This is a genomic window from Streptosporangium fragile (assembly GCF_039534445.1).
GTDB classification, from domain to species: Bacteria; Actinomycetota; Actinomycetes; order Streptosporangiales; family Streptosporangiaceae; genus Streptosporangium; species Streptosporangium fragile.
On sequence record NZ_BAAAVI010000029.1, the window covers coordinates 57,672 to 99,663 of the forward strand.

Here is a 41,992-nt window from a genome sequence, read left to right on the forward strand (position 1 = left end):
GGCAGGCGCTCGCGCCACCAGCGGACGTCCTCCGGCGCCGGGGGGCGCCGGCGGCGTTCGGCCAGATAGTCGGCGTAGCGGTAGCCGAGGGCGGGGAGCGGCTCGTCGGGGCGCTCGTAGAGGTGGACGAGCTCGGCCAGCAGGATGCGGTAGCTGCGGGCGTCGGCGGCGAGCATGTCGACGTCGACGTGCACGCGGGTCCGGCCTTCGGGGAGCAGGGTCACCCGCACGTCGAACATCTGCCCGCCCTCGACGTCGAGCAGTTGGTGGGAGAGGCGCTCGCGCAGCTCGGCGAGGCGCGCGGCGGCCTCCTCGGCGGGCGCGTCCCGCAGGTCGAGAACCGGGAGCGCGGTGCCGCGCGTCCACGGCTCGATCACCTGACGGCCGTCGTCCAGGATCCGGGCGCGCAGCATCGGGTGGCGCTCGGCGAGCGCGGCCACCGCCGCGCCCAGCCGGGCGGGGTCGACGTCCCGGCCGTCGAACTCGGTGTACAGGTGCGCGGCGACCGCGCCGAGCGTCTGGGCCCCGCCGCGCCCGACCCAGTAGGCGTGCTGCATCGGCGCGAGGGGGAAGGGTTCCTCGCCCCCGGCCGTCCCGGCGGGGACGGCCCCGGCGTCCGCCCGCTCCCCGTTCACCGTGCCCCCGGCCTCCCCGGCCTCCCCGGCGGACGGGGGCTTCCCGTCGGGATGCTCCTGGACGGCGGGCTCCTCGGCGGGGGCCGTGGCGGAGCGGGCGGCGAGCAGTTCGGCCCACTGGGCGAAGGTGGGCCGGCGGGCCAGATCGCCGAAGCCGATCTCCAGGCCCGCCCTTCGGCAGCGGTCCGCGATCCTCATGAACCGGATGGAGTCCAGGCCCAGGGCGATCAGATCGTCGTGGTCTCCCGGGGGCGGCGTACCGGGACCGAGGAGGTCGGTGGCCGCCCGCCGGAGGTCGTCGATCGTCAGCGTGGGACGCGGTGTCGGGGACTTCGCCATCAAGACCTCCGGCAAACAGGGGGATGTAGATCGATATTGGGTAGGCTAACCTAAGAAAACCTTGGTTAGGCTAACCTAAACAAGGTCATCACGGTAGGCCGTCCCGGTGCCGGCCGCCGTCCCCCCCTTTCCCGACGACTGGAGCCCAGATGACGCCAGCCGCCCCCGAACCCCTGCCCTCCGGCCTGACCCCGTGGCCCGCCGACGTCGCGATCCACTACCGCGAGAAGGGGTACTGGGACGGGCGGACCCTCGGCTCGCTGCTCGCCGGATGGGCGGACGAGTACGGTGACCGGATCGCCCTCGTCGCGGGCGGCGAGCGGCTCTCCTACCGCGAGCTCGACCGCAGGGCCGACCGCCTGGCCGCGGGCCTGGCCGGGCAGGGTGTCGCCCCGGGCGACCGCGTCCTGGTGCAGCTGCCCAACATCGGCCCGTTCGTGGTGCTGCTGTTCGCCCTGGCCCGCCTCGGCGCCGTCCCCGTGCTGACCCTCCCGGCGCACCGCATCACCGAGATCGGGCACCTGGCCAGGCTCTCGCAGGCCGTCGCCTACGTCATCCCCGACGAGCACGCCGGGTTCGACTACCGCGACCTGGCCGCGGCCCTCCTGAAGGAGGCCCCCGACCTGCGCCACGTCCTGGTCGCCGGCGCCCCCGGGCCGTTCACCGCCCTGGCCGACCTCGACGGCGAGCCCCTGCCGCTCGCGGAGCCGGACGCCGCCGACATCGCCCTGCTGCTGGTCTCCGGGGGAACCACCGGGGTACCCAAGCTCATCCCCCGCACCCACCAGGACTACGGCTACAACGCCCGCGCCAGCGCCCGGGCGTGCGGGCTGTCGGCCGAGACGGTGTACCTGGCCTGCCTGCCCGTCGCCCACAACTTCGCCCTGGCCTGCCCCGGCGTGCTGGGCACCTTCACCGCCGGCGGGACCGTGGTGCTGTCGCCCTCCCCCGCCGCCGGCGACGCGTTCCCCCTGATCGAGGCCGAGCGGGTCACGATCACCGCGCTCGTGCCGCCGCTGATCCCGCTCTGGCTGGAGGCCGCCGAGTGGGACCCGGCCGACCTGTCCAGCCTGCGGGTGCTCCAGGCCGGGGGTTCCAAGCTCTCGGCGGAGGTCGCCCGCGCCGTCCCCGGCGCCCTGGGATGCACGGTGCAGCAGGTGTTCGGCATGGCCGAGGGGCTGTTGAACTACACCGCGCTCGACGACGACCCCGAGACGATCGCCACGACCCAGGGCAGGCCGCTCTGCCCGGACGACGAGCTGCGCGTCGTCGACGCCGACGGCGCCGACGTGACCCCCGGCGAGGTGGGAGAGCTGCTGGTACGCGGCCCCTACACCCTGCGCGGCTACTACCGCGCGGCCGAGCACAACGCCACCGCGTTCACCCCGGACGGCTACTACTGCTCCGGCGACCTCGTGCGCGTCCTGCCCTCCGGCCACCTGATCGTCGAGGGCAGGGTCAAGGACACGATCGACCGGGGCGGGGAGAGCATCTCGGCCGAGGAGGTGGAGGCCCACCTGCTCGCCCATCCCGGCGTGCGGCGCGGGGCGGCCATCGGCCTGCCGGACACCGGCCGCGGCGAGCAGCTGTGCGCCGTCGTGGTGCCCGGCGGGACACCGCCCACGCTCCAGGAGCTGCGGGTCTTCATGATGGGCCGCGGCCTGGCCGCCTTCAAGCTGCCCGACCGGATCGAGACGGTCGACGAGCTGCCGGTCACCCCGGTCGGGAAGATCGACAAGCGCGCGCTCGTCCGGATGGTGAGCGAGCGCTCCCCGGCCTGATCGTCCCGGAACGGCGACCCGCCGTCCGCGTTCTCCGAACCGGTGACGCGCCCCCGCGCCCCGGACCACGGCACGCCCTCCCGGCCCCGGACCGGTGGCTCGCCCCGTGCCCCGGGCACCGGTGACACGCCCCCGCGCCCTCCCGGACCGGTGACCCGCCCCGTGCCCTCCCGGACCCGTCCTACGACCTGCTCCGCCCGATGAGAGGAATGATGTGTCCACCTTTGACAGCGTCTCCCATGATGTGATTGGAATCGGCTTCGGGCCGTCCAACCTGGCACTGGCGATCGCCGTGCGCGAGCACAACGAGCGGGCCGCCCAGGGTGGCCCGGGCAGGGTGGACGCGCTGTTCGCCGAGAGGCAGGCCCGGTTCGGCTGGCACCGGGGGATGCTCATCGAGGGCGCCACCATGCAGGTGTCCTTCCTGAAGGATCTGGCCACGATGCGGGACCCCACCAGCGAGTACGGTTTCCTGTCCTACCTGCGGGAGCAGGGCAGACTCGTCGACTTCATCAACCACAAGACGATGTTCCCGACCCGGGTGGAGTTCCACGACTACCTGGAGTGGGCCGCCGCCCGCTTCGCCGACCGGGTCCGGTACGGCACGACGGTGCGCGCGCTGCGCCCCGTCACCGGTGAGAACGGCGACGTCGTGGCCGTGGACGTGGTGGCCGCGGACGGCGGGACCGTGGGACGGGCCCGCAACGTGGTGCTCGGGATGGGACTGCGCCCGCGACTGCCCGCCGGCGTGCACGTCTCGGAGCGGGTCTGGCACAACAGCGACCTGCTGACCCGGCTGAAGACCCTGCCCGAACTGCGCCACCAGAGGTTCGTCGTGGTCGGCGCCGGCCAGAGCGCGGCCGAGGTCGCCGAGCACCTGCACACGACCTACCCGCACGCCGAGGTCTGCGCGGTCTTCGGCCGGTACGGTTACAGCCCCGCCGACGACAGCGCGTTCGCCAACCGGATCTTCGACCCCTCGGCGGTGGACGACTTCTACGACGCCCCCGAGCACGTCAAGAGGTCCCTGCTCGCCTACCACGGCAACACGAACTACTCGGTGGTCGACATCGACCTGATCGACGAGCTCTACCGGCGGGTCTACCAGGAGAAGGTCGCCGGGCGGGAACGGCTGCGCATCCTCAACACGGCGCGGGTGGCGGGGATCGACCGGCTGCGCGACGGCGTCCGGGTGCAGATCGACCATCTGTCCTCGGGGGACCGGCTCCCGGTCGAGTGCGACGCCCTGATCTTCGCCACCGGGTACGAACCCGCCGACCCGGCGGACCTGCTCGGTGAGCTGGCTCCGCTGTGCGAGCGCGACGGCCGGGGCCGCCCGCGGGTGGCCAGGGACTACCGGCTCGTCACCGCTCCCGCCCTGCGCTGCGGGATCTACCTGCAGGGCGGGACCGAGCACACGCACGGCCTGTCGTCCTCGCTGCTGTCGAACGCCGCCATCCGGGCGGGAGAGATCCTCCACTCGGTCCTGGAACACCGCGCGGCCCACGATCTCCACGACGGCCGCGCCCCGCTGGCCGCGCGCTGAGACCTCCCCTCCCCGCCTGCGGGCCGGGCCGGGCGGGGAGGGGCGGACGGGCCGGAGGGAAGGCGGTTCGCAAGCGGGCCGCAAGCGGGCCCTCCTATAACGGGTCACGTTCCCGTAAGGTCCATCGGGCGGGCCCCTTCCCCCTCGGGGCGCCACCCGCACCAGCCCGTCCATGAACTTCCACCCGGCTCCGCCTCTCCCCCGCCGGTGGGATCCGCGCGCCTCGGGGGAGATAGCGAGACGAAGATGCCCAGCCTCCCCCGCCTGCTCGCCGGCGCGGTGCTCCTCTCGGCGGCCGCGCTGTCCGCCGCACCGTCCGCGGCACCGGCCCACGCGGCGTCCGGCGCCGCGACCGGAACCGCCTCACGCGCCACCTCCGGCACCGTCCCGGAAAACACGTCACATGCCACGGCCGGGGTCGTGGGAGGCGCCGTGACGGGCACCGCACCCGCGTGCAAGGCCGGCAGCGGCCCCAAGCTCGCCGGGCGGGACCTCACCCGCACCCGCCTGCCGGCCGACCTGTCCTGCGCCGACCTGCGGCGGGCCAAGCTGGACGGGGTGACCGTGCGCAGCGTGCTCACCGGGGCCGACCTGCGGGGTGCCTCACTCCGGGGCGCCCACCTCCAGTACGCCGGGCTGGCCGGGGCCGACCTGCGCGAGGCCGACCTGTCCGAGGCCGAGATGGCCTACGCGGACCTGCGCGGCGCCGACCTGCGCAAGGCGGTCCTGGACGACTCCTCGCCGTACTACGCCCACTTCGAGGAGGCCGACCTCAGCGGGGCGACGATGGTGCGGGCCAAGACGTACTCGGCCCAGTTCGACGACGCGAAGCTGGTCGGTGTGGATCTCAGCGACGCCGACGCCTACGGCGCGGACCTGCGCCGGGCCGACCTCAGTGACGTCAGGGCCGTCCGGACGCGGCTCTACGGCGCCACGCTGATCAAGACCGTGTTCCGGGACGCCGACCTGACCGGCGCGCAGATGTACCAGGCGACGATGGACGGCGCCGTCTTCCGGGGCGCCGCCCTCGGCGGCGCCGACCTGCGTGAGGCCAGGGGCGCCGACCTCACCGGCAGCACGGGCGTGCCCAAGGACCTGCCGGCCCCCGACCCGTCGTGCGAGCCGGGCAGCGGGCAGAAGTACGCGGGCTGGGACCTGACCCGGGTCGCGGACTTCCCCGACGACCTCAGCTGCGCCGACCTGACCGGGGCCAAGCTCGACGGGGTGGACCTGAGCGGGGTCAGGCTGGACCGCGCGATCCTGCGCGACGTGTCGGCCACCGGGGCCACCCTCCGCTACGCCAAGGACGCCGACCTGCGGGGTGCCCGGCTGGAGCGCGCCTCGTTCGGCAGCGCCGAGCTCATGCGGGCGAACCTGTCGGGGGCACGGCTGGAGCGCGCCACGTTCGGCAGCGCCGATCTGACGCAGGCCGACCTGTCGGGGGCGCGGCTGCGCGGGGCCGAGTTCACCAGCGCCGAGCTGGCCGGGGCCGACCTGTCGAAGGCCGACCTGTCGGGGGCGTCGTTCGCCAGCGCCGAGCTGGCCGGGACGAAGCTGGGCGGCGCGGACCTGCGCGACGCGCGGTTCAGCAGCGCCACCGGGGAACGGGCCGACTTCACCGGTGCCCGGATGGACCGGGCCGATCTGAGCAGCGGCTCGTTCCCCGGCGCGGTCTTCCGCCGGGCGGTCCTGACCGACGCCCAGATGCACCACACCGAGCTGCGGGGTGCCACCTTCGAGGACGCCGACGTCACCGGCGCCGCCACCGGGCGGGCCAGGAACGCCGACCTGACCGGCTCCTCCAGCCGGATGCCGCTCGGCTGGCGGATCTTCCTCTCCGTCGCCGGCCTGATCGCGCTCTGGATCCTGTCCATCGTGGTCGGGCGGAAACTGCGGCGGCGGAAGACCACCCGGCGGGAGGCCGCCGAGCGGGCGTCCCTCATGGAGAAGGTCCGGCGGTCCCAGGAGGAGAACGTGACGCGGCTGGGTGAGGAGATCGACCGCCTCGACGCCGAGGGCGGCGGGAAGGCCGACTGGCAGCGGGCCCTGGACTGCTACGACGAGGCCAAGGAGGCGCTGGCCGCCGCCCGCGACCTCGACGAGATCAAGGCCGTCGACGTCATCGTGGCCCGGGGCCGCGACGCCCTGCGGGGGCGCCCCGCGAAGTGACGGCCGCAGAACGCCCCGGCGGGCGCGGCGAGACCGCGGGCCGGCCCGGGCCCCGCGCCGGATGCCAGGGCGCGCGGACCCCGGACGGTCCGGGGCCCGGCCGGGCGGCGCACCCCGTCCCCGCTCAGCCGGGAGGGTTGCGGTCGCGGCGGGTGCGGAGCTTGCGGCGGTTGCCGCAGCGGTCCATGGAGCACCAGCGGCGCGTCCCCGGGCGGGAGGTGTCGAGGAACAGCAGGTAGCACCGCTCCCCCGCGCACATCCTGACCCGGTCTAGGTCGGGGCCGCCGAACAGCTCGATGGCGTCGCGGGCGACGGCGGAGAGGAACTGGGCGCCGGTCACCGGGGACGCCCAGGAGCGTTCGAGGCCGGGTCCGATGACCGGGACGGGAGGCGGCGCGGCGGCGATCTCGTTCAGCACGGCGAGGTCGGGCTCCGGGAGGTCGCGCGAGCCGGTGGCGGCGCGGGCGGCGAGCCGCTGGACCGCCGCCCGCAGGCGCCGGGCCGAGGCCAGCTCGTCGGCGGTGACCGGGCAGGGGCCGGTGATCCCGGCCCGGGAGTGGGCGATCCAGGCGGCGAGGTCGTCGGGCCGGTGCAGCCGCTCCCACCGTGCCAGCTCGCCCTCGCCCCCGGTGAGCAGGAACTCCAGGCACAGGGCGCCGGGGTCGAACCGGAACCGCTGCCCGTCGGGCGGGGTGAGCTCCATGCCGTTTGCCAGGTTCACCGGTCGAGTGTAACACTGACACCGGTTAAACCGGTGTCAGTGCGGAAGGGACGGGAATGAGCTTCGAGAGCGAGCTGATCGAGTTGACCGAGAGGGCCTGGGAGGCGAACCGGAACGGTGACGCGGCCTTCTACGACCGCCTCCTCACCGAGGCGCCGCTGAGCGTGTCGCAGTGGGGCATCGTGGACGACCGCGAGGCGATCCTGAAGGGCTTCGCCGAGAACCGGAACCCGTACACGCGCACCGAGCAGAGCGACCACCGGGTGACCAGGCTCGGCGAGGACAGCGCGGTGCACACCAGCACCGTGGAGATCGACGTGCTGGTGAACGGCGTCGACAAGCAGACGATGAGGCTCTTCGCCACGACGGTGCTGGTCCGCCGCGACGGCGAGTGGCGGGCGGCCCTGTTCCAGGTCACCCCCGCGCCCGCCCGGTGACGGGAGGGCCCCACCCGGCGTGACCCGCACCGGAGAGCGCGGGCGGAGCCGGGCGGCCGTCCACCACCGGGTCAGACGGGCAGGCGGGGCACGGCGTCCAGCAGGCGCCGGGTGTAGGGGTGGGCAGGGCGGTCGAGGACGCCGGCGGCCGGGCCCCGCTCGGCGACCGTGCCGTCGTGCAGGATCAGGACCTGGTCGCACAGGTGGCGGACCACGCCGAGATCGTGGGAGACGATGATCAGGCTGAGCCCCTCGGTGGTGACGAACCCGGCGAGCAGGTCGAGGATCCGCGCGCGGACCGAGACGTCCAGCGCGCTGACCGGCTCGTCGCCCACCAGCACCTTCGGGCGCGGGGCGAGCGCGCGGGCGATGGCGATCCGCTGCCGCTGGCCGCCGGAGAACTCGTGCGGGTACCGGCCGCCCATCTCCGGCTCCAGCCCGACCGCGGCAAGCACCTCGGCGACGCGCGCCCCGTGGTCACCGGGGACGCCCAGGGAGCGCAGCGGCTGGGCGACGGCGCGGCCGATCCGCATGCGCGGGTCCAGCGAGCTCATCGGGTCCTGGAGCACGACCTGCACCTCCCGGCGGAACCAGCGCAACGTGGCCGGGCTGCCCGGCCGCACCTCCCGCCCCCGGTAGCGGACGCTCCCCCGGTCGGGCCGGTCCAGCCCGAGGAGCAGCCGCAGCAGCGTCGACTTGCCCGCCCCCGACTCGCCGACGACGCCGAGCGCGCTTCCCTCGGTGAGGACGAGGTCGACCCCCCGTACGGCGTGCCGGTGGGAGCGCGGACCGGTGACCGAGGTGCGGGGCAGGGGGTAGGACCGGTGGAGCCCGGTGGCCTCCAGCAGCGGCCCGCTCACGGCCCGATCTCCTGGCGGACGCCGGTCCAGGCGGTGGCGCGGGCGGCCGCGACGAGTTCCCCGGTGTACGGCTCGCGGGGGTCGCGCAGCACGTCCAGGGTGGGTCCCTCCTCCAGGATCCGGCCGCCGCGCATGACGGCGACCCGCTCGCAGGTCTGCGCGACCACCGCGAGGTCGTGGCTGATGAACAGCAGCGCGCTGCCCTCCTCGTGGACCAGTCCGGACAGGAGCCGCAGGATCTCCGCCTGCACGGTGACGTCGAGCGCGGTGGTGGGCTCGTCGGCGATGATCAGGGCCGGGCGGCAGGCGAGCGCGACGGCGATGCCGACCCGCTGGCGCTGGCCGCCGGAGAGCTGGTGGGGGTAGGCGCGGACGATCCGCTCCGGGTCGGGGAGCCCGACCCGGGCGGCCAGCTCGACCGCGGCGGCGCGGGCGGCGCGGCGGGAGTGCCCGCGGTGGATGCGGAGCGGCTCCCCGATCTGCGCGCCGACCCTCATCATCGGGTTGAGCGCGGTCAGCGGCTCCTGGAAGACGAAGCCGATGACGTCGCCCCGGAGCCCGGCCAGGATGCGCTCGCGCTGCCCCAGCAGTTCCTGCGGCCCGATGGGGACCGGCCGGACCCGGCGGATGCCCGCGTTCAGCGGGACGGACAGGCGGACCGACCCGGTGGCCGTCGCGCCGGGCGGGAGCAGCCCGGCGATCGCCAGCGCGGTGAGCGACTTGCCCGATCCGGACTCGCCGATCAGGCCGAGCCGTTCCCCGGCGCCGAGCGAGAACCCCACCCGGTCGACGACCGGGGCGGGCGCCCCGGGCCCGGCGCCGAAGCGGACGGTCAGGTCCTCGATCTCCAGCAGCGTCATGATCGCCTCACCCTCGGGTCTCCCGCCTCGCGGAGCCCGTCGCCGAGCAGGTTGAACCCCAGGACCGTGGCCACGATCGCCACCCCGGGCCAGACGAGCACCAACGGCCGCACGGTGATCTGAGCCTGCAGGTCGTGCAGCATCCGGCCCCAGGTGGGGGTGCCGGACGGCACGCCGTACCCCAGGTAGGACAGGGCCGCCTCGGCGAGCACGGCGACGGCCATGACCAGCGAGAGCAGCACGGTGAGCGTGGGCAGCACGCCGGGCAGGACATGCTCGTGGAAGATCCGCCAGGTGCTCGCGCCGCCCGCGCGGGCGGCCAGGACGTAGTCGGCGGCCAGGACCCGGGCCATCTCCGCGCGCATCACCCGCGCCACGAAGAAGCCCTCGCCCAGGCCGATCGCCAGTACGGCGGTCTCGGTGCCCGCCCCGTACACCGCGACGAGGACCATCGCCAGCAGCAGCGTCGGGAACGCGATCAGCGCGTCGACGGCGTGCCCCGCGGGGGCGCGCACCCAGCGGGGGGTGATCGCCGCCGCGGCGCCGAGCAGGGTGCCCGTGACGGCGGCGACGACGGTCGCGGCGGCGCTGACCAGGAGCGTCGCGCGGGCCCCGGCCAGCACGAGGCTGAGCAGGTCGCGGCCCAGCCGATCGGCCCCGAACCAGTGCTCCCACGACATCGGGGCCCAGCTCTCGCGGGGGCTCACCCGGGAGGGGTCGTAGGGGGTCCACGCGAAGGAGACCAGGGTGGCCACGACGACGAGGCTGGACAACGCGAGCCCGGCCGCCCCGGACCGGCTGCGGAGCAGCGCGGACCACCGGCCCGCGGCGCGGGCGCCGGGCGGGGTGGTCCTTTCCCCGGCGGGGACGGGCGCGGTCATGTGGCGGCTCGCAGGCGCGGGTCGACCAGGCGGTGGACGACGTCGACGGCCGCCCCGAGGACCAGCACGAAGCCGGAGAGCAGCAGCACGGTGCCCTGGACCTTGACCAGGTCGCGGTTGCCCACGTCGGCCAGGAGCATCTTGCCGACGCCCGGAAGGGTGAAGGTCTGCTCGATGACGACGGCCCCGACGACCAGGGAGGCGATCTGGACGCCGAGGACCGAGATCACCGGCGGTGCGGCGTTGCGCAGGCCGTGGCGGAGCAGCGCGGAGGCGAGGGTGCGGCCCTTCGCCCGGGCCGTGCGCATGTAGTCGGCGTGCAGCACCTCGAGCGTGGCCGAGCGGACGAACCGGAGCAGCACCGCGGACTGGGCGAGCGCGAGGGTGGCCACCGGCAGGATCAGGCTCCGCGCGGCCGCCGCCGGCTCCGCCCAGCCGTCCACGGGGAAGCCCTGGGCGGGCAGCAGGCGCAGTTCCACCGCGAACAGGGCGGCCAGCATGATGCCCAGCCAGAAGGAGGGCACCGCGATGCCGAGCTGGCCCACCGCGGAGACCGCCGCGCCGTCCCGGGAGCGGTGGCGCAGCGCCGCGTAGCAGCCGAGCGGCACGGCCAGCAGCACGGCGAGCACCGAGGCGGCCAGCGTGAGCGGGAGGGTGACGACGAGCTTGCGGCCGAGTTCGTCGGTGACCGAGACGCCGTTGAGCATGGAGTGGCCGAAGTCGCCGGCCAGGACGCCGCCCGCCCAGGAGGCGTACTGGGCGGGCAACGGGCGGTCCGTGCCGAGGCGGGCCCGGAGCGTGGCGAGCTGTTCGGGGGTCGCCTCCACTCCCCCGATGATCGCGGCGACGTCGCCGGGGAGGAGCCGCAGCAGCAGGAAGACCAGGAGGCTGGTGCCGGACAGCGCGACCGCGAGCAGGGTCAGGCGGCGCAGCAGGAACAGCGCCATCAGCCGGCGGCGGCCGTCAGCCCGGACAGGTTCAGGCGGGCGGCGGTGTCGTTCTTCGGGAAGCCGGTGAAGCCGCGCCTGGCGACGGTGGTGCTGCGGGCGATCCCGAGCCAGTCGACGGCGGCGTCCTCGGAGATCTTCCGGGCGACCTTCTTCAGCAGCCCGTCGCGCTCGGCCTCGCTCCTGGCGGTGATCGCCTCCCTGGTCCAGGTCTGGACGTCCTCGCCGTCGTAGCGCCAGTAGTAGCCGGGCTGGGCGTACTTCAGGATGGTCAGCGGCTCGACGTGCGCGACCAGCGACAGGTCGTACTCGCCCTTGGTGTAGACCTTGTCGAGCCAGACGGCGAACTCGACGGTGTTCACCTTCAGGTCGACCCCGGCCTCCCGGTACTGGGCCGCCAGGTAGTCGGAGATCGAGGCCGGGTAGATGTTGGGGACGGTCAGCTCCAGGCTGCGGCCGTTCAGCACCTTCTTCGCGGCCTCCTTGTCGTACGGGTCGATGGAGGTCAGGTCCTCGGCCCAGGGGTCGGTGGGGGCGACGTGGCTGCCGGTCCTGGCGTAGAGCTGCTCGCCGCCGAGTGTGGCGAGCAGCCCGTCCTTGTCGACGGCCTGCCGGAGCGCGTGCCTGACGCTCGCGTCCTTCAGCCGCTCGTTGTTGAAGCCGAGCACGAAGATCGTGTTGCTGGTGCCGCTGGTCACGGTGAATGCGGGGTCGTCCTCGATCGCGGCGAGCTGGTCGGCGTCGGTGCCGGTGAACACGTCGATCTCACCGGCGCGCAGGGCGTTGAGCGCGGCGTTCTCGTCGGGGATGTACCTGAATACGATCTTGGCGACCTTGGCCTTCTCCGCGCCCCAGTAGGCGTCGTGGCGGACGAAGGTGATCGTGGAGCCGCGCTGCCAGTCGTGCAGCCGGAACGGCCCGGTGCCGTTCTCGGAGTCGTCGAGGCCGGTGGCGCCCTTCTTGAACACGACCCCCGCGCGCCCGGTCAGCGCGTACAGGAAGGTGGTGTCGCGCTTGGACAGGTGGACGACCACCGTGGAGTCGCCCTCGGCCTCGACGTCCTTGACGGAGGCGAAGGTCGCCTTGGCCGGGTTGGCGGAGTCGTCGGCGATCACCTTCTCGAAGGAGTCCTCGACGTCGGCGGCGGTGACCGGCGAGCCGTCGTGGAAGGTGGCCTTGTGGAGGGTGAAGGTGTAGGTCAGCCCGTCGCCGGAGACCTCCGGCAGCCCGGCGAGGCCCGGCGCGACCTTCCCGTCGTCGGTCCGCCTGACCAGGCCCTCGTAGATGTTGTCGAGCAGGATCTGGTCGAGCGCCGCTCCGGCGACCTTGGTGAGGTCGAGGCTGGTGGGCTCCAGGACCAGCCGGACGTTCACGGTCGCGTTCGGGTCGGTGCCGCCCGCGGCCGGGGCGGCGGAGGTGGCGGGCGCGGGCGTGCCGCTCCCGCCGCAGCCGGCCGTGGCCAGCAGGGCGGCCAGGACGAGGGTGGTCGTGGTCCGGCGTCTCATCGGGGTGTCGCCTCCTGGGGGTGGGGGTGCTCCGTCGTTCCGGGGCGCCGTGCCGGCCTGTGGTGCCGTACCGGCCACGAGCATCGTGTCACTCCGTGTTCACGCGACACTCCGGAACGTCACATCCGCCGGGATGTCACGCCGCCCCGGGACGCCCCCCTTCCGGCCGCACCCCACGGCCGGGCGCGCGCCATCACACCTGGCCCGGCCGGACACGGGACCCGCCGGCCGCGGCACCCGGACGGGGGACATGAGGTGATTGTGGCCCCACATTCGGGATAAATCAATGCATTTCCTACTTGTTTGGTGTGTTATTGTGCTGCCGCATGCCGACACGGGAGAGCAGATGCACGTAGACGAGCACGGGCTGGTGATGAGCTCGGCGAGCGCGGCCGCCGCGCGCCACTACGACCGGGCCGTCCACGAGCTGCTGCACTTCCGCGCCGAGGTCGCCACCGAGGCGGGGGCCGCGCTGGCCGAGGATCCCGGCTTCCCGATGGGGCACGTCCTGACCGCCTACCTCGACCTGCTCACCACCGAGCCCGCTCTCGCGCGCGCCGCCCGCGAGAGGTTCGCCGGGTTCCGCGCCGGGCTGGACGAGCAGGCCCTGCTCCCCCGTGAGAGGGCCCACGTGCGGGCCGTCGGGGCGCTCCTGGCGGGCGACCTTCTCACCTGCGGCGCCCTGCTCGCCGGGATCACCGAGGAGCACCCGCGCGACGCGCTCGCCCTGATCACCGGGCACCAGATCGACTTCCTCACCGGCGACGCCCGGGCGCTGCGCGACCGGGTCGGCGGCGCGCTGCCGGCCTGGGGCGCGGACGACCGGCACTTCGGCAACCTGCTCGGCATGTACGCCTTCGGGCTGGAGGAGGCGGGCCACTACGACAGGTCCGAGGAGGTCGGCCTGCGCGCGGTGGAGCTCGACCCCAAGGACGTGTGGGGCATCCACGCCGTCGCGCACACCTACGAGATGCAGGGCCGCTTCGGCGACGGCGTCCGCTACCTGGACGCCCGGCTGCCCGACTGGTCGACCGGCACGTTCCTCAACGTCCACGCCTGGTGGCATTACTGTCTTTACCTGTTGGAGGCCGGCGCCACCGGCAGGGTGCTCGACGTCTACGACGCCGTCATGGCGGGCGGGGAGAGCGCGATGGCGCTGCTCGACGCCGCCGCCCTGCTCTGGCGGCTGTACCTGGAGGGCTCCGACCAGTCCGGGCGCTGGCAGGCGCTCGCCGACGCCTGGACCCCCAAGATGGAGGAGCCGCTCTCCGCCTTCAACGACGCGCACGCGGTCATGTCGTACGTGGGCGCGGGCCGGATCGCCGAGGCCGAGCGGCTGGTCGCAAGCCGCGAGCGGTACGTGGCGGGCGGGCACACCACGACCAACCACGCGATGACGGCCCGGGTGGGCCTGCCCGTCTGCCGGGCCCTGCTCGCCTTCGGCCGGGGCGACTTCGCCACCGTCGTCGACCTGCTCCACCCGATCAGGCACCGGATCAACGAGTTCGGCGGCAGCCACGCCCAGCGCGACGCCGTGCAGAAGACCCTCCTGGAGGCCGCGATCAGAGCCGGGCGGCGCGAGGCCAGGGTCCTGGTGAGCGAGCGGATCTCGGTCAGGCCGGGCAGCCCGTTCAACTGGCTCAAGCAGAGCGCGGTGGCCGACGACGCCGGCGCGCGTGCCGCCGCCGCGGTCCGCGCCGAGGATCTCGTCCGGCAGGCGGCCCTGCCGTGGCGATGACGCTCGACGCCGGCTCCGGGGACCGGCTCATCGGGATCGTCCCCGGCCGGAGCCGACCCCCGGGGACCTCACCGCGCCGTCCTCGGCGCGCCGGTGCGAGCTCCGCCGGGGAACGGGAGGACGGCACGGCGGACCGGCCCGGGTCCAGGAAACCGGCCGGCGAATCGCCGGAGGACGGGAACACCCATTTCCGGTACGACCAGAACCTGAACAGGGTGCCGAGCGCGATGCCCGCCAGCTTGGCCGCGTTCAACGCCCACCAGTCGTCGACATCGGCGGTGTATTTGACGAAACCGATGAAAAGCAGCTCGATCAGCAGGCCGATTCCGTTCAGGGAGAAGAAAAGGACGTACTCCCGGGCCGGTCCCTTTCTCTCGCGATGGCGCCATGTCCAGTGCCGGTTCGCGACGTAGGAGAAGGTCGCCGCCACGACCGTGGCGATGACGTTCGCGATGAGCGTTCCCCGGGTGCCCCAGGCGAGCCAGAGAAGGTTGGCGATCGCCATGTTGACCGCGAACGCGATCGCACCGACCGTTCCGAATCTGGCCAACTCGCGGAGCGCACGCTCGAATCTGGTGAAAATCCGTTGGCCGAAATCCACGGTCTGCTCGGCTCCCTCTGCCCCGTCGCGCCGGTTTTAGGAGCGGAATATACTGACGCGGCCGTAGCGCGGCAAACCTGGAATTCCTTGACGTCTGCCGGTCCGCAGCCGGGCCTCCCCGCGCCGGGTCACGCGGCACACGACCTTACCGGCCACGACTGCGGACGGCGAGTCCCCGCGACCGGGGATCACGCCACCCGGCTCCGCGGCGGCCGGAACGCCGCGGGACCGTCCGGTGCCCCGGGGCGCCGGGCGGTCCCGTCCGCCGTGGGGGTCGGCTCACCCCTCCAGCGAGTTGCGGTACGGCGGCATGAAGCGCAGCCGGGGCATCTGGTCGGCGAGGACGCCGCCGTCGACGACGAGCGTGGTGCCGGTGACGTAGCGCGCGGCGTCGGAGGCGAGGTAGAGGACCGCGCCCACGACGTCCTCGGGCGTTCCGTAGCCGCCGCGCAGCGGGATGCGCTCCTCCCACGCGGCCTCGAAGGCCGCGCGGTCGAAGGGGAACTCTCCGTCGATGGGGGTGGCGATCATCCCGGGGGCGACGGCGTTGACGGTGATGCCGTGCGGGCCGAGCTCCGCGGCGAGCGACTTGGTGATCAGCTCCAGCGCCCCCTTGGAGGCGTTGTAGTGGGCGAGGCCGGCCTCGGCCATCAGGCCGTTCTTGGAGGAGACGGAGATGATCCGGCCCGCCACGCCGTCGGCGATCATGTGCTCGGCGACCCGCTGGGAGAGGAAGAACGCGGCGTCGGCGTTGACGCTCATGATCTCCCGCCAGGACTCCACGGTGATCTCGTTGAAGTGCTGGAGCCGGGCCACCCCCGCGTTGTTGACCAGGATGTGGATCGGCCCGTGGGCGGCGCGGATCCCGTCGGCCAGCCCGGCGAGCCCGGCGGTGTCGGCGAGGTCGAAGCCGTGGGCGTGCTCGAAGTCCGCCAGGCCGGCGGCGCCGGGCCGGTCGACGGCCACGACGCGGGCGCCGGCTTCGGCCAGCCCCAGCGCGAAGGCCCGGCCCAGGCCGCGGGCGGCGCCGGTGACGACCGCGAGCCTTCCGGACAGGGCCGTCACGCCAGCCCCAGCAGGTCGAGGGAGGGCCGGTGGATCAGCTTCTCGATCTCGTCCCGGTCCAGGGGCGGCAGGCCGGGGATGCCCGGTACCTCCCCGACCGCGCGCAGGCCGTCGACCGAGGCGTTCACGGTGGTGAACGGGTAGTCGCTGCCGAACAGGAGCTTGTGCCAGACCCCGTAGTCCTGCACCAGCCGCAGGCTGTGCCAGAGCTGGAAGGGCCGGTAGTGCAGCGCCGACACGTCGGCGTAGACGTGCCGGTGCTTGCGGATCACCGCGATGCACTCCCCCTCGTACGGGTGGGCGAGGTGGGCCAGGACCATGCGCAGCTCGGGGTGGCGGATGGCCACCTCGTCGAGGTGCACCGGCAGCGCGTACCGCAGCGGCGCGGCCGAGACGAACGTGGTCCCGGTGTGCACCAGCAGCGGCAGCCCGTGCTCGGCGGCGTAGGCGTAGAGCGGGTCGAGCGAGGGCGCGGCCGGGTCGAACCCGGCGTACATCGGCATCAGCTTGATGCCGCGCAGCCCGAGGTCCTGGTGGCCGTGTTCCAGTTCCTCGCGCCACCCGGGCTGGGTGGGGTCCAGGGACAGGTAGCCGACGAGCCGGTCGGGGTGGCCGGCCACGTAGGCGGCGACCGCCCCGTCGTCCACCCAGAGCCCGGACCTGCGCGCCTTGCCGCCGACGACGATCGTGCGGGTGCCCTCGGGCGCGGAGGCGGCGTAGTCGTCCCAGCGTACGGTCAGGTCGACGTGGCCGTCGTGCGCCCGCGCCGACTCGGCCGCGAACGGGTCGCCCACGTCGTCGGGGCAGGTGAACAGGTGCGAGTGGACGTCGACGATCACGTGCGGTTCCGCTTCTCCCAGCCTTCGGCGAACATGTTCCAGAACCGGTGGCTCGGCGGGTGCTCGGCGAAGACCTCGTCGGCCAGCTCGATGCCGAGACCGGGCGCCGTGGGCAGCCCGATGTGCCCGTCCACGACCGGCAGCGCGCCCCGCACGGCCGCGAAGACGTACTCCTCCAGCATCCCGTCGAAGGTCTCCAGGATCGTGAAGTTCGGCATGCCGAGCACCGCGTGCACCGAGGCGGTGGTGCAGACCGGCGAGTTGGAGTTGTGCGGCGCGACGAGCATCGCGTGCGTCTCCGCCTGCGCGGCCAGCTTCCTGACCTCGGTGAAACCGCCCGCCATGGACAGGTCCGGCTGGATGATGTCGACGGCGCCGGTGGCGAACAGCCGGGCGTACTCGTAGCGGTTGTGGAAGTGCTCGCCGCCGGAGATCGGCATCGGGGCGCGCTGCCGCAGCTCGGCGTAGCGCTCGATGTGGGTCCAGGGCAGGGGCTCCTCGAACCAGCCGACGTCGTACGGCTCCAGCTCGCGCAGCAGCCGCACCGCGGTGGGCATGGCGAAGCGGGCGTGCCCCTCGATGAAGATGTCGACGTCGACCACCTCGCGGACCGCGGCCACGATCTCGATCGAGCGGCGCAGCTCGGCCCGGGAGAGCTCGCCGAGCCCGGCACCGAACGGGTCGAACTTCAGCGCGGTGTAGCCGCGGGCCACCACGTCCTTGGCGCGGGCGGCGAACTCGCCGGGGTCGCGCTCCCCGGTGTACCAGCCGTTGGCGTAGACCCTGACCCGGTCGCGGCAGGCACCGCCGGTCAGCCGGTAGGCGGGCACGCCGAGCGCCTTGCCCATGATGTCGTACAGCGCCTGGTCGACCCCGGAGACGACGATCCCGCCGATGTCGCCGCCGCGCAGGAAGTCGCCCTGGTACATGCGCAGCCAGATCTCCTCGACGTCGAAGGGATCGGCGCCGATCAGGTGCCTGGCGGCCATGGCCTCGGCCAGCGAGGTGGTCTCCCGGCCCCGGTACGGGTGGGTGATCTCGCCGACGCCGCTGAGGCCCTCGTCGGTGTGGACGCGCACGTAGGAGAAGTCGCGCCAGGCCGTGCCGAGGGTCAGGGTCTCGACGCGGCTGATCCGCCCCGCGGGTCCGGCGGGGCGGGAGGTGTTCACGGTCAGCATCAGCGCACCGCCCCGCCCATGGTGCTGGTCCCGGCCAGGTCACCGACCGGGTCGCCGGCGGCGAGCCGGGCGCGCGCCGCCGCCTCGGCCGCCTCCAGCAGCCGGTCGGCGTCGGCGTCGGTGTGCGCGTAGGAGACGTGGCTGCGCTTGAGGTTGAGCGGCAGCTCGAACACTCCGTGCTCCAGCAGCCGGCGGCGGTACCCGATGAACATGCTGGCATCATTGCGCAGCAGGTCGTCGTAGGTGCGGGCGGGGCCCGTCATGAAGTACTCGACGAAGACCGAGCCGTAGCCGGTGACGAGGGCGGGCACGCCCAGGCCGGCGAAGACGTCGGCGAGCCCGGCGCGGATGCGGTCGCCGAGGCGGAAGACGTGCTCGTGCACGGGTTCGGTGCGGAGCTTGCGCAGGGTCGCCAGCGCGGCGGCGACGACGGCCGGGTGCCCGTTGTAGGTGCCGGCGAAGAAGGCGGGGCCGCCGGGGCGGGAGCTGAACAGCTCCATCAGGTCGGCGCGCCCGCCGAGCGCGCCGACCGGGTAGCCGTTGGCGATGGCCTTGCCCATGGTGGTCAGGTCGGGGGTGATCCCGCTGATCGCCTGCCAGCCGCCCAGGTCGTGCCGGAAGCCGGTGATCACCTCGTCGAAGACGAGGACGCTCCCGGCGCGGGTGCACTCCTCGCGCAGCGCGCTCAGGAACTCCTGCTCCGGCAGGAGGCAGCCGACGTTGTGCGGGACCGGCTCGACGATGACGGCGGCGATGTCGTGCCCGTGCTCGGCGAACGCCGCGCGTACGGCGCCGGCGTCGTTGAAGGGCAGCACGAGCGTCGCCTCCAGCACCTCGGGCAGGATGCCGGTCGAGATGGGGTCCCGGCCGCCGACGCGGTCGGGGGCGGAGATGACGTTGAGGCTGACCGCGTCGTGCCAGCCGTGGTAGCAGCCCTGGAACTTCACCACCAGCCGCCGCCCGGTCGCCGCCCTGGCGACCCGGAGCGCGTGGAAGGTGGCCTCGCTGCCGGTGCTGGTGAGCAGCACCTTCTCCACGCTGGGCACCAGTTCCACGAGCGTCTCGGCCAGCTCGACCTCGCCCCGGGTGACGCCGACGCCGCACAGGTCGACCGTGCGCCCGGCCTCGGCGACCGCCGCGGAGACGTCGGGGTCGTTGTGGCCCAGCAGCGGCGGGCCGAAGGCGGCGTGGTAGTCGACGTACTCGCGTCCGTCCGCGTCGCGGAACCTCGCCCCCTCGGCGTGGGTGATCACCAGGTCGGTGAGGCCGGGGATGCTGCGCTGGCCGCTGTTCACCCCGCCGGGGATGGCCCGGCGGGCGCGCTCGGCCAGTTGGGAGCCGGGCAGGACACCTTGGTTCACATCTTCTCCTCGGTGCGCCGGCCGGGGCCCAGCCCGGTCCCGGTCGGCGCGGTTTCTTCCGCCGCAGTGAAAATTCCGAACACTGTTTGGCACTGCCGAACAGTCGGGGCGAGTCTAGGCGCGGAAAAATCCAGCGGTCAACATGCATTTGTGTAACAAGGCCGTTAATCTGTTCGGTTGTGACGAACACTGCTGCTGAAGATTCGCGCTACTGGGTGCGCAGCGTCGCCCGCGCGGCCGACGTCCTGGAGGCCCTGGCGGGCGGCGCCCAGGGGGCCGGGATGAGCGTTACCGACGTCGCCGCCGCCTGCGGGCTGAGCAAGAGCGCGGCCTTCGCCACCCTCTACACGCTGCGGCACTACGGTCTGGTCGCCGACGACGGCGAGGGCATGAACCGCCGCTACCGGCTCGGGATGGCCCTGGCCCGCCTCGGCAACCGCGCCCAGGACCAGCTCTCGCTGCGCGACCTGGCCCGCCCCACCCTCGTCGAGCTGACCCGGCTGACCGGCATGAACTCCCGGCTGGCCGTGCCCGAGAGCGACCAGGCGGTGGTCGTCGACCAGGTCAGCAACGGCGAGCGCATCCAGGTCGACCTGCGCATGGGCACCCGGGAGCTGCCGCACTGCACCGGACTGGGCAAGGCGCTGCTCGCGGAGATGGCCGACGCCGACGTGTCCCAGCTCATCGAGCGGGTCGGCCTGCCGCGCCGCACGAGCCACACGATCACCGACCTGCCGACGCTCATGGCCCACCTGAAGACCGTCCGCGAGCTCGGCTACGCCGTCGACGACGAGGAGGACGCCGACGGCATCTTCTGCATCGGCAGCGCGCTGCGGGACCACACCGGGGCCTGCGCCGGGGCGATCAGCATCACCGGTCTCAAGCGCGACCTGCCCGCCTGGCGCTACCAGGAGCTGGGGCGCCAGGTGCGTGAGGCGGCCGAACGGATCTCGCGGGACCTGGGATACGGGGCTTGACATCCACCATCGGGATGTCTAGCGTCCTCGCCATCGTCTCGGGCGAACAGCTGGCTCCCGATGTGTCGCAGCCCCGACCCCGGAAGTTCCGGCCAGCAGCTCCGCCGCCTGCACGCCTTCGCGTGTCGCCCGACCTTCCGCACCACCCCCCTGCCGCGTTCCGCGAACGCGGGCTCGAAGGTTGAGGCCCCATGAACCACGTGGCCACCGTCGCGCGCCTGCTGGCGCTCGACGCCGACCATCTCCCCCACGGCCTGCTCGTCCAGGTCGCCGGCTACCACGCCCCCGGCGACGGCGGCGGCATGCTCGTCCGCTGGGACGCCGCCGCCACGCTCGCCCCCAACGGCGGCACCGTCCTGGCCCCGCCCCGCGCCCGCAAGGGCCGCTGGCTGCAGATCCACGACGGCGTCGGCGACTTCCGCCGCTTCGGGCACTTCGACGGCAAGACCCCCGCCGACGCCGCCCTCGACGCCATGGTCGGCGACCCGGCCATCCACCGGATCGAGGCCCACACCGACCTGCTCTTCGTCAAACGCCACACCTTCCACCGCTCCGGCATCGAGCTCGACTTCGGCGGCCACACCGTCCGCACCGACGGCATCGAGCGCAACACCCACGACAACCCCTTCGGCGCCGTGCTGTACTTCCGCGGCAAGGTCACCGACACGGTGGTCACCCACAAACTCACCGCCGTCATGCCCGACCTGTCCGACGTCTTCGAGGTGGGCGACTCCTCGAAGTTCGCCGTCGGCCAGTGGTGGACCGCCGAGGTCGACGCCCTCGCCGGGAAGTACGAGCGCGAGCTGCAGCGCATGGTCCAGGTGACGCAGATCGTCGACGGCTCCCGCATCCGGGTCAACTACAAGAACGGCTGGGAGCTGGCGGCCGGCCGCACGATCACCTGGACCAGGGTCGAGCCCGTCGAGCGCGCCCACGTCCGCGACATGGTCTTCGTCGGGGCCCCGCCGTACGACGGGCCCAACGACGGGTCCGTCCCGGACGACCGCGAGTACACCGGCTCGCATCCCGTGGCCTACGAGTACGCCGTCTCGTGCGACGTCTCCGGCATCCACGCCACCGCCACCTGGTGGCCGGTGATCATGCGGCGCTGGTGCACCCACTTCCGCACCGAGAGCTGCAGCCTGAAGAACCCGCCCACGGTGTTCTACGGCGGCGCCGGCTACCTCACCCAGCAGATCTACTGCCTGTACGGGCACGTCTCCGACTGCCACACCGCCAACGTCCGCCACCTCAACGACTTCACCGCCTCCGCCTACTGCACGGTCGAGAACTGCCACGGCGACGGCGACGACGCGGGCGGCAACCCCTTCACCACCCACGGGCAGTACGAGCACGACCTGGTCTTCACCGGCAACACCGGGCTGATGGACATCGCCAACAGCGGCGCGCTCTGGGGTACCAGCGCCAAGCGGATCACCGTCCGCCGGCACGTGTGCTCCTGGTTCGTCGCCGGAACGAAGATCACCGACCTGACGCTGGAGGACGTCCGGGTCATCCCCCGGGCCACGTTCGACCCCGCGGGAACGCTCCAGGTGAACGCCGACGGCGTCCAGATGCGCGGCTGCTCGGCCAAGACGTTCGCGATCGGGCAGCGCTCCAACCGCTCGGGACGGCCCAACGTGATCCAGGGCTGCACCTTCGAGCCTCCGGCGGAGGCGGTGGTCGTGCAGACCCCGGTGACCAACCCGGTGCACTTCGTGGAGTGCGTCTTCACCGGGCTGGACGGCGCGGTCTTCCGCGGCTCCGGGCCGCTCCGGTTCACCCGCTGCGAGCTGCGCGGCAAGAAGGGCGGCGGCCGGCCGGTCACCCTCGGCGCGGCCGAGATCGTCATCTCGGGCGGCCTCGTCGACGAGGCCCCGCTCCGGCTCAGCGCCGTACGGGACCAGATCCTGCGCCTGGGCGGCGGGGTGAAGGTGAGCGGCGGCGGCGAGGCGCTGCTGTCCCGGGCCGAGGGGACGGGACGGCTCCGCTGGGAGCTGATCGGCTACCGCGGCGAGACGAGCGGCCAGACCGCCCACCTCGTCCTGACCTCGGGGGACAACCACTACCGCGCGGTCGGCTCCGCCTTCACCGGCGGCCGGCTGGTGCTCACCGGCGCCTCGACCGTGCTGCACACCGAGTGCGTGGAGGAGGGCGTGGAACGCTCCCTGCCCGCCGAGGGCCCCCGCGTCCGCGTCGCCGACAACCTCTCGCTCTGAGTTCGCCGTGAAGGAGAAAGACCAGATGGACCGCCTGGACCGCCGCCAGATCCTCCGCACCACCGGCGTCGCCGGGCTGGCCGCCGTCGGCTCGCTGCTCGTCGCCGAGCCCGCCGCCGCCGACCCCACCCCGGCCCCCACCGCCGAGACCGCCGACGCCCTCAAGCCGAAGGACACGGTCCAGCAGGCCGACACGGTCGCCCGGCTGCTGTCCTTCGACCCCGCCCGCCTCGCCGACGGCACACTCGCCCAGGTCGCCGGGTACCACGCCCCCGGTGACGGCGGCGGCATGCTCGTCCGCTGGGATGCCGCCTCGACGCTCGCCCACAACGGCGGCACGGTGCTCGCCCCGGGGCAGGCGGCCAAGGGCCGCTGGCTGCAGATCCACGACGGCGTCGGCGACTTCCGCCGCTTCGGGCACTTCGACGGCAAGACCCCCGCCGACGCCGCCCTCGACGCCATGGTCGGCGACCCGGCCATCCACCGGATCGAGGCCCACACCGACCTGCTCTTCGTCAAACGCCACACCTTCTCCCGCTCCGACCTCGAGTTCGACTTCGGCGGCCACACCGTCCGCACCGACGGCATCGAGAAGGCCGGCCAGGACGACCCGTTCGCGGCGGTGCTGCTGTTCCGCGGCAAGGTCACCGGCACCGTGGTCACCCACAAGCTCACCGCCGTCATGCCCGACCTGTCCGACGTCTTCGAGGTGGGCGACTCCTCGAAGTTCGCCGTCGGCCAGTGGTGGGCCGCCGAGGTGAACCAGCTGACCGGCCGCTGGGAGCGGGAGCTGCAGAAGCTGGTCCAGGTGACGCAGATCGTCGACGGCTCCCGCATCCGGGTCAACTACAAGAACGGCTGGGAGCTGGCGGCCGGTCGCACGATCACCTGGACCAGGGTCGAGCCCGTCGAGCGCGTCCACATCCGCAACATGGTGTTCTTCGGCGTCGAGGGCGGCGACCAGTACACCGGCTCGCACCCCGTGGCCTACGAGTACGCCGTCTCGTGCGACGTCTCCGGCATCGAGGCCACCGGCACGTTCTGGCCGGTCGTCATGCGCCGCTGGTGCACCCACTTCCGCACCGAGCAGTGCACGCTCAAGAACCCGGCCTCGGTCACCTGGGGCGGCGCCGGCTACCTCACCCAGCAGATCTACTGCCTGTACGGGCATGTCTCCGACTGCCACACCGCCAACTCCCGTCACCTGAACGACTTCACCGCCTCCGCCTACTGCTACGTGGAGAACTGCCACGGCGACGGCGACGACCAGGGCCCGTTCGTCACCCACGGGCAGTACGAGCACGACCTGGTCTACACCGGCAACTCCGGCCTGATGACCTTCGCCAACTCCGGCGCCGCCTGGGGCTCGGCGGCCAAGCGGATCACCGTCCGCAAGCACGTGTGCTCCTGGTTCGTCGCCCGGGTGAAGGTCACCGACCTGACCCTGGAGGACGTGCAGGTGATCGGGAAGCCCAGCCTGCAGGGCTCCGGCATGATCTGGGTCAACGCCGACGGCGTGCAGATGCGCGGCTGCTCGGCCAGCGACACGCTGATCATCTCCCAGCAGTCCGCCCGGTCGGGTCGGCCGAACATCATCGACGGCTGCACCTTCGCCCTCCCCGCCAAGAGCGAGATCGCCCAGGCGAACGTCACCTCCCCCGTGCACATCAGCCGCTCGGTCCTGACCGGGCTGGACGGCAACACCTGGAACGGCACCGGGGAGCTGCGGTTCACCGACACGATCCTGCGCGCCCGCGAGAACGCCGCCCCGATCACCGTGGCCGCCGCCACGCTCGTCTTGGACGGCTGCACGGTCAAGGGCACCGGGCTGCGCCTGGCCGGCAAGGCCGACCAGCGGATCCGGCTGGAGGGCGGCACCGAGCTGAGCGGCGCGGGCGCCCTGCTCTCGCGCGCCGACGCCACCGGGGCGGTCACCTGGGAGCTGGCCGGCCACCGCAGCGTCGCGAGCGGGGCCGACGCGGTGCACGTCCTGCTCGAATCGGGCAGGAACCGCTACCTGGCGACCGGCTCCCTGTTCACCGGCGGGAAGCTCACGCTGAAGGCCGCCGCGTTCGGCGACGGCTCGTACCTGAAGCACACCGGCAACGTGGAGGAAGGCGTCACCCGGACCGACCTCCCCGAGGACGGCCCCCGGGTGCAGACGACCGGAAACCTGGTGGTGTAGGTGGACAGCGAACTCGGCACGACGGCCCACGGCGGGCCCGGCGCGGTGACCCACGGCGGCGGATCCGGTGGGCGGGCGCCCGGCGGGCGGCCCGTCACGCTGGCGCTCGTCGGGGCGGGCAACCGGGGGCAGACCTACGCCTCCTGGGTGCGCGCCCACCCCGGGCGTGCCCGGCTGACGGCCGTCGCCGACCCGGACCCGCTGCGGCGGGCCCGGGTGGCCGGCGACGGCGTCCGGGAGTTCTCCGACTGGACCGAGCTGCTCGCCTCCGGGGAGCGGATCGCGGACGCGGTGATCCTCGCCACCCAGGACCGGCTCCACGCCGAGCCCGCGGTCGCGCTGGCCGAGGCGGGCTACGACCTGCTGATGGAGAAGCCCCTGGCGCCCACCGAGGAGGAGTGCCGCCGCATCGTGGAGGCGGTCACCCGGGCGGGTGTGCTGTTCGCCGTCTGCCACGTGATGCGCTACACGCCGTACACCGACCTGGTCAAACAGGTCGTGGACGGCGGGACGCTCGGTGAGATCATGAGCGTCGAGCACCTGGAGCCGGTCGGCTGGTGGCACGCCGCCCACTCCTACGTGCGCGGGCCGTGGCGCAGCGAGCGCCTGGCCAGCCCGATGCTGCTCGCCAAATCCTGCCACGACCTCGACTGGCTCGCCTACGTCACCGGCCGGCGCATCGAGCGGGTGTCCAGCTTCGGCTCGCTCGGCCACTTCCGGCCCGAGCGGCGCCCGGCCAAGGCCGCCGACCGCTGCCTGGACTGCTCGATCGAGCCGGAGTGCCCGTACTCGGCGCCCCGCCTCTACCTCGGCACGCTCGCCGAGCGCGGCCCGATCTGGCCGGTCAGTGTGATCACCGGGGGCTCCGACGAGACCGCGGTGATCGAGGCGCTGCGCACCGGGCCGTACGGCAGGTGCGTGTACGCCTGCGACAACGACGTCGTCGACCACCAGGTGCTGGCCATGGAGCTGAGTGGCGGCGTCACCGCGACGTTCACCATGACGGCCTTCACCGAGCAGACCCACCGGCAGACCCGGATCTTCGGCACCCACGGCTGTCTCACCGGCGACGGCGAACGCGTCCGGGTCGTGGACTTCCGCGACGGGAGCACCGAGGTGATCGAGGCGGGCGGGACCGGCGGCTCCACCGCCGCCGACGACCACGGCGGCGGTGACAGCGGGCTGATGGACGCCTTCGTGCGCGCCCTGGCCGACGGCGACCCCGCGCACGTGCGGTCCGGCCCGGCCGACTCCCTCGACAGCCACCTGGCGGTCTTCGCCGCCGAGCGGGCCCGCCACACCGGCACGGTCGTCACCGTGCCCGAGCAGTAAGACACCCCCCGATGACCGATGAGAGGACCATGTCCATGCGAATGCGCGCACTCGCCGCGGCGGCGCTGGCGACGGGAATGCTGACCGCCTGCGGCGGCTCGGACTCCGGCTCCGGCGAGAAGCAGACCGTCACCATGTGGACCTACCCGGTGATCGCCGACCAGGCCAAGCACCAGGCGTTCTGGGACGAGCAGACCGCGGCCTTCGAGAAGGCCAACCCGACCGTCGACGTCAAGGTCGAGATCTACCCCTGGGCCAAGCGGGACGAGGCGCTGTCGACCGCGATCGCCGGGAACAAGGGTCCCGACGTGGTCTACCTGATCCCCGACCAGCTTCCCAAGTACGCCAAGACCCTCCAGCCCGTCGACGAGTACCTCTCCGCCGAGGCCAAGGCCGACTACCGCGACAACGCCAAGGCCTCGGTGACCATCGACGGCAAGATGATGGGCGCGCCGATCCTGATGACGTCCAACCCGCTGGTGTGCAACCAGAAGGCCTTCACCGAGGCGGGCGTGAAGGAGTACCCGACGACCTGGGACGAGCTGCTGGAGCTCGCCCCGACGTTCAAGGACAAGGGCATCGACGTCACCAACTACTGGGCCGACCCGGCCGCGACGCTCAACCAGTCGTTCTACCCGCTGCTCTGGCAGGCCGGCGGCGACGTGTTCGCCCCCGACGGCAAGAAGGTGGCCTTCGCCGGTCCCGAGGGGATCAAGGCGCTGACCTTCCTCAAGAAGCTCGTCGACGGCGGGTACGTGGAGAAGGACCTGCTCACCGGACTGCCCAAGTTCGAGCAGACCAACGTCGCGCAGAACAAGGTCGCCTGCACCTGGCAGCACGTCCCCGCCGACGTGGAGACGTTCTGGGGCAAGGAGAACATCAAGGTCTTCCCCCCGCTGAAGGACGCCAAGCAGGTCGGGTACGGGACCGTCGGCTCGCTGTCGATGCTCAAGGCCGCCGACGACAAGGACGCCGCGGGCAAGTGGATCGCCTTCGCGACGCGGGCCGAGGCCACCAAGGCCTACGACACGGCCTCCGGCAACTTCTCCCCGCAGAAGTCGACCGGCTCGCTGTACGCGAGCGACCCGGTGCAGGCCGAGATGGAGAAGACCCTCGACTTCACCACGGCCGGGCCGCTGAACGAGAAGGCGCGTGACGTCATGGGCGTGCTCGCGCCCGAGATCCAGGCCGCGCTGATCGGCAAGAAGACCCCCGAGCAGGCCCTCGCCGACGCCGCCGCCGCGGCCGACGCGCTGCTCGGCGGCTGACGACACACGCCGGGGCCCGCCCCGCCCGCGGGCCCCGGAGACAAGGGAGGTGACCATGGCGACGACGACCGCCGAGGCGCCCCGCCGGGGGGCCATCTCACGGTGGGAGACACGGACGGGGCTGCTGTTCGTCCTGCCGTGCTTCCTGCTGTTCCTGGCCTTCCGGTTCGGGCCGTCCATCGCCGGGGTGCTGCTCGGCTTCTTCGAGTTCTCCATCGGGGACAGTCCGGCCTTCAACGGCCTGGAGAACTTCCGGCGGTTGCTCGGCGACCCGGTGTTCTGGGACTCGCTCCGGGTCACGCTGGTCTACACGGTGTTGTACGTCCCGCTCTCGATCGGCATGTCGCTGGGCATGGCGCTGCTGGTGCGGCGGGCGTTCCTCGGGGCGAGGTTCTTCCGCTCGGTGTTCTTCCTGCCGGTCGTCACCAGCCTGGTCCTGGCCGGCACGGTCTTCACGTGGCTGTTCTCCTCCGAGGGGCCGTGGACGAAGCTGACCGGCGAGCCATGGCTGGCCTCGACCACGCTGGTGATCCCCGCCCTGGTCCTGGTCTCGGTGTGGTCCAAGTTCGGGTACGGCATGCTGATCATCCTGGCCCGGCTGCAGGACCTGCCCCGTGAGCTGGAGGAGGCCGCGCTCACCGACGGCGCCGGGGTGTGGCAGCGCTTCCGCCACATCGTGGCCCCGCAGCTCCGCCCGGCGCTGTTCTTCGTCGCGGTGATCGAGACCACCGGCTCCTTCCAGGTGTTCGACCTGGTCTACGTGATGACCGGCGGCGGCCCCGCGCACTCCAGCTACACCCTCGTCATGGCCCTCTACGACCAGGGCTTCAAGTACTTCGACTTCGGCTACGCCAGTGCCATCGGCGTCGCCCTGTTCGTGATGACCCTCGTCGTCGCGCTCGTCCAGCGCCTGATCATCGGGAGGAACCGGTGAGCCTGACCGCCACCCGCCCGGCACCGCCCAAGCGACCGGCCCCGTCGCGCCGCCGCGCGTACAAGGCGCTGGAGCCCTCACCCGCGGGCAGGGCCGTCCGGGTGGTGCTGCTCGCCATGGCCACCCCGGTCACGCTGTTCCCGTTCTACGCGATGGTCGTGCTGTCGCTGAAGCCGGCCGCGGCCGTGGAGTTCCCCGGAAGCCTGCTGCCCTGGCCGATCGACACCGGCGCCTACGCCCAGGTGCTCGGCGGGCGCGACCTGCCGCTGTGGACGTTCAACACGCTCGTCTACTCGGTGGTGAGCGTGGTGGCGGTGCTGCTGCTCGCCTCCCTGGCCGGGTACGCCTTCGCCAAGAAGCGCTTCCCCGGCCGGGAGACCATGTTCTGGTCGTTCCTGTCGATGGTGATGGTCCCCTACCACGTCACGCTGATCCCGACGTTCGTGCTCATCGCCGAGCTGGGCGGGGTCGACACCTACTGGGGGCTCATCCTGCCCACGCTCGCCAACGCGCAGGCGGTGTTCCTGATGCGGCAGTTCATCATGGGCCTGCCGGACGAGCTGTTCGAGGCCGCGCGCCTGGACGGGGCCTCGGAGTGGCGGATCTTCACCCGGATCGTGCTGCCGCTGTGCAAGCCGATCCTCGCCACGCTGGGCGTGTTCGTCTTCCTGTGGCACTGGAACGACTTCCTGTGGCCGCTGATCATCGGCCAGGGCGCCGAGATGCGCACGCTGACCGTCGGCATCGCCTCGCTCCAGCAGGAGAACGTGCCGCTCAACGTGGTGCTCGCCGGGGCGACCGTCGCGTTCGTCCCCATCTTCGCCGCCTACCTGGTCGGCCAGCGCTACTTCACCGAGGGCGTCACCATGTCCGGCATCAAGGGTTGATCAGAGAGTAGAGATGTTCACTTCAGAGACCGAACTGGAAGACCGGCTGGCCGCCCCGTCGGCCGGGCTCGTCGCCGACCTGGCCGCGGGCTCGGGTGACCTGGTGGTGCTGGGGGCGGGCGGGAAGATGGGGCCGAGCCTGTGCCGGCTGGCCCGCCGCGGCCTGGACGCCGCGGGCCGCCACGGTGACCGCGTGTACGCGGTCTCCCGCTGGAGCGACCCCGCCGCGGCGGCCGCCCTGGCGAAGGACGGCGTGGAGATCGTCCCGTCCGACCTGCTCGGCGGCGACCTGTCCGGGCTGCCGGACGCGGCCGACGTGGTGTTCATGGTGGGCGCCAAGTTCGGCACGAGCTCCGCGCCGTACCAGGCGTGGGTCGTCAACGCCGCCCTGCCCGCCCGGGTCGCCGAGCGGTACGCCGGGGCCAGGATCGCGGCCTTCTCCACCGGCAACGTCTACCCGCTGGTGCCGGTGGCGAGCGGCGGAAGCTCCGAGGACGACCCGGTCGGGCCGGTCGGCGAGTACGCCATGAGCTGCCTCGGCCGTGAACGGATCTTCGAACACGGCGCGGCCGCCCGGGGCACCCGGGTGGCGATCCTGCGCCTGAACTACGCGGTGGACCTGCGCTACGGGGTGCTCGCCGACATCGGGCGGGCCGTCCTGGCGGGCGAGCCGGTCGACGTGACCACCGGGCACGTCAACGTGGTCTGGCAGGGCTACGCCAACGAGGTCGCCCTGCGCGCGCTGAACCACGCCTCGGCCGAGCCGTTCGTCCTCAACCTGACCGGCCCGGAGACCGCCTCGGTCCGCCGGATCGCGGCCGCCTTCGCCGGCCGCTTCGCCTCCGGCGGTGCCGGGGCCCCGCGGAACTCGCCGGAAGCCGGGACCGGGACCGGGACCGGTGCCGCCGACGGGACCTCGACCGGGAGCGCGGCCGGGGCCGGGAGCGGGAGCGCGGCTGGAGCCTCGACCGGGAGCGCGGCCGGGAGCGGGGCCGTCATCGTGGGCCGGGAGGCCGAGACCGCCCTGCTCAGCGACGCCACCCGGTGCCACCGCCTGTTCGGCTACCCCGAGGTCCCCCTCGGCACCCTGATCGACTGGCAGGCCGCGTGGCTGCGGGCCGGGCTGCCCACGTCCGGCAAGCCGACCAAGTTCGCCGTCCGCGACGGGAGGTTCTGATGCTCCACGAGACGGCCGTGATCCCGGCCCACCCCCTGGCGCTGACCGCCGGGCGATCGCTGGACGAGCGCCGCCAGGCCGCGCTGACCCGCTACTACCTCGCGGCGGGCGCGACCGGCCTGGCCGTGGGCGTGCACACCACGCAGTTCGAGATCCGTCAGGCCGGGCTGCTCGAACCGGTCCTGCGGCTGGCCGCCGACGTCGTCCGCGCCGAGGCGGGCCGGCCGGTCACGAAGATCGCGGGAGCGTGCGGCGACGTGCGCCAGGCCGTGGCCGAGGCCGAACTGGCCGCCTCCCTCGGCTACGACGCCGTGCTGCTCTCGCCCGTGGTGCCCGGCGCCTCCGAGGCGGACCTGCTGGCGCGGGCCGCGGCCGTCGGCGAGGTGCTGCCCGTCGTCGGTTTCTACCTGCAGACCGCGATCGGCGGGCCGGTCCTGTCCCGGGCGTTCTGGCGGGCCCTCGCCGACCAGCCCTCCACGGCCGGCATCAAGATCGCCGCCTTCGACCGGTACCGGACCCTCGACGCCGTCCACGGCGTCGCCGCCTCCGAGCGCCGTGACGAGGTCGTCCTCTACACCGGCAACGACGACCACATCGTCGGCGACCTGCTGGCCGACCTGCCCGGTGGCCTGCGCTTCCACGGCGGGCTGCTCGGCCAGTGGGCCGTCTGGACCACCGCGGCCGTGGAACTGGCCCACGGGGTCCGCAGGGATCCGGCGCTGTGGGCGAGCCGCGCGAGCGCCGTCACCGACGCCAACGCCGCCGTCTTCGACCCCGCCCACGGCTTCGCCGGGTGCATCGCCGGCGTCCACGAGGTGCTGCGCCGCCAGGGCCTGCTCGCGGGCACCTGGTGCCTGGACCCGGCGGAGACCCTCTCCCCCGGCCAGGCGGAGGAGCTGACCCGGGTGAGCGCGGCCTACCCCTGGCTGACCGACGACGACTTCGTGGCGGAGCACCTCGATGACTGGCTCCGCTGACCCCGGCCGGACGGCCCCGGCCGCCGGGCGGGGACGACCCCTGCGGGTGCTGGTCAGCGTGCCGCCGGGGCTGCGCGGGCAGTTCTTCCCCGACCCCGCCCCGCTGCTGGCGCTCGGCGAGGTGACCTTCCTCGACGACCACCGGGACCTCCCCGGCGCCCTGCCCGGCACCGAGGTCCTGGTGACGAGCTGGGGCGTGCCACCGCTGGACGCGGCGTTGCTCGACCGAGCCCCGGGGCTGCGGCTGGTCACGCACACGGGCGCGAGCGTCAAGCCGTTCGTCACCGGCGAGCTGTGGGCCAGGAAGATCCAGGTCACCCAGGCCGGCGCGGGCATGGCCCGCTCGGTGGCCGAGGTCGCCCTGGCGTTCACGATGGCCCTGCTGCACCAGGTCCACCGCTTCGACCACGCGCTGCGGAGCGGGGTCGCCTGGGCCGAGGCCGAGCGGGCGCCGCTGCGGCACGAGATCCTGGGCTGCCCGGTCGGCGTGATCGGCGCCTCCCGCACCGGCCGGGCGTACATCGACCTGGTCCGCGCGCTCGGCGCGGAGGTCCGCGTCGCCGACCCCTACCTGGAGGGCGCCCTCGGGCTGGACGAGCTCCTGGCCACCAGCCGGATCGTCGCCGTGCACGCGCCCGCCCTCCCGGAGACCCGCCACCTGCTCGGTGCCCGCGAGCTGGCGCTGATGCCCGACGGGGCGGGCCTGGTCAACACCGCGCGCTCCTGGCTGGTGGACGAGGCCGCGCTCCTGGCCGAGCTGCGCGCCGGCCGGCTGGACGCGGCGATCGACGTCTTCGACGAGGAGCCGCTCCCGGCGGACCATCCGTTCCGGAGCCTGCCGAACGTGCTGCTCACCCCGCACCAGGCGGCCGGGACCGCGCAGGGCCGCCGCCGGCAGGGGGAGGTGGTGGTCGCCGAGATCGCCCGGTTGGCGGCGGGGCTGCCGCTGGAGCACGCGGTGACCGAGGACATGCTCCGCCGCATGGGCTGAGCCGTCGCGTCGGCGCGTTCCCGCGACCGCCTACGATCCCCTGAGACCTCCCACGACTTTTCACGACTTTTCACAACAAGGAGAGACATGCGCTACATGCGTGTCGGCGAGCCCGGCCGGGAGCGGCCCGTCGCCTTCGACGGCGAACGGTACGCGGACCTGTCGGGCATCACCCCCGACATCGATCCCGCGTTCCTGGCCCGGGGCGGGGTGGAGAGCCTGGCGGGCCTGCCGGAGATCGACGTCACCGGCCTGCGCGTCGGCCCGCCCGTCGCGCGGCCGGGGGCGGTGCTGTGCATCGGCCAGAACTACGCCGCCCACGCCGCCGAGTCCGGCGCCGAACCGCCCGCGACCCCGATCCTGTTCTACAAGGCCCCCAACACGGTGGTCGGACCGTACGACGACGTGCTGATCCCCCGCGGTTCCACGAAGACGGACTGGGAGGTCGAGCTCGCGGTGGTGATCGGCCGCCGCGCCCGCTACCTCGCCTCCCCGGACGAGGCCCTCGCCCACGTCGCGGGGTACGCGGTCGCCAACGACGTCTCCGAACGGGACTTCCAGCTCGCCGAGTCCGGCGGCCAGTGGTCCAAGGGCAAGAGCTGCGAGACCTTCAACCCGCTGGGCCCCTGGCTGGTCACCCCCGACGAGGTCGGCGACCCGCAGAAGCTCGGCCTGCGTTCCTGGGTGAACGGCGAGCCCCGCCAGGACTCCACCACCGCCGACATGATCTTCGACGTGGCGTACCTGATCTGGCACCTGTCACAGTTCACGGTGCTCGACCCCGGCGACGTGATCAACACGGGCACGCCCCAGGGCGTCGCCCTGTCGGGCCGGTTCCCCTACCTGGCCCCCGGCGACGTCATGGAGGTCGAGATCGACGGGCTCGGCCGGCAGCGGAACGTCCTCGCCTGACGTCTTCCCCCTCGCGGACGAGGGGGAAGACCCCGCCGTCACCCGAAGGAGGAGACCGATGCCCGAGCTCCGCACGGCGACACCCGCCGACCGGGACTCCCTCTACCGGACGTGGGCCGCGTGCTTCGACGCGCCGCACATCGTGCCGCTGTACGAGAGCGACCCCGGCAGGTACGACCGCACGTTCGTCGCGGCCGGGGACGACGGGATCGAGGCCGTCGTCTACTACGTGCCCCGCCGGATCCGCAACGCCTCCGGCGGGACGGACCTGGTCGGCGGGGTGGCCGATGTCGCCACCCGGCCGGACGCCCGCGGCCGCGGCCACGTCAGGCGGCTGCTCCGGCTGGCCGTCGCCGACATGACCGCCGCGGGCTGCGCCTGGTCCCTGCTGTTCACCGGCACCCCCGGCGTCTACGCCGGCTCCGGCTGGTCGGTCTTCGAGCTGGCCTACCCGACCGGTGTCCTGGCCCGTCCGGCCGTCCCCGACCCGCTGACCCGGGTCAGACCCGCGGGCGTCGGCGAGTGGCCGCTCCTCGCGGCGCTGCACGAGCGGCACAACGCCGGCCGGCCCCTGACCACCGTCCGCGGGCCGGACGACTGGAAGATGCGGGTGCCCCTCTGGTACGGGCCGCCGGTGGAGCTGACCGTCGCCGAGCTCGGCGGCGAGCCCGTCGGTTACCTGGTCGCCCGGTGGCACCCGGGCTCGGTCGAGATCCTGGAGACCGCCGGGGACCAGGCGGCCCTGTTCCGCGAGGTCACCGCGGAGGCCGCCCGCCGGGGGGTCACCCGCGGGTCGGCCCGGCTGCCCGCCGACGAGCCGGCCCGCGCGGCCCTGCCGCTGCTGTTCTCCCGGACGGAGCAGGCCGTCGACGCCACCGGCATGGTCCGCCCGATCCTGGGCGACCCCGCCCCCGTCGTCGGCTCCCCCGCCGCCGTCCACTGGCCCGCCGACTATTTCTGATCGCCGGCGACCCACCGCCGGCCGGGGCGGCGGGACGGCCGATGCGGAAATCCCGTTGCCCGCCGATGACCGGTTTCGCCAGGCTGGTGGGTATGGACGTCCCCTACCGGCAGATCCGCGCCGCCCACACGGAGGAGTCGATCACCGTCTACCAGGCCTACGACCCGGCGATCGCCGAACGGGCCGTGGCGGCGCAGACCTTCGTCCCGCCCTTCAAACGGGAACGGATGACCTGGATCAAGCCGTCGTTCCTGTGGATGATGTACCGCTGCGGCTGGGCCACCAAGCCCGGCCAGGCACGGGTCCTGGCGGTCGAGATCAGCCGGGCGGGCTTCGAATGGGCGCTGGCTCACTCCTGCCTCAGCCACTACCGGGCGGACCAGCACGCCGACCACGACGCCTGGGCGGCCCGGCTCCGGCGCAGCCCGGTGCGCGTCCAGTGGGACCCTGAGCGCGACCTCCGTCTGAACGCCCTGCCGTACCGCTCCATCCAGGTCGGCCTGTCCGGCCCGGCGGTCCACCACTACCTCGACGAGTGGATCGTCGCGATCACCGACGTCACCGGACTGGCCCGGGAGATCCACGCGGCCGTGCTCGCCCGCGATCTCGACCGGGCCCGGATCCTGCTGCCGGCCGAGCACCCGTACCCGGTGCCGGAGAGCCACCTGCGGACCATCGGCGCGTGACCGCCGGCCCGGACGGTCACGGCCCGCGCCCCCTCAGGCGGGGCGTTCGCCGAAGCCGATGTCGCCGTGTTCCACTCCGTCCCGGCCCGGTGACGGGGGTCGCGGCTGGTGCGGCTCATCCATGTGCCGGTGCGCCCGCCGAGCCGCTACGACGAGCTCGGCAGCCGCTCCCGGCGTATCACGCGTGCGCCTCCGTATCACGCGTGTCGCGTGCCGCCCCAGGGATTCGAACCCTGACCGTCCGCGTTCTAAACACGGTGCCTCTGCCGTTGGGCCAGGGCGGCCGGGCCGGACGGCTGCGGGAGCCGCCCGGCGGAGTGCCGGGTGTCGTCGGAACGGCAGGGCTCGAACCCGCGGCCTCCCGGTCCCGGACCGGGCGCTCTTCCTGCTGAGCTACGTTCCGTCACGCGTCCGGGCCGGTTGGCGTGGGCCGTACCGGACGCGCTGTGGGCCTGCCGACCGGGCGGGGGTCGCCACTCCCGCCGCCGAGTCCCAGTCCCTTGGCCCTCTTCTTTCAGGGCGGAGCCGCAGCGGGGACTCGAACCCCGTTCTGCTGGGTGGAAGCCAGCCGCCTCACCGGTTCGGCTTCTGCGGCGTGTCCCGGGAAGCCCCGGGCGGATCCCGTCACGCTCTCCCGGCGGGTCGCGTGAACGGATTCGCATTCGAGATGCTGCGCTGTGGAATTGTCGACGTGAGAAAACCAGCTGACCGCGGACATCGCGGCGCACACGGCCGGAAACGGAACGAGCCGCCTGCGAACGGTGTCCGGGGCGGCTCGGCGGATTCTCCCGCGAAGATCATCCGCCCGGCCGCCCGGAACCCGGGAGGAGCCCGCCGGTCAGCGAGGACACGCACAGAAGCGCCTGCCGAAACGGGGATTCCGCGTGGTTCACGGGTGGTCCTCTCTCGAAGTCCGGGGCGGTTTCCCCGGCCTTTCCCCATTGAAGGCCAAGGGCACCGGGGAATGCCAATGATTTTCGCCGGGGTTTCCGCCGGGGTTTCCGCCGGGGTTTTCGCCGGGTGGTCTCCTCCCCCGTGTTCCGGCCGTCTCGGGGAAGGCGGGACCGATGCCGCCGACCGCCGGATGGCGGCCTGCGGTTCGCTCATCGCGGCCATGTTGCGGTTGTGAGAGGATCCCGGGCTCGCGCATGATCCGTGGGGAAGGCCGTTCGGGTGAACCGGCGCCGCCGCTTTCCGGGCGGCACCGTCATCCGAGCGCTACCGTCGTCCGAGCAGCACCGTTTTCCGAGCACCATCGTCTTCTTCCGAAGGTGAGGGACATGGCACTTCATCCGAACATCGATCCCGGACTGGCCGCCGCCCTGGAGGCCATGCCGCTGCCGCCCATGGACTTCGACTCCATCCGGCTGGAGGACCTGCCCGACATCCGCGTCCAGCACAGCGCGGCGCGCGCGGCGATGGCCCCGCTCGTGGCGGACGAGCGGGTCACGATCGAGGATCGGACGGTGCCCGGCCCGGAGGGCGACCCGGACATCCGGCTGCGGATCTACCGCCCCGCCGGGCAGGAGGAGCCCGTTCCCGGCCTGTACTGGATCCACGGCGGCGGGATGATCTTCGGTGAGGTCGAGATGGAGGACCCCCGGCTCATCGACTACGTCGTCCAGGTGGGGTGCGTGATCGTCTCGGTCGAGTACCGCCTGGCGCCCGAGCACCCGGACCCGGCGCCGGTGGAAGACTGCTACGCGGGCCTGGTGTGGACCGCCAAGAACGCCGCCGAGCTCGGCATCGACCCGGATCGCCTGGCGGTGGGCGGGCTCAGCGCCGGGGGCGGGCTCGCCGCCGGCACCGTGCTGCTGGCCCGCGACCGGGGCGGCCCGGCGCTGGCGTTCCAGCTGCTGATCTGCCCGATGCTGGACGACCGCAACGCCACCCCGTCCAGCCACGAGTTCACCGACGCGGTCGTCTGGCCCCGGGCGGCGAACCTCCTCGGGTGGACGGCGCTGCTGGGCGACCGGCGGGGCGGCGACGACGTCTCCCCGTACGCGGCCCCGGCCAGGGCGACCGACCTGTCCGGCCTGCCCCCGGCGTACATCGACGTCGGCGAGCTGGAGGTCTTCCGGGACGAGTGCGTCGACTACGCCCTCCGGCTGGTGCGGGCGGGCGTCTCCACCGAGTTCCACCTCTACCCGGGGGCCTTCCACGGCTTCGACGGGCTGCTCCCCCAGGCGGAGATCAGCCGCCGGGCCGCCGCCGAGCGGGTGGTCGCGCTGCGCCGGGCGCTGCTCGGCTGACGGCGGGCCGCAGGCGGAGCAGGTGCAGGGCCAGGTGCGCCCGGAGCCGGCCCGCCGGGTCGGCGAGGGAGAAACCGAGGACGGCCTCCGCCCGTGCGATGCGCGCGGCCAGTGAGCTGTGGTGCAGGTGCACGGCGGCGGCCGCCCGGCGCACCGTCCCCGCCGCGCACAGGGCCCGCACCGCCTCCAGCGCCTCCGCCCCGTACGGCCGGCGGGAGAGCTCCTCGGCCGCGCGCACGTCGGGCAGGTCCGCGATCGCCTCGTCCGGCACGTGGGTCGCGAACAGGGCCAGTGCTCCCAGGCCGGCCCACTCGACCACCCGGTCGGCGGGGTGCGGGCCGGTGAAGCGCAGGGCGGTGCGCGCGCCCTCCCAGGATTCCGCGACCCCGGCTCCGCTCGTCCGCGGCCCGACGCCGACGCGCAGGTCCTCCGGCGCCCCGGGTGGTTCCGGCAGCTCACCGGGCCGGTCGAGCCCCGGGCTCACCAGCACCGCCACGGTGTCGCCCATCCGGGCGGCGCGGGCGTGCCGGCCGGTGGCCCGGAGCCAGGCGGCCGCGGTCGTCCCGTCGCCACGCCCGTCGTCGTCCCGGGCCGGGAAGGCGAGCACCTGCAGGTCGGCGGCGGGGCCGAACCCGAGCAACCGCAGGGCGCGCGCCCGCTCGGCCTCGCCGGTGTCGGCCGACAGCGCCAGCTCCACCAGGGCGGGGTCGGCGCCCGCCTGCGCCCGGGCCGCGGACCGCTCCAGGATGACCTCGGCCGCACCGGCGAAGCGCTCCAGCACGATCTCGTCGAGGCCGTGGGCCGTCCCCTCGCGTTCCATCCACACGGTGCCGAGGGCCGATCCGAGCGGGCGGCGGACCGCCGTGCCGGGAGGTTCGGCGGACTGCTCCGCCGCCCCGCCGGGGACGACCCGTGTCCGCCTGCCGGTGACCGCGTCGACCAGGCCGACCGGGCACCGCGCCAGGCGGGCCGTGGCCTGCAGCAGCGCCGGGACGCTCGCGTGGTCGCGCACCAGCGAGTCGAAGTACGCGATGACCCGGACCGCGCTCTCCGCGTCGGCGTCCAGGGTCGACAGCCGCAGCAGTAATTCCTGCACGGCCCCACCCTAGGCCGCCTCCCGCTCCCGGGCCACGCCGCCGGATCCGGCCCCCGGATGCCGTGGCCGCCGCGACCGGCGACCCGCGGCGATCACGGCAGGGCGCGGCCCACGGTGCACCGCGGCGGTCACGGCGCGGTCACCAGCGGTGGTGCACCTGCGGCCGGATCAGCTCGTCGTAGATCTCCCGCACGGCACGCAGGGTCTCCCCGGGCAGCGGGTCCATCGCCGCCGCGGCGGCGTTGGCGCGGGCCTGGCCGGGGTTGCGGGCGCCGGGGATGACCACGGACACGCCGGGCTGGTCGAGGATCCAGCGCAGCGCGAACTGCGCCATGGTCGCCTGTGGGGGCACCAGCGGGGCCAGCCGGCGTACCGCCTCCAGACCGGTGGCGTAGTCGACGCCGGAGAACGTCTCGCCGACGTCGAAGGCCTCGCCGTGCCGGTTGAAGGTGCGGTGGTCGTCGGCCGCGAAGACCGTGGACTCGTCGTACTTGCCGGACAGCAGGCCGCTGGCCAGCGGGACGCGGGCGATGACGCCGACCCCGGCCGCGGCCGCCGCCGGGAGCACCTTCTCCAGCGGCTTGAGGCGGAAGGCGTTGAGGATGATCTGCACGGTGGCCACGCCCGGCCGCGCGATGGCGGTCAGCGCCTCCTCGCAGGTCTCGACGCTCACCCCGTACGCGGCCACGCGCCCCTCCTCGACCAGGGTGTCGAGGGCGTCGAAGACCGTGTCGGTCGAGTAGACCGGGGTGGGCGGGCAGTGCAACTGCACCAGGTCGAGGGTGTCGACGCCGAGGTTGGCCCGGGAGCGGTCGGTCCAGGCGCGGAAGTTGTCCAGGGTGTAGGCGGACGGCTCCTGGGCGACGCGGCGGCCCATCTTGGTCGCGACGGTCAGCCCGGCCCTGTGCTTGATCAGCCGTCCGACGATCTGCTCGCTGCGGCCGTCGCCGTACACGTCGGCGGTGTCGACGAAGGTGACGCCGGCGTCGACGGCGGCGTCGAGCGTGGCCAGCGCCTCGTCCTCGCCGACCTCACCCCAGTCCGCCCCCAGCTGCCAGGCGCCCAGCCCGACGACTCCGACCTGCCTGCCGGTTCTTCCCAATTCACGCTGTTGCACGTCAGCGATCGTAGCCTGCCGGGCGAGGCGGGCAGCGGGTCCGCGGGGTGCTCGCGGCGGGCGTCCACTCCGGGTCACGGGCCGTCACGGGCCCGCTCCGGTCCCGCAGCCCGCCCGGCCACGAGGACGGGGTGTCCGGGTGGGAGGGCGGAGTAAGGTCATCTGGCGGGGCCGCCCGGGACCGCGGCCCGCTTCAGGCTTTGCTTATATAAGCAGCTACTGAGACAGTGAGGCTATGCACGCGCTCGACGTCCTCGGCGACCCGGTCCGGCGCCGGATCCTGGAGCTGCTCGCCGACGGCGAGCTGGCGGCCGGCGAGATCAGCGCCGTGGTGCAGGCGGAGTTCGGGATCTCCCAGCCCGGTGTCTCCCAGCACCTGAGGGTGCTGCGCGAGAACGGGTTCGCGACCGTGCGGGCCGAGGGCACCCGGCGCCTGTACGCCGTCGACCCCGCTCCGCTGCGGGAGGTGGACCGATGGCTCGACCGCTACCGGCACTTCTGGAACCAGCACCTCGACGCCCTGGGCACCGAGCTCGCGCGGGGCAGGCGGGAACGCCGCGCCCGGGAGGCCGCCCTTCCGGAACCTCCGCCCGCACGTCCGTAAGGTCCCGGGCAGAACGACGGTCCCGGCCGCCCGCGGCACCTCCCGAACAGGTCATTCCATAACGGAGTGCGAGACGACGTCTCTATTGACGCAACCTTATGGTGCGGGCTAGCGTGGCGGAAGAACCACCAGCCACAGGAGAACGCCATGATCCAGGTAGCCGCACAGGGCTCCGGATCCGTCCTGTCCGGCTACGCGGAACCGATGCGAATCCACCCGCCGCGCAAGGGCCTGCGCCCGGGCACCGCCGCCGGGGCTCCGCAGACTCCTTTCTGACCTGTTTCCGGTCCGGTGCCACGGCGGTTCCCGCCGCCCGACCGCTCGTCTGGTGTTTTCCGCCGTTTCCCGCACCCGGATCGCGAGCACCGTCACGATGACCCCTTTCTGAGACGACCCCAAGTACTCGGAGTGCCCCACCATGACCACAGACGTCTCCCTGTCCCCGATCACCGGTCCCTCCGCCTGGCGCGGTGACGAGCTGGCCGGCTCCACCGAGTGGATCTACGTCCTCGGCGACGCCGAACGGGAGGAGCTGGAGGCCGTCGGCCGCCGGTTCGTCGAGGACGACCCCGACCTGCGCACCGTGGTGGCCGAGAGCTACCCGCTCTCGGCCGCACGCGGCATGATCGAGGAGTGCGCGCGGCAGATGGACCGCGGACGCGGCTTCGTGCTGGTCCGCGGCCTGCGCACGGAGGAGTACGGCGACACCCTGGCCGGCGCGATCTTCTTCCTGATGGGCCTGCACCTCGGCACCCCGATGGAGCAGAACCAGCTCGGCAACGTGCTCGACCACGTCATCGCGACCTCCAACAAGACGCTGGACGACCCCGGGGCGCTGCCGTCGCGGGTGCGCGACCGGCTGCCCTTCCACTCCGACAGCTCCGACGTGGTGGCGCTGATGTGCCTGCGCGCGGCCAAGGACGGCGGCGCCAGCAGCCTGGTGAGCGGCACGACCATCTACAACGAGATCCTGCGCCGCCGGCCGGACCTGGCGCCCCTGCTGTTCGAGCCCTGGCACTGGGACTGGCGGGGCCAGGACCCGGACGCGCTCTCGGACACCTACGTCTCGCCGATCTGCAGCTACGTCGACGGCATCTTCAGCACCTACGCGGGCAGCTCGATGATCTTCTCCGCGCAGAAGTACCCCGGCGTGCCGCCGCTGACCGACGCACAGATCGAGCTGCTGCACCTGTACGACGAGATCGCCCAGGAGCCGGGCCTCGCGCTCGACATGGACTTCCAGCCGGGCGACGTCCAGTGGCTGCTGAACTACGCGGCCCTGCACTCGCGGACCGGCTACGTCGACTGGCCCGAGCCGGAGCGCCGCCGGCACCTGCTGCGGCTCTGGCTCAGGCGCGACGTGGGCCGCCCGCTCGTGGAGGGGTTCGGCAAGAACGTGGTGAAGGCACGCGGCTCCGACGCGGAGAGGAAGCCACTGGAAGGGGGCAGCTTCCGGATCGCCGAGGCGGTCGTGCCGAACATGGACTGGGGTAACTGACTCCGGTGACACTTCGCGATCTGCCCGGCTCAGGTCGCGTGAAGACGGCCACCACGTGATCATTCGGAGTCCGTGAGGACATCTGAAGATCGCGTGATGGCCGTATCCGACAGCGTGGACCCTGACGCCCGCCGGGTCGCCTCCGACGACCCGGCGGGCCGGATCGTCCACGACGAACCGCGCCGTACCGCCACCGCCTACGTGCGCGGCCTGCCGGCCGACATCGACCGCGAGAACTGCTGAATTCCGGCCGAACACTCCGGGCTGAGCGGCCCGAGGACACCGTCAGCGGTCGGGGGAGAGATCACCCGCCCGGGGTCAGGCATGGGCCGTCTCGTCCGGCGCGGGAAGCGCCAGGGACGGCAGCGGCGGGATAACCTGCGCGAGCCACCCGCCCGGGCCGGCGGTGAAGTGCGGGGCCGCCTCGGACACCCACCGGGAGCGGACCGCGAGAGT

General features: G+C 73.2%; 37 protein-coding genes and 3 tRNA genes (1 of these 40 running past the window's edge). 23 read left to right on the forward strand and 17 right to left on the reverse strand.

Going from position 1 to position 41,992, the window contains the following annotated elements; genetic code table 11:
* Positions 1 to 974, reverse strand: the 5' portion of a protein-coding gene (locus ABD841_RS20550) for an amino acid adenylation domain-containing protein (RefSeq protein ID WP_344974042.1). Its footprint begins 2,656 nt before the window's first position; only the first 974 of its 3,630 coding nucleotides appear in the window; its start codon is at positions 972 to 974; the stop codon falls past the left edge of the window.
* 149 nt (positions 975 to 1,123) lie between these two features.
* On the opposite strand from ABD841_RS20550, the gene ABD841_RS20555 reads away from it, so the two are divergent.
* The 3 genes from ABD841_RS20555 (at position 1,124) to ABD841_RS20565 (ending at position 6,470) form a co-directional block, all read left to right on the forward strand.
* Positions 1,124 to 2,755: a (2,3-dihydroxybenzoyl)adenylate synthase gene (locus tag ABD841_RS20555; RefSeq protein WP_344974045.1), complete on the forward strand. Its 1,632-nt coding sequence runs from the start codon at positions 1,124 to 1,126 to the stop codon at positions 2,753 to 2,755.
* A gap of 214 nt (positions 2,756 to 2,969) precedes the next feature.
* Complete coding sequence (locus ABD841_RS20560) at positions 2,970 to 4,301, forward strand: lysine N(6)-hydroxylase/L-ornithine N(5)-oxygenase family protein (RefSeq protein ID WP_344974048.1); 1,332 nt, start codon at positions 2,970 to 2,972, stop codon at positions 4,299 to 4,301.
* 246 nt (positions 4,302 to 4,547) lie between these two features.
* Entirely contained in the window at positions 4,548 to 6,470 is a 1,923-nt protein-coding gene (locus ABD841_RS20565; RefSeq protein WP_344974050.1) for a pentapeptide repeat-containing protein, read from the forward strand.
* A gap of 124 nt (positions 6,471 to 6,594) precedes the next feature.
* On the opposite strand, the gene ABD841_RS20570 is transcribed toward ABD841_RS20565, so the two are convergent.
* Positions 6,595 to 7,191 carry a CGNR zinc finger domain-containing protein gene (locus tag ABD841_RS20570; protein WP_344974053.1) on the reverse strand — a complete coding sequence of 199 codons (597 nt, stop codon included), beginning with the start codon at positions 7,189 to 7,191 and terminating at the stop codon, positions 6,595 to 6,597.
* A 56-nt stretch (positions 7,192 to 7,247) separates the two neighbouring features.
* On the opposite strand from ABD841_RS20570, the gene ABD841_RS20575 reads away from it, so the two are divergent.
* Positions 7,248 to 7,628: a nuclear transport factor 2 family protein gene (locus ABD841_RS20575; protein WP_344974056.1), complete on the forward strand. Its 381-nt coding sequence runs from the start codon at positions 7,248 to 7,250 to the stop codon at positions 7,626 to 7,628.
* Positions 7,629 to 7,699: 71 nt separating this feature from the next.
* Here the strand turns inward: ABD841_RS20575 and ABD841_RS20580 are convergent, their stop codons facing one another.
* The 5 genes from ABD841_RS20580 to ABD841_RS20600 are packed head-to-tail and all read right to left on the reverse strand — an operon-like array spanning position 7,700 to position 12,681.
* Positions 7,700 to 8,488 carry an ABC transporter ATP-binding protein gene (locus ABD841_RS20580; protein ID WP_344974059.1) on the reverse strand — a complete coding sequence of 263 codons (789 nt, stop codon included), beginning with the start codon at positions 8,486 to 8,488 and terminating at the stop codon, positions 7,700 to 7,702.
* Positions 8,485 to 9,348: an ATP-binding cassette domain-containing protein gene (locus ABD841_RS20585; RefSeq protein WP_344974061.1), complete on the reverse strand. Its 864-nt coding sequence runs from the start codon at positions 9,346 to 9,348 to the stop codon at positions 8,485 to 8,487. The genes ABD841_RS20580 and ABD841_RS20585 overlap by 4 nt, the downstream gene beginning before the upstream one ends.
* On the reverse strand, positions 9,345 to 10,229 hold the full coding sequence (locus ABD841_RS20590; RefSeq protein WP_344974064.1) for an ABC transporter permease: 885 nt from the start codon (positions 10,227 to 10,229) through the stop codon (positions 9,345 to 9,347). Before ABD841_RS20590 ends, ABD841_RS20585 begins: the two co-directional genes overlap by 4 nt.
* The gene (locus tag ABD841_RS20595) at positions 10,226 to 11,176 is read right to left on the reverse strand and encodes an ABC transporter permease (RefSeq protein ID WP_344974066.1); all 951 of its coding nucleotides are present in this window, start codon (positions 11,174 to 11,176) and stop codon (positions 10,226 to 10,228) included. The genes ABD841_RS20590 and ABD841_RS20595 overlap by 4 nt, the downstream gene beginning before the upstream one ends.
* The gene (locus ABD841_RS20600) at positions 11,176 to 12,681 is read right to left on the reverse strand and encodes an ABC transporter substrate-binding protein (RefSeq protein WP_344974069.1); all 1,506 of its coding nucleotides are present in this window, start codon (positions 12,679 to 12,681) and stop codon (positions 11,176 to 11,178) included. Before ABD841_RS20600 ends, ABD841_RS20595 begins: the two co-directional genes overlap by 1 nt.
* Positions 12,682 to 13,027: 346 nt before the next feature.
* On the opposite strand from ABD841_RS20600, the gene ABD841_RS20605 reads away from it, so the two are divergent.
* Complete coding sequence (locus tag ABD841_RS20605) at positions 13,028 to 14,419, forward strand: tetratricopeptide repeat protein (protein WP_344974072.1); 1,392 nt, start codon at positions 13,028 to 13,030, stop codon at positions 14,417 to 14,419.
* On the opposite strand, the gene ABD841_RS20610 is transcribed toward ABD841_RS20605, so the two are convergent.
* From ABD841_RS20610 to ABD841_RS20630, 5 genes are all read right to left on the reverse strand, one after another.
* Complete coding sequence (locus ABD841_RS20610; protein WP_344974075.1) at positions 14,322 to 14,969, reverse strand: GtrA family protein; 648 nt, start codon at positions 14,967 to 14,969, stop codon at positions 14,322 to 14,324. The two genes, ABD841_RS20605 and ABD841_RS20610, sit on opposite strands and share 98 nt — an antisense overlap.
* Positions 14,970 to 15,299: 330 nt before the next feature.
* Positions 15,300 to 16,085: an SDR family NAD(P)-dependent oxidoreductase gene (locus tag ABD841_RS20615; RefSeq protein ID WP_344974077.1), complete on the reverse strand. Its 786-nt coding sequence runs from the start codon at positions 16,083 to 16,085 to the stop codon at positions 15,300 to 15,302.
* Complete coding sequence (locus ABD841_RS20620) at positions 16,082 to 16,924, reverse strand: amidohydrolase family protein (RefSeq protein ID WP_344974080.1); 843 nt, start codon at positions 16,922 to 16,924, stop codon at positions 16,082 to 16,084. The genes ABD841_RS20615 and ABD841_RS20620 overlap by 4 nt, the downstream gene beginning before the upstream one ends.
* Entirely contained in the window at positions 16,921 to 18,102 is a 1,182-nt protein-coding gene (locus tag ABD841_RS20625; protein ID WP_344974083.1) for a mandelate racemase/muconate lactonizing enzyme family protein, read from the reverse strand. The genes ABD841_RS20620 and ABD841_RS20625 overlap by 4 nt, the downstream gene beginning before the upstream one ends.
* On the reverse strand, positions 18,102 to 19,463 hold the full coding sequence (locus tag ABD841_RS20630; protein WP_344974086.1) for an aspartate aminotransferase family protein: 1,362 nt from the start codon (positions 19,461 to 19,463) through the stop codon (positions 18,102 to 18,104). The genes ABD841_RS20625 and ABD841_RS20630 overlap by 1 nt, the downstream gene beginning before the upstream one ends.
* 179 nt (positions 19,464 to 19,642) lie before the next feature.
* Here ABD841_RS20630 and ABD841_RS20635 point away from each other — a divergent pair, with 179 nt between their 5' ends.
* The 13 genes from ABD841_RS20635 to ABD841_RS20695 all read left to right on the forward strand — a co-directional run bounded on the left by ABD841_RS20635 (position 19,643) and on the right by ABD841_RS20695 (position 34,969).
* Positions 19,643 to 20,440, forward strand: coding sequence for an IclR family transcriptional regulator (locus ABD841_RS20635; RefSeq protein WP_344974089.1), 798 nt, complete (start codon positions 19,643 to 19,645; stop codon positions 20,438 to 20,440).
* Between the two features lie 191 nt (positions 20,441 to 20,631).
* Entirely contained in the window at positions 20,632 to 22,659 is a 2,028-nt protein-coding gene (locus tag ABD841_RS20640; protein ID WP_344974092.1) for a hypothetical protein, read from the forward strand.
* A 25-nt stretch (positions 22,660 to 22,684) separates the two neighbouring features.
* Positions 22,685 to 24,844, forward strand: coding sequence for a hypothetical protein (locus tag ABD841_RS20645; protein WP_344974095.1), 2,160 nt, complete (start codon positions 22,685 to 22,687; stop codon positions 24,842 to 24,844).
* Positions 24,845 to 26,176 (forward strand): Gfo/Idh/MocA family protein, encoded by a 1,332-nt coding sequence (locus tag ABD841_RS20650; protein ID WP_344974096.1) that lies wholly within the window; start codon positions 24,845 to 24,847, stop codon positions 26,174 to 26,176.
* A gap of 11 nt (positions 26,177 to 26,187) precedes the next feature.
* Positions 26,188 to 27,444 carry an ABC transporter substrate-binding protein gene (locus ABD841_RS20655; protein WP_344974100.1) on the forward strand — a complete coding sequence of 419 codons (1,257 nt, stop codon included), beginning with the start codon at positions 26,188 to 26,190 and terminating at the stop codon, positions 27,442 to 27,444.
* 55 nt (positions 27,445 to 27,499) lie between these two features.
* Positions 27,500 to 28,378, forward strand: a complete 879-nt coding sequence (locus ABD841_RS20660; protein WP_344974103.1) for a carbohydrate ABC transporter permease — start codon at positions 27,500 to 27,502, stop codon at positions 28,376 to 28,378.
* Complete coding sequence (locus tag ABD841_RS20665) at positions 28,375 to 29,265, forward strand: carbohydrate ABC transporter permease (protein WP_344974106.1); 891 nt, start codon at positions 28,375 to 28,377, stop codon at positions 29,263 to 29,265. The genes ABD841_RS20660 and ABD841_RS20665 overlap by 4 nt, the downstream gene beginning before the upstream one ends.
* A 13-nt stretch (positions 29,266 to 29,278) precedes the next feature.
* Positions 29,279 to 30,442 carry an NAD-dependent epimerase/dehydratase family protein gene (locus tag ABD841_RS20670; protein WP_344974109.1) on the forward strand — a complete coding sequence of 388 codons (1,164 nt, stop codon included), beginning with the start codon at positions 29,279 to 29,281 and terminating at the stop codon, positions 30,440 to 30,442.
* Entirely contained in the window at positions 30,442 to 31,419 is a 978-nt protein-coding gene (locus ABD841_RS20675) for a dihydrodipicolinate synthase family protein (RefSeq protein WP_344974111.1), read from the forward strand. Before ABD841_RS20670 ends, ABD841_RS20675 begins: the two co-directional genes overlap by 1 nt.
* Positions 31,403 to 32,410 carry a hydroxyacid dehydrogenase gene (locus tag ABD841_RS20680; protein WP_344974115.1) on the forward strand — a complete coding sequence of 336 codons (1,008 nt, stop codon included), beginning with the start codon at positions 31,403 to 31,405 and terminating at the stop codon, positions 32,408 to 32,410. Before ABD841_RS20675 ends, ABD841_RS20680 begins: the two co-directional genes overlap by 17 nt.
* An 87-nt stretch (positions 32,411 to 32,497) precedes the next feature.
* A complete protein-coding gene (locus ABD841_RS20685) occupies positions 32,498 to 33,322 on the forward strand; it encodes a fumarylacetoacetate hydrolase family protein (protein WP_344974118.1) in 825 nt (274 codons plus the stop codon).
* A gap of 58 nt (positions 33,323 to 33,380) precedes the next feature.
* On the forward strand, positions 33,381 to 34,283 hold the full coding sequence (locus ABD841_RS20690) for a GNAT family N-acetyltransferase (protein WP_344974121.1): 903 nt from the start codon (positions 33,381 to 33,383) through the stop codon (positions 34,281 to 34,283).
* A 41-nt stretch (positions 34,284 to 34,324) separates the two neighbouring features.
* A complete protein-coding gene (locus ABD841_RS20695) occupies positions 34,325 to 34,969 on the forward strand; it encodes a DUF4291 domain-containing protein (RefSeq protein ID WP_425582013.1) in 645 nt (214 codons plus the stop codon).
* Between the two features lie 211 nt (positions 34,970 to 35,180).
* Here ABD841_RS20695 and ABD841_RS20700 read toward each other — a convergent pair.
* The 3 genes from ABD841_RS20700 to ABD841_RS20710 all read right to left on the reverse strand — a co-directional run bounded on the left by ABD841_RS20700 (position 35,181) and on the right by ABD841_RS20710 (position 35,564).
* Positions 35,181 to 35,253: transfer RNA gene (locus tag ABD841_RS20700), tRNA-Leu, on the reverse strand.
* A gap of 46 nt (positions 35,254 to 35,299) precedes the next feature.
* Positions 35,300 to 35,372: transfer RNA gene (locus tag ABD841_RS20705), tRNA-Pro, on the reverse strand.
* A 120-nt stretch (positions 35,373 to 35,492) separates the two neighbouring features.
* A tRNA-Gly gene (locus tag ABD841_RS20710) sits at positions 35,493 to 35,564 on the reverse strand.
* Positions 35,565 to 36,249: 685 nt separating this feature from the next.
* Here ABD841_RS20710 and ABD841_RS20715 point away from each other — a divergent pair.
* Positions 36,250 to 37,221 (forward strand): alpha/beta hydrolase, encoded by a 972-nt coding sequence (locus tag ABD841_RS20715; protein ID WP_344974123.1) that lies wholly within the window; start codon positions 36,250 to 36,252, stop codon positions 37,219 to 37,221.
* Here the strand turns inward: ABD841_RS20715 and ABD841_RS20720 are convergent.
* Positions 37,163 to 38,317 (reverse strand): helix-turn-helix domain-containing protein, encoded by a 1,155-nt coding sequence (locus ABD841_RS20720; RefSeq protein WP_344974126.1) that lies wholly within the window; start codon positions 38,315 to 38,317, stop codon positions 37,163 to 37,165. The genes ABD841_RS20715 and ABD841_RS20720 overlap by 59 nt on opposite strands.
* A gap of 139 nt (positions 38,318 to 38,456) precedes the next feature.
* Positions 38,457 to 39,434 carry an aldo/keto reductase gene (locus ABD841_RS20725; RefSeq protein ID WP_344974129.1) on the reverse strand — a complete coding sequence of 326 codons (978 nt, stop codon included), beginning with the start codon at positions 39,432 to 39,434 and terminating at the stop codon, positions 38,457 to 38,459.
* A 235-nt stretch (positions 39,435 to 39,669) separates the two neighbouring features.
* Here ABD841_RS20725 and ABD841_RS20730 point away from each other — a divergent pair, with 235 nt between their 5' ends.
* From ABD841_RS20730 to ABD841_RS20745, 4 genes are all read left to right on the forward strand, one after another.
* Positions 39,670 to 40,038, forward strand: a complete 369-nt coding sequence (locus ABD841_RS20730; RefSeq protein WP_344974131.1) for an ArsR/SmtB family transcription factor — start codon at positions 39,670 to 39,672, stop codon at positions 40,036 to 40,038.
* A gap of 147 nt (positions 40,039 to 40,185) precedes the next feature.
* Positions 40,186 to 40,314 (forward strand): hypothetical protein, encoded by a 129-nt coding sequence (locus ABD841_RS20735; RefSeq protein ID WP_344974135.1) that lies wholly within the window; start codon positions 40,186 to 40,188, stop codon positions 40,312 to 40,314.
* A gap of 142 nt (positions 40,315 to 40,456) precedes the next feature.
* Complete coding sequence (locus ABD841_RS20740; RefSeq protein ID WP_344974138.1) at positions 40,457 to 41,536, forward strand: TauD/TfdA family dioxygenase; 1,080 nt, start codon at positions 40,457 to 40,459, stop codon at positions 41,534 to 41,536.
* Between the two features lie 96 nt (positions 41,537 to 41,632).
* Positions 41,633 to 41,779, forward strand: coding sequence for a hypothetical protein (locus ABD841_RS20745; protein ID WP_344974141.1), 147 nt, complete (start codon positions 41,633 to 41,635; stop codon positions 41,777 to 41,779).
* Positions 41,780 to 41,992: the final 213 nt, after the last annotated feature.

Bases quoted from the DNA above. Each gene is read 5' to 3' on its own strand.
- ABD841_RS20555 (WP_344974045.1), top strand. From the start codon at position 1,124: ATGACGCCAGCCGCCCCCGAACCCCTGCCCTCCGGCCTGACCCCGTGG.
- ABD841_RS20565 (WP_344974050.1), top strand. From the start codon at position 4,548: ATGCCCAGCCTCCCCCGCCTGCTCGCCGGCGCGGTGCTCCTCTCGGCG.
- ABD841_RS20575 (WP_344974056.1), top strand. From the start codon at position 7,248: ATGAGCTTCGAGAGCGAGCTGATCGAGTTGACCGAGAGGGCCTGGGAG.
- ABD841_RS20585 (WP_344974061.1), bottom strand. From the start codon at position 9,348: ATGACGCTGCTGGAGATCGAGGACCTGACCGTCCGCTTCGGCGCCGGG.
- ABD841_RS20590 (WP_344974064.1), bottom strand. From the start codon at position 10,229: ATGACCGCGCCCGTCCCCGCCGGGGAAAGGACCACCCCGCCCGGCGCC.
- ABD841_RS20595 (WP_344974066.1), bottom strand. From the start codon at position 11,176: ATGGCGCTGTTCCTGCTGCGCCGCCTGACCCTGCTCGCGGTCGCGCTG.
- ABD841_RS20600 (WP_344974069.1), bottom strand. From the start codon at position 12,681: ATGAGACGCCGGACCACGACCACCCTCGTCCTGGCCGCCCTGCTGGCC.
- ABD841_RS20605 (WP_344974072.1), top strand. From the start codon at position 13,028: ATGCACGTAGACGAGCACGGGCTGGTGATGAGCTCGGCGAGCGCGGCC.
- ABD841_RS20625 (WP_344974083.1), bottom strand. From the start codon at position 18,102: ATGCTGACCGTGAACACCTCCCGCCCCGCCGGACCCGCGGGGCGGATC.
- ABD841_RS20640 (WP_344974092.1), top strand. From the start codon at position 20,632: ATGAACCACGTGGCCACCGTCGCGCGCCTGCTGGCGCTCGACGCCGAC.
- ABD841_RS20645 (WP_344974095.1), top strand. From the start codon at position 22,685: ATGGACCGCCTGGACCGCCGCCAGATCCTCCGCACCACCGGCGTCGCC.
- ABD841_RS20655 (WP_344974100.1), top strand. From the start codon at position 26,188: ATGACCGATGAGAGGACCATGTCCATGCGAATGCGCGCACTCGCCGCG.
- ABD841_RS20660 (WP_344974103.1), top strand. From the start codon at position 27,500: ATGGCGACGACGACCGCCGAGGCGCCCCGCCGGGGGGCCATCTCACGG.
- ABD841_RS20670 (WP_344974109.1), top strand. From the start codon at position 29,279: ATGTTCACTTCAGAGACCGAACTGGAAGACCGGCTGGCCGCCCCGTCG.
- ABD841_RS20675 (WP_344974111.1), top strand. From the start codon at position 30,442: ATGCTCCACGAGACGGCCGTGATCCCGGCCCACCCCCTGGCGCTGACC.
- ABD841_RS20680 (WP_344974115.1), top strand. From the start codon at position 31,403: ATGACTGGCTCCGCTGACCCCGGCCGGACGGCCCCGGCCGCCGGGCGG.
- ABD841_RS20685 (WP_344974118.1), top strand. From the start codon at position 32,498: ATGCGCTACATGCGTGTCGGCGAGCCCGGCCGGGAGCGGCCCGTCGCC.
- ABD841_RS20690 (WP_344974121.1), top strand. From the start codon at position 33,381: ATGCCCGAGCTCCGCACGGCGACACCCGCCGACCGGGACTCCCTCTAC.
- ABD841_RS20695 (WP_425582013.1), top strand. From the start codon at position 34,325: ATGCGGAAATCCCGTTGCCCGCCGATGACCGGTTTCGCCAGGCTGGTG.
- ABD841_RS20715 (WP_344974123.1), top strand. From the start codon at position 36,250: ATGGCACTTCATCCGAACATCGATCCCGGACTGGCCGCCGCCCTGGAG.
- ABD841_RS20730 (WP_344974131.1), top strand. From the start codon at position 39,670: ATGCACGCGCTCGACGTCCTCGGCGACCCGGTCCGGCGCCGGATCCTG.
- ABD841_RS20735 (WP_344974135.1), top strand. From the start codon at position 40,186: ATGATCCAGGTAGCCGCACAGGGCTCCGGATCCGTCCTGTCCGGCTAC.
- ABD841_RS20740 (WP_344974138.1), top strand. From the start codon at position 40,457: ATGACCACAGACGTCTCCCTGTCCCCGATCACCGGTCCCTCCGCCTGG.
- ABD841_RS20745 (WP_344974141.1), top strand. From the start codon at position 41,633: ATGGCCGTATCCGACAGCGTGGACCCTGACGCCCGCCGGGTCGCCTCC.